Source organism: Agromyces chromiiresistens (assembly GCF_029167465.1).
In the GTDB taxonomy this organism is placed as follows: Bacteria; Actinomycetota; Actinomycetes; order Actinomycetales; family Microbacteriaceae; genus Agromyces; species Agromyces chromiiresistens.
Genome location: NZ_JARFNL010000007.1, coordinates 1 through 56,744, shown reverse-complemented (window position 1 = coordinate 56,744; position 56,744 = coordinate 1). Strand labels below are relative to the sequence as shown.

Sequence of the window (56,744 nt, the reverse complement as noted above, 5' to 3'; positions counted from 1 at the left end):
GTACCTCGCCACCGCCGACTGGCGGGGCCAGATCGACACCTTCCGCGGCGTGTACCGCGAACGCAAGGACGCGATGATCGAGGCGCTCGGGGAGTACCTGCCGCAGTTGTCGTGGACGAACCCGAACGGCGGGTTCTACGTGTGGGTCACGATGCCCGATGTCCTCGACTCGAAGCAGATGCTGCCGCGCGCGGTCAAGGAACTCGTCGCGTATACACCCGGAACGGCATTCTTCGCCGACGGCCGCGGTCGTCACGCCATGCGCCTGTCGTTCTGCTACCCGACGCCCGAGGCCATCCGCCTCGGCGTCCGCCGCCTCGCGACGGTCGTCAACGGCGAACTCGACCTGCTCGACACCTTCGCTGGAACGGGCACGCTGCAGCTGCCGCTGACCCCAGGCGTCGAACAGGCGCCCCCATCCGACCTCAAGTAGCCCGCGAACCAAACCGTCACGTCGATTCGAGCACTGGAGAAACCCCTGATCATGAGCGAATCTGCTGGTCTTCTCGTCGTCGTCCTCGCCGGCGGCATCTCGCATGAGCGCGACGTCTCACTTCGTTCCGGGCGACGCGTCGCCGATGCGCTCACGGCGGCCGGGCACCGCGTGGTCCTGCGCGATCCCGATGCCGGGCTCCTGCCGTACCTCGCGGCCGAGCGTCCCGATGTCGTATTCCCCGCGCTGCATGGATCGAGCGGAGAGGACGGCTCGCTGCTCGACCTGCTCGCCGCGCTCGACCTCGCGACCGTGGGCTCGACCGGTGCAGCCGCCCGGCGCGCCTGGTCGAAGCCGGTCGCGAGCTCACTGGTCGCGGGCGCCGACGTCGCGGTCCCCGAGTCGATCGTGCTCTCGCACGAGGCCTTCCGCGAACTCGGTGCGGCGAGCGTGCTGCGGGTCGTGCGCGAAAGGCTCGACGGCGACCTGGTCGTGAAGCCCGGCTCCGGCGGATCGGCGCAGGGCGTCTCGATCGTCGACCACCCCGACGCGCTCGCTCGCGCGATGGTCGAAGCCTTCACGTACGACGACATCGCCGTCGTCGAGCGCCGCATCGTCGGCACCGAGATCGCGATCACGGTCGTCGACACCGGCGACGGGCCGGCGACGCTGCCCGCGGTCGAGATCGAACCGACGGCCGGGGTGTACGGATTCGACGCGCGGTACAACGCGGGGGAGACCACGTTCTACGCACCGTCGCGACTCGGCGACGACGCACTCGCGAACGCGACGGCGGCCGCGATCACCGCACACTCGACCCTCGGACTCCGCGACCTCTCGCGCGTCGACTTCATCGTGGATGCCGCGGGCACACCCTGGTTCCTCGAGGCGAACGTGCTTCCGGGGCTGACCGAGACCTCCCTCGTTCCACTCGCGATCGAGGCATCGGGATCGACGGCCTCGACGTTGTACAGCGAACTCGTGCGGGCGGCGCACACGCGTCAGGCGGCTCGGCGAGCGTGACGAACGAGGGCCCGTTCCACTGGAACGAGCCCTCGAAATCGACGGTTTTCAGTTCGTCAGGAGCCATTCTCCCGACGAGTCGTGATCACACGCCGTCGAGTTCCTCGCCCAGCTCCGTGAGAATTCGACGAAGGTCCTGAACGGTCGCGAAATCGATGCTGATCTGGCCTTTTCTGGCGCCCAAAGCGATCTTGACCCGCGTGTTGAGCCGATCGCCGAGTCGGGTCGCCAGATCGTCCAGGAAGTCCTGTCGCTTGCCGGCGGATGGCTTCACTCGCGCGGCCGCCTTCGGCTCCTGCGAGGCGATCGACTCGGCGGCGCGCACCGAGAGCTCCTCGTTCACGATCTTGTCGGCGAAGCGCTGCATCTCGGCGGCGTCACCGACCGAGAGGATCGCGCGAGCGTGCCCGGCGGTGAGCACGCCGGCTGCCACGCGGAGCTGCACGGGCTCGGGGAGCTTCAGCAGGCGAAGCGTGTTCGAGATCTGGGGACGCGAACGCCCGATGCGGTTCGCCAGTTCCTCCTGCGTGATGCCGAAGTCGGCCAGCAGCTGCTGGTAGGCCGACGCCTCTTCGAGCGGGTTGAGCTGCGATCGATGCAGGTTCTCGAGCAGCGCATCGCGCAACATGTCCTCGTTGGCGGTGTCCTTGACGACCGCCGGGATGGTGTCGAGGCCGGCGGCCTTCGTCGCACGGAGCCGACGCTCGCCCATGACGAGCTCGTACTTGCCGGGCTGGTCGGGGTGCGGGCGCACGACGATCGGCTGCAGCACGCCGAACTCTCGTACGCTGTGCACGAGCTCGGCCAGATCGTCGGGGTCGAAGACACTCCGCGGCTGCACGGCATTCGGCACGATGTCGTTCGGGTCGAGGCGCGCAAGCCGCGCACCGGGAACGGTGACCAGCTCTTCGGCGGACGCCGCTTGCTCCACCGCAGCCACCGCCGTGGCCGGCGTCGAGTCGGCGTCGGGGAAGAACACATCGACCGGGCGATTCGCCCTCGTGCTCTCATCGACTGTCGGAATGAGCGCGCCGATGCCCCGCCCGAGTCCGGTTCGCTTGCTTGCCATCAGTTCGACTCCTCGGTCTTCGCAGCGCCACGTCGGGCGATCTCGGCTGCCGCCTCACGGTACGAGAGCGACCCGCTCGACGCGAAGTCGTAGCTGATCACGCTCTGGCCGTAGCTCGGTGCCTCCGACACACGAACCGATCGGGGAATGATCGTCTCGAGCGTCTGGGTGGGGAAGTGGTCGCGAACCTCCTGTGCCACCTGCTGTGCCAGGTTGGTGCGGGAGTCGTACATCGTGAGCAGGATCGTCGAGAGTCGCAGCTCGGGATTGAGGTGCTTCTCGATGAGCTCGATGTTGCTGAGCAGCTGCGAGAGCCCCTCGAGTGCGTAGTACTCGCACTGGATCGGGATGAGCACCTCACGAGCTGCCACGAACGCGTTGATCGTCAGGAGTCCGAGCGACGGCGGGCAGTCGATGAAGACGTAATGGTACGGCTCGTCCATCGAGGCGAGGTGGGCGTCGAGCGCACGGCGGAGTCGCTGTTCGCGGGCGACGAGCGAGACGAGCTCGATCTCGGCGCCGGCCAGGTGGATGGTCGCCGGCACGCAGTCGAGGTCGTCGTGCTCGGTCGACGGCTGGATGACCTCGGCGAGGGGAAGGTCGGAGACCAGCACCTCGTACACGCTCTTCTTCTCCGAGCGGTGGTCGACGCCGAGGGCCGTCGACGCGTTGCCCTGCGGGTCGAGGTCGATGACGAGCACTCGGGCTCCCGAACGCGCAAGCGCGGCCGCGAGATTCACCGCGGTCGTCGTCTTGCCGACGCCGCCCTTCTGATTCGAGATGGTGAGCACGCGAGTCTGCGCCGGACGGGGGAGCACAGCCTCCTCGAGCGCGATGCGCCGACGGGTCTCGTCGGCAAGTTCGTAGGCCAGGGGAGTTCCTCCGTGATCGATCGATGTTTCACGTGAAACATCGGTGGTGGCATTGGGCTGCGTTGCAGCAGGCGCTGCTTGCGCCTGAGCGGATGACTCGGTGGGCGCCGCGTCCTCGGCGGGAGTGGTCGGCTCGGCGGGAGCGCTGGTCTCAGCGAGCGCCACGTCAGGCGCGACCGCCACGGCCGGCACCTCTTCCTCGGGCGCGGGCTCCTCGAGCGCGGTCGCCGCTGCGACCTGCGACATCGGTGCCGCCGTGAGTTCGACCTCGGCGAGCGGCTGCTCACCGATTCGTGCAGTTCCGTCGCTCGCGGGAGCACGCTCGATGTCGTCGGTGCCCGCCTCGGCGACCGGCGATGGCGCACTTGCAGCGGCCGAACGCTCGTCGGGCTTCTCTTCCCGTACCGCGACAGGCTCGGCGTTGGGGTCAGCGTGCAGCGCCGTTGCGGTGTCGACCGCGGCGTCTCCGACGATTTCGCGGATGAGGTCCTCGAGCAGGCGGTCGGGCCCGTGATCGGCATCGAGAGGGTGCCCGCTCGAGCCGTCCGTCCGCTCGCCCTCGTCGGTCAGCGCGGCCGCGGTCGCGGCATCCCAATCGATCGCCGCTGACGGCCGCGGATCCGCTGGGTACGCATCGACACGCGATTCGGGAGCCGCCGGAACGGCCTGGTGCGGACCTGCACTGATTGGCGGCTCGGTCACCGACGCTGCGAGTCGTTCGATGCCGGACGTCTGCTGTTCGGGCGGCAGGTCAGCCGGGGGAGTCGAGCTGTTCGAACCGTTGCCCTCAGGGATCGGGTCGACAGGCGGTTCATTCTGGTGGGAACGTCGACGATGGAACCATCCTCGTCCTCCACCAGGTGTCATGCCGTCGTCTCCCAACCGCCGCCGATCGGCCGCAAGTGGATGTCGCGACCCGAGAGTCAAGCTTAACCGTCCCGACCGACCAGCGCCCGCGAAACCGCGGTTCGAGAGAAGACTGCGCTCACCGGTGCTGCCGTTTCACGTGAAACAGCGCGGCGGGTGCACTGGGTGCTCAATGTTTCACGTGAAACGCCACCAGATCGTCCCTCAGCTGCCGACGCTCGGAGTCCTCGATCCGGGGCAGGTCGCGTGGCCCGCTCACCCGAGTCACCCGCCGCCGGCGGCTTTGAGCGGAGCGGTGTCGAGGGCTCACCAAGACGAGTGGCAAGTGCGGCGATCGTCATCCCGCCTGGCCGGGCGGCATCGACGTCGGCGTGCCCGTGAGTCGCCGCGTGCCAACACGATGTCGCGAACCGGATCAGGCTCGGCTCTTCGCGTGAGGCGCTCGACCATTGGCTCACGCGGCGCCGGTTCGCCGGGCGGGCAGTCCGCCCCGAGGAGTGCTGTCCTCCCGCGACCTCCGTCCTGGTGAGCGCGGAGGCGAGTTCGCCGATCTCCCGGAACCAGGCCGAGCGAGCTCGCCGTTCAGTGATCGGGGGAATGACCACCACTGCCACGAGCGAGCGTGATGGCTCGGGTCGCCGAGTTGAGCTCTTCGGAGCGGAGACGATGTCCAGACTCGATCATCGTGCAGTCGCCGCGTGGTCAGGTTCGTCGGCAGGAGGTCATGACGGGATCGCGGTCACACGGATCGACCCTGCCGTGCGAGTCGGAACCACGGGGAGTCCGAACCCTCGCCGCAGACTGGAGCTCAGTTCGGCGCCCGGCCATCGCGCCGCTGCGCATGCGCGTGGGGGAGTGGCACTCGCATGTCAGGCGCCTGATGTTTCACGTGAAACGTCGCGAGTACCGTCCCGAGTTCCCGAAGCTCCCCGGCTGTCATGGCATCACGCCGATCGATGCCGGAGCACGCGAGCTCTCCACGCTCGCACCCGTCGATGTGGCGACGCCGGCCGAATCCGTGACTGCGTGCACCTCACCGGCCACGGCGCATTCGCCGTTTCACGTGAAACGAACTCCAACTGCTCACCATCAGCCACTCGCAACGGAGACAATACCTGGCGGAGTCGGGAGACTGTGTGCGCTCGGCGACGAACGCATTCGATCCTCGGTCACAGACTCCGCCAACCGACTGACACGAACGGCTCGCTGATCGATCCGAGGGGCGGTGGACGTGAACGGGGTCGCACAAATTGCCGCTGGAATCGAGATGTCGACCGACGAGCCCGGCCTCAATCGGCCCACAGGCGCTGCCGAGCACTCCCAGCGGCCAGCCCTTCGCGTCAGGTTCAGCAGTGCGCTCTGCCCTGCAGGGTTGAATGCCACGTGATGGCTCTCGAAGGCTGAGGCCACCCGCCGGCCATGGGGGAGCGGCCGATCAGCTCGGGATGCGCCAGACCCCAACCGCGGGGCACTCGCCCAAGGTGCCCGCCGTCGCTCTCACGAGGCGGTCAGACCGGCCGCACCCGAAGCTGACCCGCCTCACGGCGGCCCGGTCGAGCCACGAGCCGTTCCGACCATGTGAGCCATTTCAGCCGCAGAGCCTCCCAACTCGGGCCGCCGCTTTGGGCCGAACGGCCCGAGGGTCCGACATCCAAGGTGACGGCGCGGCCGCAACGCGCCCAGCAGAGCGAGCGGCATCCGGCGACCTCCCCACACGAGTTGCGACGTCCGCTCTCGGTACGAAGCCCTGACCGGCCGCATCCTGAACGAACGGCAACCACGATCGGCGCACTCGATCTGCCTCACTGTGCAGATCACCGTGCATCCACGACGCGCTCGGCGATCCAATCAGGCACGACCGACGGTGCAGCGAAGGATCGGGGGGCGCATCGAAGGAGTCAACCCAACGACCGTGCCGAGTCGCTCTCCGAACGGGTCGCACCGGGGAAGAGCCACATCGCTCCCATCACGCACCCGGACTCCCCAGCTCTCCCACGCGCCCGTCGCCCGTCCAGAGATGGACTCGATCGCCTTGGAACCCGGTGTCGCGCGACACTCAAGATTCGCCCCACACACCCCCCAATTCACCGACCCGCTCCAACGAAACGGAGGCCGGCTGGAGGAACTCCCGGGGCAGACACGCGTGGCCTTTGGGCCGCCAGTTCAGCCAAGCACCGTGCCACGTCCCCCTGACGTCTCGACCTCCCTGATGTGCCTCATCGCGGCTGCGCCCACCCGGATGCCGTCCGCGCGACCGAGCGATGGTCGCGTCGACGCCACCGTTTGACGTGAAGCACATGTGCGACCCATCAGGACGACCAACCCGTTCTGCTCACGCCGGCGACGCAGCATCCACCGGCCGGCCACCATCAGGTTCATGAAGTACCCGTGCCGTGGGACTCGTCGCGAACGTTCGCCCCGGGCGCTCGGCGCGACGACTCCGGCGGCATTGGTCCGTGCTGGAGCGGGCATCCAAGCCCCACTGCTGTGCTGGTCGACCCAGCACTGCGCCAACAGGGCTGGCGCATCCTCGCGTTCGACCGAGATCGCGCAATACGAGCGCTGCTGCACGGGTTCGTGGCCGCGGCGGTGACCGAGCTGTTCGATCGGGTGCGGGAACGCGTCGACTTCAGGTCGCGAAGCCCATCGGCCCGCACACCCCTCCCGAACGCACGCGTGATCGCGCGCGGCGTCCTCGGCGCCTGGCTCACGCTGCCACTCGCAAGGCCCGTGATCATCGACACCTTGAACGGACGACCGAAGATCGTCTCGCCGCCGGTGGCACAGACGACTCCTCCTGGCCGCGGGGGAGCGCAGTGTGGCGACGGGTGCAGGCACGCTGACGATGGGCGGCGGCAGGCACAGTCCCGTCCGGCACGGGCGTGGCACGCGTCACCGCTCAGACACGGGAAGGTGATCGATATGGTCCCGCGCACGCGAAGCGCACGCGAAGCGGACGCGAACGTACATGCCCGCGACTGCTCACGACACGACACCGAAGGACCGCCGCCTGGGGGACTACACGACACCGCGGGAAGCGGCGAGTCTCCAGCCGAGGCCGCGATAGAACCCTGCGCTCGACAGCTCGCCGGCACCTGCCACGCGTTTCACGTGAAACGACAGGGTCCGCAGAGCACGGCGGTGCAGCCGACCGCTCGATTCACCCGATCAGTCGACTACGGCGCGGAACACGCGGGTGACTTCCGAGTCGGGCACGACGCCCTCACCCAGCAGAAGCACCTCGACGTCGCGCAACCGGTACTTGCGAATGACCTTCTCGGCCTTGCCGATCTCGCCGTCGACGCCTGCGCCCTTCATCAGCACGAGCTCGCCGCCGGGCCGAACCAGGGGAGCGGTCACGGGAATCAGCGTGCGCAGTGCGCTCACGGCTCGCGCGGTCACCTGGTCGAGCGACTCGAACAGCTTCGACTCCTCGGCTCGCGCGCGCACGACCGTCACGTTCGAGAGGTCGAGTTCCCTCGCCTGTCGCTCGAGCCACGCCACCCGACGCTCCATCGGCTCGATCAGCACGAATTCGACATCGGGGCGTGTGATCGCGAGCACGATGCCGGGCAGCCCGGCACCGGAGCCGACGTCACCGACGCGGCCGGGTCGCAGCAGCGGCGCCACCAGGGCGCTGTTGACGATGTGCCGGGTCCACAACCGGGGAAGTTCGAGCGGGCCGATCAGGCCGAGCTCTTCACCATGGCGCGCAAGGGCGGCGGTGAACGCACGGCCCTTCTCGAGATGCTCGCCGAACAAGCCTGCGGCGGCTGCGGGTTCGGGTTCGAGTCCGTCGGTCATCGTTTCACGTGAAACGTCGGGCGTCGGCGTCAGCCGACTCGGGTGATGACCGTGTGACGCTCGGAGCCCTCGCCGCGCGACTCCGAGTGGAAACCCTGCTCGGCGACGAGGTCGTGCACGAGCTTGCGCTCGTACGACGACATCGGGGGGAGCGAGGCCTCGGCCGCGCCGCCCTCGATCCGCTCGACCGCGCGCGTCACGAGCGTCGCGAGCTCGTCGCGGCGCGCGTCGCGCGAGCCGCCGATGTCGAGGATCAGACGTGAGAACGAGCCGGTCTTCGTCTGCACCGCCAGGCGAGTGAGCTCCTGGAGTGCGCTCACGGTCTCGGGCTTCGAGAGCAGGCGCAGGTTGGCACCGTCACCGGCGTTCACCGAGACGTACGCACGGCCGTTCCGGGCGTCGATGTCGATGTCGCCGTCGAGATCGGTGATGTCGAGCAGTTCCTCGATGTAGTCGGCCGCGATGTCGCCCTCTTCTTCGAGCTGGGCGGTCGAACGCTCTTCGGCCTCGTGCTGCACGTCGGTCATGGTCTACTTCCCCTGCTTCTTGGCGCGCGACTTGCTCATCGGCTGCTGGCGCTGAGTCTTCTTCTCTTCGACGACGATCGTCGTTCCCTCGTCCTTGTCCTCGACGACGAGCTTGCCCTTCTTGGCAAGGCGGGCCTCGCGCGCCTTCGCCGCCTCGCTGCCGGGAGTCGGCATGTTGCGGATGACGACGAACTGCTGACCCATGGTCCAGAAGTTCGAGACGAGCCAGTAGAACATGACGCCGAGCGGGAACGCGACGCCCGAGAAGGCGAACACGAGGGGGAGGAGGTACAGCAGGATGCGCTGCTGACGGAACATGGGGCTCGCCTTGGTCTCGGGCGACATGTTCTTCGACACGATCTGCAGCTGCGTGATGAACTGCGACGCCGTCATGAGCACGATCATCGCGAGGGCGATGAGCATCGTGTTGATGCTGAACGGCTGGCCCGCGACCATGAGGTTCCACTCGCCGATGAAGGTCGAGTTGAGCGGGGCACCGAGGAACTCGGAGTTGGCGAACGAGTTCGCGAGCTCCTGGGTGAGCAGGCCGACACCGGCCTTGTCGTGCTGCGCGTCGTTGAGCACCGAGAACAGTGCGAAGAAGATCGGCATCTGCAGCAGCAGCGGCAGGCACGACGACAGCGGGTTGGTGCCCGTCTTCTTGTAGAGCTCCATGGTCTCGCGCGACATGGCCTCGCGCGAGAGCTGATCCTTCTTGCCCTTGTACTTGTCCTGGATCTTCTTGAGCTGCGGCGCGACCTCGAGCATGCGGCGCTGGCTCTTGATCTGACGCACGAAGATCGGGATGAGGGCCGCACGCACGACGAGCACGAGGCCGACGATCGACAGCACCCAGGTGACGCCGGCGTTCGGGTCCATCCCGATGAAGTCCCAGAACGAGTGGAAGGCGACGAGGATCAGCTCGACGGCCCACTTGATGGGCCAGAGGATCAGGCCGATGAGTTGGTCCATGGGTGGCGGTCAGTCCTTTCGGGACGGGCTGGGGGAGGAGATCATGGCGGCTGCGGCGGGCTGCACCCGCTGCGCCGAGAATTCGAAGGATGCCTCGTGGCCGGTGTGCGACGCACCGTGCACGTGAGCGGCCGGAGCCGAGGCATCCGCCTTCACGTAGCCCGCGGGGAGCACCCAGCCGAAGCGGGTCACGCGGTACCGGTCGTGGCGAGCCGGGCGCACGTCGTCGATGCCGCCGGGCGACCACGGATTGCAGCGGAGGATGCGCCAGCCGGTGAGCAGCGACCCGATGACGAGACCTCGCTGCTGCACCGAACCGAGGCCGTACGCCGAGCACGACGGGTAGTAGCGGCAGACGTCGCCGTAGAGGGGCGAGATCAGCTTGCGGTAGCCGCGGATGAGGAGCACCCCGAGGTTGCGGGGGATGAGTACGACGAAAAGGGCGAAGTCACGCATGCGACTCGCCCTGTTGCTGTTGCGCCGGCACCGACGTGCGCACGCGGCGCTTCTCGATCGCGCGGATCACGTCGGCCCGGAGCGAGGCCCAGTCGGCCTCGGCCGCCGACGGGAGTGCCCGCACCACGACGTCGGTGCCCGCGAAGCCGTCGCCGAGCACCTCGTGGCACGCCGCCTTCAAGCGGCGGCGGACGAGATTGCGACGCACGGCGCCGCCCACCTTCTTCGAGACGATGAAGCCGAAGCGCGCGTCGGTGCCCGACTCCCGTGAGCGCATGTAGCTCACGGTGTGGGCACCGGCGACCTTCGCACCCCGGCGCACGATGACTCGGTAGTCGTCGGCGCTCGTGATGCGATTGGCTTTGGCGAGCACCGACGAATTACGCGGACAGTTCGGTGCGGCCCTTGGCGCGGCGCGCCGACAGGATGGCACGACCCGCGCGGGTGCGCATGCGAAGGCGGAAGCCGTGCTTCTTGGCACGACGACGGTTGTTCGGCTGGAACGTACGCTTGCTCATTCTTCTTCTCCGGCTGTCGAATCTCCTCGCCGGGAAGTGGCTGCGACAGGTGCTGCAGCGCGGCGGCGGGAAAACTGGGTGCCCGAAAGGGCTGGGGTCAACTGATTAAAACTACGGCCTCGACGGCCCCCGGTCAAACCGACGGGAGCGCACGAGCGCGCAATTCGAACCCCACAGTATCGCTCGAACCTCGATGCATCCTGTGGAACGACACGCCCGCGATGTCGGATCCTCCGATCGGCATTTGTCGGGGACGGCATCCTCGGATAGCGTTTGACACCAGTTATCCCCAGCTTCGTGCGCGGAATCCCGGGCGAGTTCCCGAATCTCCCCACAGGCAGTGGAAAACGCTGTGAACACACGCCTCGCGCCGCTCGCTTCGTCGATGGGGGATCGATGAGCGGCACACGAGAGCACCGAACTTGATTGCGGGGAACGATGACAGAACAGCCCATTTCCGAGACGTGGGCGACGATCCTCGATCGACTGTCTGACGACGACGCGATCACCCCGATGCTCCAGGGTTTCCTGAACCTGGTCGAGCCGAAGGGCATCGCGGCCGGCACGTTCTACCTCGAGGTGCCGAACGACTTCACCGCGAGCATGCTCAACCAGCGGATGCGCGTCTCCCTCCTCTCTGCGATGAGCGCGGTCGAGGCGCCGTCGCCGGTCACCTCCTTCTACGTCGTGGTGAACCCCGAGCTCGAAGAGGTGAGGGCCGCCGCCGAGCAGCAGGCCGGCTACGCGAACGAACCCGACCCCGTCGAGCTGCCGGCGTCGCCGCAGTCGGTGTTCGAGAACACGAGCCCGGTCTCGCCGCGCGACACCCGCCTCAACCCGAAGTACTCGTTCGACAGCTTCGTCATCGGCCAGTCGAACCGCTTCGCGCATGCCGCGGCCGTCGCCGTCGCGGAGGCGCCGGCGAAGGCCTACAACCCCCTCTTCATCTACGGCGACTCCGGCCTCGGCAAGACGCACCTCCTGCACGCCATCGGCCACTACGCGATGAGCCTGTATCCGGGCATCCGCGTGCGGTACGTCTCCTCCGAGGAGTTCACGAACGACTTCATCAACTCGATCGCGAACAACCGCGGCTCCCTCTTCCAGCAGCGCTACCGCAACATCGACATCCTGCTGATCGACGACATCCAGTTCCTGCAGGGCAAGGCGGAGACGCAGGAGGCGTTCTTCCACACCTTCAACACCCTGCACGACCACAACAAGCAGGTCGTGATCACGAGCGACGTGCCGCCCAAGCACCTCACCGGCTTCGAGGACCGCATGCGCAGCCGCTTCGAGTGGGGCCTCATCACCGACGTGCAGGCGCCCGACCTCGAGACGCGCATCGCGATCCTTCGCAAGAAGGCGCAGTCCGAGCGCCTCCAGGTGCCCGACGACATCCTCGAGTACATGGCGTCGAAGGTCTCGTCGAACATCCGCGAGCTCGAGGGCACGCTCATCCGCGTCACCGCCTTCGCGAGCCTCAACCGCACGCCCGTCGACATGCCGCTCGTGCAGACCGTGCTGAAGGACCTCATCACCGACGACAGCGACAACGTGGTCGCGCCGGTCGACATCATCACGGCGACGGCCGACTACTTCAAGCTCACCGTCGACGACCTGTACGGCTCGAGCCGTTCGCAGGCCGTCGCGACCGCCCGGCAGATCGCGATGTACCTCTGCCGCGAGCTCACGAACCTCTCGCTGCCGAAGATCGGCCAGCTCTTCGGCAATCGCGACCACACCACGGTGATGTACGCGAACAAGAAGATCTCGGAGCTCATGAAGGAGCGCCGCTCGATCTACAACCAGGTGACCGAGCTCACCGCGCGCATCAAGCAGACCGCGCGCTACCGCTGAGTCCGTTTCCACCCTTCTGCAGCGCCCCTGCAGACCATCTCCGAACGGTTCCCACAGTTGTGGAGAACCTGTGGATTGTTAACGAGCAACCGCGTCACGACTGTTGACACTGTTCGGTCGGCTGTGCAGAACACCGTTCGGCGTTCTGCGCGCACTCGAGGCATCCGCGCTCGAATCCACACGGTGTGCACAGATGCGATCGGCTGCGATCGGCACCGTTCCGCGGGTCTCCGAACACCATCCACAGTTTCCACAACGGTTAACACCGTTAAGAGAGAGTGGTTAAAGGGGTGATTCCCACAACCTCGAGGTCGAGGTGCGTCGAGCGCCGGGCGACCCGGTCGATGGTGGATGCCGCGCTGCGCCGTTCGATCGGACGGGTGAGCCGGATTCACCGGCATCACGATCGGCTCTGCGGATAGCATGGGAGCCACCAAGCGACATCCACGACGGGAGAACCGTGAAGTTCCAGGTCAATCGCGACGTCTTCAGTGAGGCCGTTTCCTTCGCCGTCAAGCTGCTGCCGCAGCGCACCACGCTGCCGATCCTCTCGGGCGTGCTGATCCAGGCGAACGCCGACGGCCTCGTGCTCTCCTCCTTCGACTACGAGGTGTCCTCCCAGACCGAGATCCAGGCCGACGTCGAAGAGCCGGGCACCGTCCTGGTGTCCGGCCGGCTCCTCGCCGAGATCGCCGGCCGCCTGCCGAACGCGCCCGTCCGCGTCGCCACCGAAGAGAGCCGCATCTCGGTGAGCTGCGGCTCGGCGAGCTTCACGCTCCTGTCGATGCCGGTCGAGGAGTACCCGTCGATCCCCGAGATCGGCGAGCAGTCGGGTCTCGTCCCGGCCGAGGAGTTCGCGGCCGCCGTCGCGCAGGTCGCCGTCGCCGCGTCGCGCGACGACGTCACCCCGGTCATCACGGGGGTGCAGCTCGAGGTGCACGAGAACAGTCTCGGACTCGTCGCGACCGACCGCTACCGGGTCGCCGTGCGCGAGATCGACTGGGACGGCGGCAATGTCGGCGGCGGCGATGGCGACACGGTCACCGCGCTCGTCCCCGCGCGCACCCTGCAGGAGGTCGGCAAGACCTTCGGCCACTCCGGCAACATCTCGGTGGCCATCACGAACCGCGACGACCGCGAGCTCATCGCCTTCAGCGCCGACAAGAAGACCGTCACGTCGCTGCTCATCAAGGGCAACTTCCCGCCCGTGCGCCGACTCTTCCCCGACACGGTCGACAACTACGCCGTCATGAACACGGCCGACCTCATCGAGGCCACTCGCCGCGTCGCCCTCGTGCTCGAGCGCGAGGCCGCGCTGCGATACAGCTTCACGGCCGACGGGCTCACCCTCGAGGCGATCGGTTCGGAGCAGGCCCAGGCCTCCGAGTCGATCGACGCGATCCTCACGGGTGACGACACGGTCGTCTCGCTGAAGCCGCAGTTCCTGCTCGACGGCCTCGGCGCCGTCCACTCCGAGTACGTGCGCATCTCGTTCACGAAGACCGAGAACCCGAACAAGCCGGGCCCCGTGCTCATCACGAGCCAGACCTCGCGCGAGCAGGCCGGCTCCGACAGCTACCGCTACCTGCTGCAGCCGAACCTGCTGCTGCGCTGAGCGCGCGCCACACCTTCAACCGGCCCTTCAACCGGCGCGGATGTCTCGGCGCCGGCGTGTCGGCGGCCGCGGGTAGCGTTGTCGTGGTCGATCGAGAGGAGTGGTGCCCGTGCACGTCGCACGCCTCTCATTGACCGACTACCGCAACTACGCCCGCGCCGAGCTCGAACTCGGCCCCGGTGCGACGGTGCTCGTGGGTCGCAACGGGCAGGGCAAGACCAACCTCGTCGAGGCGATCGGCTATCTCGCGACGCTCGGCTCGCACCGGGTCTCGAGCGACCAGGCCCTGATCCGGGCGGGTGCCGACGCGGCCATCGTGCGAGCTCAGCTCGCGCACGGCGACCGGCGCGTGCTCGTCGAGCTCCAACTCAACCGGCAGGGTGCGAACCGTGCGCAGCTCAACCGCTCGCCGGTGAAGACGCGCGAACTGCCGCGCTACGCGCACAGCGTGCTGTTCGCTCCTGAAGACCTCGCGATCGTGCGCGGTGAGCCGGGGGTCCGTCGTCGCATGCTCGACGAGCTGCTGGTGCAGCGCTCACCTCGCCTCTCCGGGGTCATGGCCGACTACGACCGGGTGCTCAGGCAGCGCAACTCGCTCCTGAAGAGCGCGCGGGCCCGCGGACTGGCGGCCGACAAGCTCACGACCCTCGACATCTGGGACGAACGGCTCGTCGCGCTCGGCACCGAGATCATCGACCAGCGCATCGCACTCGTCGCCGAGTTGGGCGACCCCGTCGCCGCGGCGTACCGGTCGATCGTCGACGCCGACCACCGGCCGGAACTGCGCCCGGTGCTGTCGGTCGACGGGGCCGACGTCGACGGCGACGGGGCGGCCGGTCTCGATCGGGGAGCCGGTGGTGTCGTCGCGGCGGAGCACAGCGACGACGCGCATCGAGACCGGTCGGGCGCCACTCGACCAGCGGGGTCCACCGCTGACCGGTTCGCCGCCGCGCTGCGTGCGCTCCGCGGCAAGGAGCTCGAGCGCGGCGTCACGCTCGTCGGGCCGCACCGCGACGACGTGCTGCTGCTGCTCAACGGACTGCCGGCGAAGGGCTATGCGAGCCATGGCGAATCGTGGTCGTTCGCGCTCGCGATCCGGCTCGCCTCGGCCGAGCTGCTTCGTCGCGACTCGTCGACCGGCGATCCCGTGCTCGTGCTCGACGACGTCTTCGCCGAGCTCGACCGCCTCCGGCGGGAGCGCCTGGCCGAGGCGATCGGCGGATTCGAGCAGGTGCTCGTGACCGCTGCCGTGCTCGAAGACGTGCCGACGCCGCTCACGGCGCGTATCGTGCACATCGAGGCCGGGCGTATCGTCGACGGCGAGGCGACGCTCGGGCAGCAGGGTGAGCGCGGCGGCGAGTCCGACGACGCCTCGGTGTCCGTCGCCGAACACGAGGAGGGGGCCGCCGATGACTGACGTCTCCGAGGCCGCCCGCGTGTACCGGCACTTCCGCGAGATCTTCGGCGGTGAACCGCGTGTGCGACCCGGCCGCGCTCGAGTCCGTACCCGCGACGAGTCCGGCAGCCAGCCGTTCACCCCCGGTCGCGACCCGAAGCCGCTCGCCGCGACTCTCGACGGACTGAGTTCGCAGCTCGGCTGGACGGGCCCGCTCTCGCAGCACGACGTGCTCGCGTCGTGGGCGGAGATCGTCGGCGACGAGACCGCGCGGCACTCCGAGGCGATCGCGATCGAGGGCGGCGTGCTGCAGGTCAAATGCGAGTCGACCGCGTGGGCGACGCAGCTTCGACTGATGCGCACGCAGCTCGTCACCGAGATCGTCTCGAGGTTCCCCGGCGCGGGGGTCGAGACCATCCGCTTTCAAGGACCCGACGCCCCCACCTGGAAAAGGGGTCCCAGATCGGTTCCAGGGCGCGGTCCTCGCGATACCTACGGCTGAAGAGGCGAAAACGGTCGCTCGACCTGAGTTATCCCCTGAGAAGGCCCGTCGGCGGCCGGTCGGGACACTTGGTTTGATAGGATCGAACGTCGCCAGAACGACGGTTTGGAGCCCGATTCACCCATGACAGCGGAACCGACGAAGGCCCAGAGCGCGCCCGAATACGGCGCAGACGCGATCCAGGTTCTCGAGGGCCTCGAAGCGGTACGCAAGCGGCCCGGCATGTACATCGGATCGACCGGGCCCCGAGGGCTCCACCACCTCGTCTACGAGATCGTCGACAACTCCGTCGACGAGGCGCTCGCGGGCTATGCGACCGACATCGACGTGACGATCCTGCCCGACGGCGGTGTCCGCGTCGTCGACAACGGGCGAGGCATCCCCGTCGACGTCCACAAGACCGAGGGCAGGTCGACCGTCGAGGTCGTGCACACCGTGCTGCACGCCGGCGGCAAGTTCGGCGGCGGCGGATACGCCGTCTCCGGCGGACTGCACGGCGTCGGCGCATCGGTCGTGAACGCACTGTCCAGCCGGTTCGAGGTCGAGGTGCGCCGGCAGGGCCACGTGTGGCGCCAGGCGTACGAGATCGGCGTGCCGATGGCCCCGCTCTCGCAAGACGAGGCGAGCGATGCGACCGGCACGACGACCACCTTCTGGGCGAGCCCCGAGATCTTCGAGACCGTCGAGTACGACTACGAGACGCTGCGCACCCGCTTCCAGCAGATGGCGTTCCTCAACAAGGGCCTGCGCATCACGCTGACCGACCTGCGTGCCGGCCACGTGGTCGTCGACCCCGACGACACCGCAGAGGTCGAGGCGGACGCCGCGTCGTCCGGCCCGCGCACCGACACGTTCCTCTATGAACGCGGTCTCAGCGACTACGTCGAGTACCTCAACAAGTCCAAGCGGTCCGAGCTCGTGAACGACGAGATCATCTCGTTCGAGGCCGAGGACACCGAGCGCAACATCGCGCTCGAGGTCGCGATGCAGTGGACGACGGCGTACACCGAGTCGGTGCACACCTACGCGAACACGATCAACACGCACGAGGGCGGCACCCACGAAGAGGGCTTCCGGGCCGCGCTCACGACGCTGATCAACCGCTACGCCCGCGAGAAGAACATCCTCAAGGAGAAGGACGACAACCTCTCCGGCGACGACGTGCGCGAGGGGCTCACCGCGGTGATCTCGGTCAAGCTCGGCGAACCGCAGTTCGAGGGCCAGACGAAGACGAAGCTCGGCAACACCGAGGCCAAGTCGTTCGTGCAGAAGGTGACCGGAGACCAGCTCGGCGACTGGTTCGAGCGCAACCCCACGCAGGCTCGCGACATCATCCGCAAGGCGATCCAGGCGGCGACCGCCCGGCTCGCGGCGCGCAAGGCGCGCGAGGCGACCCGGCGCAAGGGCCTGCTCGAGTCGGGCGGCATGCCCGGCAAGCTGAAGGACTGCTCGTCGAAGGACCCGTCGCTCAGCGAGATCTTCATCGTCGAGGGCGATTCGGCCGGCGGATCGGCCGTGCAGGGGCGCAACCCCGAGACGCAGGCGATCCTGCCGCTGCGCGGCAAGATCCTCAACGTCGAAAAGGCCCGCCTCGACCGAGCGCTCGCGAACAACGAGGTCCAGGCGATGATCACGGCGTTCGGCGCCGGCATCGGCGAGGACTTCAACACCGAGAAGGCCAGGTACCACAAGATCGTGCTCATGGCCGACGCCGATGTCGACGGCCAGCACATCACCACCCTGCTGCTGACGCTGCTCTTCCGCTACATGCGGCCGCTCATCGAGCTCGGCTACGTGTACCTCGCGCAGCCCCCGCTCTACCGGCTGAAGTGGTCGAACGCCGACCACCAGTTCGTCTACTCCGATCGCGAGCGTGACGCCCTGCTCGTCGACGGGCAGGCGAAGGGGTGGCGCATCCCGAAGGACAACGGGATCCAGCGCTACAAGGGTCTCGGCGAGATGAGCTACCAGGAGCTCTGGGAGACCACGATGAACCCCGAGACCCGCACGCTGCTGCAGGTCACCATGGACGACGCGGCCGCCGCCGACGAGATCTTCTCGACCCTGATGGGCGAAGACGTCGAGAGCCGCCGCAACTTCATCCAGAAGAACGCGAAGGACGTGCGTTTCCTTGACATCTGATGTGATCGAACCCGGCGACAACGGCGAGGGCCCCGGCATCCACGGCAGGATCGACCAGGTCGACCTGCAGCTCGAGATGCAGCGCTCGTACCTCGACTACGCGATGAGCGTGATCGTGGGCCGTGCCCTGCCCGACGTGCGCGACGGGCTGAAGCCCGTGCACCGCCGCGTCATCTACGCGATGTACGACGGCGGGTACCGTCCCGACAAGGCGTTCTCGAAGTGCGCCCGCGTCGTGGGCGACGTCATGGGCCAGTTCCACCCCCACGGCGACACCGCGATCTACGACGCGCTCGTGCGCCTCGTGCAGCCGTGGAGCCTGCGCTACCCGCTCGCGCTCGGCCAGGGCAACTTCGGCTCGCCCGGCAACGACGGCGCCGCCGCTCCGCGATACACCGAGACCAAGATGGCTCCGCTCGCGCTCGAGATGGTGCGCGACATCGACAAGGAGACCGTCGACTTCCAGGACAACTACGACGGTCGCACCCAGGAGCCGTCGATCCTGCCGGCGCGGTTCCCGAACCTCCTCGTCAACGGTTCCGTCGGCATCGCGGTCGGCATGGCGACGAACATCCCGCCGCACAACCTCCGCGAGGTCGCGTCGGGCGCCCAGTGGTACCTCGAGAACCCCGAGGCATCCCGCGAGGAGCTGCAGGAGGCGCTCCTGCAGCGCATCAAGGGACCCGACTTCCCGACGGGTGCGCAGATCCTCGGCGTCAAGGGCATCACCGACGCCTACCGCACGGGTCGCGGCTCGATCACGATGCGCGCCGTCGTCGACGTGGAGGAGATCCACGGCCGCACCTGCCTCGTCGTCACCGAGCTGCCGTACCAGGTCAACCCCGACAACCTCGCCATCAAGATCGCCGACCTCGTGAAGGACGGCAAGGTCTCGGGCATCGCCGACATCCGCGACGAGACCTCCGGCCGTACCGGCCAGCGCCTCGTCATCGTGCTCAAGCGCGATGCGGTCGCCAAGGTCGTGCTGAACAACCTGTACAAGCACACCCAGCTCCAGGAGAACTTCGGCGCGAACATGCTCGCGATCGTCGACGGCGTGCCCCGCACGCTCTCGATCGACGGCTTCATCGCGCACTGGGTCGACCACCAGATCGAGGTCATCGTCCGTCGCACGCAGTACCTGCTGCGCGAGGCCGAGGCACGCATGCACATCCTGCGCGGCTACCTCAAGGCGCTCGACGCGCTCGACGAGGTCATCGCCCTCATTCGCGCCTCGGCCACGGTCGACGTCGCCCGAGACGGCCTGAAAGAGCTGCTCGACATCGACGACCTGCAGGCCGACGCGATCCTCGCGATGCAGCTGCGCCGACTCGCCGCGCTCGAGCGCCAGAAGATCATCGACGAGGCGAACGAGCTCGAGGCGAAGATCGCCGACTACAACGACATCCTCGCGACGCCGGCGCGCCAGCGCACGATCGTCTCCGAGGAGCTCGCCGAGATCGTCGACAAGTACGGCGACGAGCGACGCACGCACATCATGCCCGGGTTCGACGGCGACATGTCGGTCGAAGACCTGATCCCCGAAGAGGAGATGGTCGTCACGGTGACCCGTGGCGGGTACGTCAAGCGCACCCGCAGCGACAACTACCGGTCGCAGCACCGCGGCGGCAAGGGCGTCAAGGGCGCGCAGCTGCGCGCCGACGACGTGGTCGACCACTTCTTCGTGACCACGACCCACCACTGGCTGCTGTTCTTCACGAACATGGGCCGGGTCTACCGGGCGAAGGCGTACGAGATCCAGGAGGCCGGCCGCGACGCGAAGGGCCAGCACGTCGCGAACCTGCTCGAGATGCAGCCCGACGAGGAGATCGCCGAGATCCTCGACATCCGCGACTACGAGGCGGCGAAGTACCTCGTGCTCGCGACCCGCGGCGGGCTCGTCAAGAAGACCGAGCTGACCGCGTACGACACCAACCGCTCGCGCGGCGTCATCGCGATCAACCTGCGCGACGGCGACGAGCTCGTGTCGGCGATGCTCGCCGACGAGCACGACGAGATCCTGCTCGTCTCGAAGAAGGGCATGTCGCTCCGCTTCGAGGCGACGGACGAGGCGCTGCGCCCCATGGGTCGCTCGACCTCGGGCGTGAAGGGCATGGCGTTCCGCGACGGTGACGCCCTGCTCGCGGCCAACGTCGTGCCCGGCTCCGGCCTCGAGTCCGGCACCGTGCCCGATTCCCGTGAAGCCGCCGAGAATACGGTGGATGCCTCGGCCGAGGCCGACGGCGACCAGTACGTGTTCGTCGTCACCGAGGGCGGCTACGCCAAGCGCACCGCGGTCGACCAGTATCGCCTGCAGAACCGCGGCGGACTGGGCATCAAGGTCGCCAAGCTGAACGAAGATCGCGGCGACCTCGCCGGCGCCCTCATCGTCGGAACCGACGACGAGGTGCTGGTGGTCCTTGCCAGCGGCAAGGTGGTACGCTCCGATGTCGCCGAGGTCCCCGCCAAGGGCAGGGATACGATGGGCGTCGTCTTCGCGAAGTTCGCGATGGACGACCGGATCATCGCCATCGCGAAGAATTCCGAACGGAATCTCGTGGAGGAGGCCGCCGAGTCCGAAGCGGCCGAGCCCGCGGGAGAGGAGTAATCGTCTATGAGTAGCGTCGCCGAGAAGCTGGCCCGCAAGTCGAGCAAGCGCCCGCCGGCCAAGCAGGTGCGCCTGCGGCTCGTCTACATCGACTTCTGGTCGGCGGTGAAGCTGTCGTTCCTGGTCGCCGTGTGCCTCGCGGTCGTGTCGATCGTGGCGACCTTCCTCATCTGGACGGTGCTGAACTCGACCGACGTCTTCGACAAGCTCAACGAGCTCGTGAAGGACGTGGCGGGCACGGGCGGCGACCTGTCGTCGGTGCTGTCGCTCGGCAACGTCATGGGCTTCGCGATCGTCGCGTCGCTCCTGAACCTCGTCGTGACGACCGCCCTCGGTGCGATTCTCGCGGTGCTCTACAACCTCAGCGTGAAGATCACGGGCGGAATCCTGGTCGGCTTCACGAACAACTGAGCCGGCTTCGGCTCGATTCGGACTTTCGCCCGGAGTCGGGTAGTCTGTCCTTCGGCCGAAATTCGGGGATATAGCTCAGGCGGTTAGAGCGCTTCGCTGATAACGAAGAGGTCCGAGGTTCAAGTCCTCGTATCCCCACTCCACAACTCCACATCGCAGGTGCCGTACGGCACCTGCCCGGGGGCCTTAGCTCAGTTGGTAGAGCGCCTGCTTTGCAAGCAGGATGTCAGGAGTTCGATTCTCCTAGGCTCCACCCTCGCTCCGCCGAATCGGCGTGATTTCCACCCGCCGTCAAGACGCCGACTCCGGTAGCCTTGAGCCAAACGAGATCGGCGATCCCGGCTCGTCTCGATCACAGCGAAAGGCGACCGCGATGAACATGTGGAGCAACTTCTGGGACATCTTCAGCGGGCTCTTCGGCGTCTTCGTCTTCGTGGCGTACCTCGCGGTGCTGCTGACCATCATCCTCGACCTCTTCCGTGACCCGAAGCTCGCCGGCTGGGCGAAGGCGGTCTGGCTGATCTTCCTCGTCTTCGTGCCCTTCCTCACGGCACTCGTGTACGTCATCGCCCGTGGCCGCGGGCTCGCCCAGCGTGAGCGGGCGAAGCGCGGACTCGAGCAGGAGTACATCGACGACCGGGGCAACGTCTCGCAGGCGAGCGTCACTCCCGAGGTCGCGAAGGCGCAGGGACTGGGCGGCGATCCGACCGTCAGCCGCTCGTCGTTCGACTCCGTGCAGAACGACTCGATGATCCAGAGCTGAGGCCGGGCTCGGCGACACCGGTCGAGCGCGTCGCCGACCGCCCGGGTAGGGTGACCGAATGGACATCCGCATCGCCGCGTACGCCGTGATCATCCGCGACGGCGAGATCCTGCTCTCGCACTGGAACGAGCACGGTCGCTCGGGCTGGGCCCTCCCCGGCGGCGGCATCGAGGGCGACGAGCACCCGGTCGTGGCCGCACGGCGCGAGGTGGCGGAGGAGACCGGCTACGAGGCATCCATCGATCGCCTGCTCGGCATCGACACGATGGTCGTTCCTGCGGCGAAGCGGCACACGGGCGCAGTACCGCTCTACGCGATGCGCGTCGTCTACCGAGGGCGCGTCGTCGGCGGTGAGTTGCGCAACGAGGTCGGCGGATCGAGCGACGAGGCACGCTGGGTGCGACTCGACGAGATTCGACGGCTCAAGCGCGTGAGCCTCGTCGACATCGCGCTGCGCCTGAACGACGCCGAACCCGCCGACGGGGTGCCGCCGACCTCGTGATCCGGCACCCGCAGTCCGGGAGGGCTCTGGGGGTCAGGCCGTCGGCCGCGCCGGCACGACATCGACGTTCCGGCCGAGGCCGAACCGCCGGTGACGCGCCGGCGCGTGCCGGACCGCTCGGCTGAGGCATCCCGGCCGGGCGAATGGGGGGACGGCGCCGCCGCGAGGGCGACGGCGCCGTCCGCTGGGGTGATCATCGTGCTGGCCATGGGTATCGGCCGATCACAGGTGGGGGGCGATGAGGGCGACCCGCTGGAGGTCGCCGCCACGGACCCGGTGCGCGAGGCGCGTGTTCTGCTGTCGCAGCAACACGGCGTCGTGCGAGAGGCGCTCGCTCTGACGGCGGCTCCACGCGATGAGCGCGAGGCCGGCCCGCAGGGCGATGCGCTCGTTGAGTCGGCGCGCCTGGGCGCGCATCTCGGTGGCCTGTCGCTGCGACTGGCCGAGTGCGAGAGAACTGGTGTTCACGGTGTGTCCTTCATTCAGGGTGTTGGGAGGGTGCACCGGTCGGTGCGGAGAGCGTCGCCGCGGTCGCGGCGACGTCGTCGAGGGGTGATGCGGCGACGGCGGAAACGCTGTTCCGGTCACCGGGAGGCGGCGAAGGCCGCGGACCGACGAGATGGCGGCGAGGCATCCGAGCGTCGGTCGCCCGATGCGTCGGGCATGACGGATGCTGCGGACAAGCCGCGGCTCGCACCTCGAAGGTGGCTGGCGAACGCGCTTCAGCGCGTGACGCCGGGGCGGAGAACTAGCAGGCCGGAGCGGTGAGGAGGATCACCGAGCGGCCGGCCGTGAATGCTGGCGTGAAGATGTACTTCATCATCGGGATCAACTCCTCTCTTCGTCTCCGGTGCGATTCGCACCGAGATCAGACACTAGCGGGGAACTCACGCCGACCGCAAGGCGTTTTCTCAGATTTCTCGGAAATCAGTGCAGGCCCTGAGCCCGGGTCGCGTCAGGCGAGGTCGGCGGCGGTGCGCTCGGCCGACTGGATCACGGCCTCGACACCGAGCATGAACAGCTCGCGGTCTTCCAGGTCGAGCAGTCGCGTGTTGATCGAGGTGATGAGCGGGTAGCGTCGCGGGTCGGCGAGCAGCGGCCCTTCGAACCAGGGACTCGGCGCGTCGTCGGCGATGCCGTGCTCGCGCTGCTCGCCGCGGGCCCGCGCGATGCCGGCGGCGCTCGAGAGCATGTGCGACGCGAGCAGCGCGTAGTGGCGAACGAGGTCGTCGCCGGTGAGCCCCGCACGACTGAAGCAGTCGAGCATGAACTCGATCGCGTCGAGCTCGCCGGTGCCGTGCGTCGTGAGCACGGTCGCCTCGACGCCGACCGGAGGATGGCCGGCGATCTGCTCGAGCGTGCTCGCCGCCAACTGCCGGAGCCTGCCGCGCCAGTCGTCGGCGTCGGCGGTCACCGCGAGGAGACTGCGCCGGGTGAGTTCGTCGAGCAGCGCCTGCATGAGTTGGTCTTTGTTGCGGAAGTGGCGGTAGATGGCGGTCGGGTCGGCACCGAGGTGCGCTCCGAGCTCGCGCACCGAGAGCGAGGTCGTCGAGGCGGCGGCGAGTTCGAGACCGGCCGCGATGATCGAATCGCGATCGAGCCTGGTCTTGCCGCTCGAGCCGGAGGCGTCGCGCCGTCGCGTGGTGCTCGTCGGCATCTGGGCTCCCTTCGGCTGCTGTGCCATTCATGCTGCCACGCCCGCGACCCCTGTGTCGCGAAGACCTCGCGAGCGTGGCAGCCCGCCCAGCATAACAATCGGATCAATCGTGCTGTCAACACTGTTGACAGCACGAAGGAGCCCGGGCTAATGTCACCACGTCCGACGCATTCGATGAGGAACGAGGGGCCGAGTTGCCTGTTGCCGACGTGCTGTTCACCGGCGGAGCCGTGTTCACCGGAACGGGGGAGCCCCTGCACGGGCACGCCGTCGCCGTGACGGGCGGCCGCATCGCCGCGATCGTGCCCGAGAACGAGGCATCCGCCCTCGTCGGCGAGGGCACGCGCGTCGTCGAGCTGGGCGGTGCCCTGCTCAGCCCTGGCTTCCAGGACGCGCACATCCACCCGGTCGGCGGCGGCGTCGAGCTGCTGCAGTGCAACCTGACCGAGGCCGAGAGCGCCGACGAGGCCGTCGCGACGATCGCCGCCTACGCCGAGGCCAACCCCGATGAGCCGTGGATCCTCGGCGGCGGCTGGTCGATGGACCACTTCCCGGGCGGCGCGCCCGTGCGGGGGCTGCTCGACGCGATCGTGCCCGACCGGCCCGTGCTGCTCGTCAGCCGCGACCACCACAGCGCATGGGCGAACACCCTCGCCATGCGACTCGCCGGGATCGACGCCGAGACCGCCGACCCCGTCGACGGACGGGTCGAGCGCGAGAACGACGGGCACCCTGCCGGCACCTTCCACGAAGGTGCCGCCGACCTGTTCTCCGACGTCCGGCCGGGCACCGACCCCGAGCTCGTCTACCGGGGGCTCCTGCGTGCGCAGGACGAGCTCATCACGCTCGGCATCACCGGCTGGCAGGACGCCCTCGTCGGAACGATGAGCGGCGTGCCCGACGCGCTCGACGCCTACCTGCGGGCGATCGACGAAGGCACGCTCAAGGTGCACGTCGTCGGCGCCCAGTGGTGGGAGCGCTCGCGCGGCATCGAGCAGGTCGACGAGATGATCCGCCTTCGTGAGGAGATCCGCGCCCGCGGCCACGAGGAGCGGTTCTCGCTCGCCACCACGAAGATCATGGTCGACGGCGTGGCCGAGAACCAGACCGCCGCGATGCTCACGCCCTACCGCGACGGCCACGGCCACGACACGCACAACCACGGGCTCTCGTTCGTCGACCCGGAGCTGCTCGCCGAGGCCGTCACCGCGCTCGACGCCGCCGGGCAGCAGGTGCACTTCCACGCCCTCGGCGACCGTGCGGTGCGCGAGGCGCTCGACGCGGTGGCGGCGGCACGCCAAGCGAACGGGCCGAGCGACGGCCGGCACCACCTCGCGCACCTGCAGATCGTGGCCGAGGCAGAGACCGCCCGGTTCGCCGAGCTCGACGCGATCGCGAACATCCAGGCGCTCTGGGCGACCCACGAGGACCAGATCGACGAGCTCACCCTGCCCTTCCTGCAGGAAGGCCAGGAGGCGCGCCAGTACCCGTTCGGCGAGCTCGTCGCGCGCGGGGCACGACTCGCGGGCGGCAGCGACTGGCCCGTGTCGACGGCCGACCCGATGGCCGAGATCCACATCGCCGTCACGCGCGTCGCCCCCGGCATCGACGCCGAACCGCTCGGCGGTGCGCACCAACGGCTCGACCTCGCGACCGCGCTGGCCGCGTACACGTCGGGGACCGCGTACGTGAACCACCGCGACCACGACACCGGGCACATCCGCGAGGGCTACCTCGCGAACCTCGTCGTGCTCGAACCCGATCCCTTCACCGTTCCCGCCGAGGACCTCCACCGCACCACGGTGGCCTCGACGTGGATCGAGGGCGAACCGGTCTACTCCCGACAGGCCGATGCCCTGCCCGGCACCACCCCTTCCACCGAACCGTCCCTCACCGCCTGACCCCGAGGAGGCCCCTCCGATGTCCAACTTCCGAACCCCCGCCGGCCGGCGCAGCGTCGCGCTCGTCGCCGGCGCCGCGGCAGCGCTCCTGGCGCTGACCGGCTGCACCGCCGACTCATCCGACGAGGAGCCCACCGGCGCCGACTGGGAGATCACCGACACGACGCCGGCGCCGTCGGGCGACATCGACTCGTTCAGCTGGGCCAGCTACGCCGAGCCGTACTCGCTCGACTACGCCTACGCGTTCGACTACGCCGACAACCAGGTGCTGTCGAACGTCTGCGAGTCGCTGCTGCGGCTCAACCCCGACTACACGCTCTCGCCGGGCCTCGCCGAGTCGTACGAGCAGACGAGCGACCTCACGTGGGTCTACAAGATCCGTGAGGGCGTCACCTTCCACGACGGCAGCCCGCTGACGGCGGCCGACGTCGTCGCGTCGATGAACCGCATCATCGACCCGGCGGTCGGCTCGTCGTGGTACTCGGTGTACCAGAACGTCGCATCGATCGAGCAGACGGGCGACATGGAGGTCACCGTCACGACGACGATTCCCGACTCGCAGTTCAACCAGGGCCTCGGCGGCTCGGCCGGCGTCATCGAATCGGCGAAGACGCTCGGCGAGAAGGGCGCCGACTACGGCAACTCGACCGGCCTGGTGAACTGCACGGGCCCCTTCGAGATCAGCGAGTGGAAGTCGGGCGAGTCGATCACGCTCAGCCGCTACGACGACTACTGGGACGACTCGCTGAAGGCGAAGGCCGGCGAGGTCGAGATCGTCTTCATGAACGACTCGACCGCGCGCACGAACGCGCTCAAGTCGGGCGATGTCGACGGCGGCTACATGCTGCCGGTCGACGCGATCGACCAGCTGCGCGACTCCGACAACGGCGATGTGTACTTCGGCCTCACCTCGGCGGTGTCGAGCCTCATCGTCTCGAACCTCGAGGGACCGCTCGGCGACCAGCGCGTGCGCCAGGCCCTGCTCATGGCGCTCGACCGCGAGGGCATCCTGGATGCCGCGGCGAAGGGCTATGGCGAGGTGACGAATGCGCTGACCACCGAATCGGTCTGGACCGGTGCGACGGACGCGACTCGCGACGAGGCGTTCAGTGGGCTCGAGGAGTACCCGAACGACCTCGAGGCCGCCAAGAAGCTCGTCGAGGAGGCGGGGGCGACCGGTGAGAAGATCACCTTCGCGACTGCGCCGATCGGCAACGACTTCAATGTGATCTCTCAGGCGACGGTCGCGGCGGCGCAGTCGATCGGCCTCGAGGCCGAGATCGAGACGGTCACGCCGAACGCCTACACCGCGCTCTTCAGCGACCCGAGCGCTCGCGAGGGCATCGACATGTTCTACACGGTCTGGTACCTCTCGAGCCCCGACCCGCTGGAGATGTACGGCGTGCTGCGCACCGGTGAGTTCAGCAACTACGGCAACTGGTCCGACCCCGAGTACGACGAGATCGCCACGCAGGCGGTCGGCACGTTCGACTCGGAGGAGCGTGCGAAGCTCACGAGCGAGCTGCAGCACATCGCGAACGAGCAGCTGCCGTGGCTGCCGCTCTACACCGGACCGATGACGATGTTCATGAGCGACCGCATCACCGGCGCCTCGCCGTCGATCGCGTTCCTGTACTACCCGTGGGCGGCGACCATTGGCGCTCGATAGTTCCACCAAGGCGGTCGCCGCGCAGCGCGCGGCGGCCGCCGGCCCCCACCGCGGCGGCCACGCCGCCGCCACCGTGCGTCGCGTCGCGGGCAAGCTCGGCAGCCTTGCGCTGACGCTCTTCCTCGCGTCGCTGCTCGTGTTCTTCTCGCGGTTCCTCGTGCCGGGCGACCCGGTGAGCTTCCTGCTTCGCGGCCGCAAGCCGAGCCCCGAGGCGATCGCCCAGGTCACGGCGCAGTACGGCCTCGACCTGCCGCCGTGGCAGCAGTACCTGAACTGGCTGTTCGGCGCCCTGCAGGGCGACTGGGGGCGTTCGCTGCAGTACCGCCAGGACGTCTCCACCGTGATCGGGGAGCGCCTGCCCGTGACGCTCATGCTCGTCGTCATGGCGGGCATCCTCATCGCGATCGTGGGCCTCAGCGCCGGCATCGTCGCGTCGCTCAACAAGGGCAGGGTGCTCGACCGGGCGACGCTCATCGGCCTGACCGTGCTCAGCGCGATCCCCTCGTTCGTCGGTTCGATCGTGCTCATCGCGGTGTTCGCCGTGCAGCTCGGATGGTTCCCCACGTTCGGATCGGGCGAGGGGTTCGCCGACACCGTGTACCACCTCGTGCTGCCCTCGATCGCACTCGCGATCGTCTTCGTCGTGCTCGTCGGCAAGGTCACCCGTTCGTCGATGGTCGAGCAGCTCGGCCGCGAGCACGTCGAGGTCGCCACGAGCCGCGGGCTCAAGCGCGGAACCGTCATCCGCCGGCACGTCTTCCGCAACTCGCTCGGACCGATCCTCACCGTGAGCGGCATCCTCGTCGCCGGCCTGATCGTGGCCTCGACGATCGTCGAGGCGGCGTTCGGCATCGCCGGCATCGGTTCCCTGCTCGTGGCCTCGGTCGACCGCCTCGACTTCCCGGTCGTGCAGGCGATCGTGATGCTCGTCGTGACCACCTTCGTCGTCGTGAACGCGATCATCGACATCGCCGAACCCCTCATCGACCCGCGATCCGCGGCAGGAGCCAGTGCCAGATGACCGTCTCGAACAACACCCTCGCCGTCGAGGTGATGCGGGCCCCGAAGCTGAAGCCCGCGAACGCGACCTTCGGCATCGCCATCGGCGTCATCTCGGTGATGACCCTCGCCGCGATCTTCGCGCCGTTCATCGCGCCGTACCCGCCCGACCAGCTCGACTTCGCCGCGGTCAACGCGCCGCCGAGCCCCGAGCACTGGCTCGGCACCGACGGCCTCGGCCGTGACCTCCTGAGCCGGCTCATCTTCGGCGCTCGCACCGCGCTGCTCGGCCCGCTGCTCGTCGTCATCGGGTCGACCGTCGTCGGCATGCTGCTCGGCCTCATCGCCGGATGGCGCGGCGGTTGGATCGACGCGGTGCTCGGCCGCGTCTTCGACGTGCTCTTCGCCTTCCCGTCGCTGCTGCTCGCGATCGTGGCGGTGGCGCTCTTCGGCAAGGGCCTCGTCGCCCCGGTCATCGCGATGAGCATCGCGTATGCACCGTTCGTCGCCCGGCTCACGCGTGCGCTCATCAAGGCCGAGCGCACCCGACCCTACGTCGCGGCCTACCGCGTGCAGGGCTTCAGCGGCCCCTGGATCGCGCTGCGCCGCGTGCTGCCGAACGTGACCCCGATCGTGGGCGCGCAGTCGACCCTGAACTTCGGGTACGTGCTCGCCGAGCTCGCCGGCCTGTCGTTCCTCGGCCTCGGCGTGCAACCGCCGACACCCGACTGGGGCGCCATGATCAACGAGGCCCAGGCGGGCATCGTCGGCGGCCACTTCCTGCCCGCGCTCGAGCCGGCCGTCTGCGTCGTGCTCGTCGTCGTGGCGTTCAACATCATCGGAGAAGAGCTCTCCGACCGCATCGGAGGCGAGATCCCCGCATGAGCCTGCTCGACATCTCCGACCTGACGCTCGACCTGCCGAACGGCACCAGGCTGCTCGACGGGATCTCGCTCGGCGTCGAAGCCGGTGAGACCGTCGGCCTCGTGGGCGAGTCGGGCTCGGGCAAGTCGCTCACGGCGCGCACCGTGCTCGGCCTGACCCCCGACGGGTCGGCCCTCGGCGGGCGCGTGCTCGTCGACGGCCGCGACCTCGTGGCCGCCGGCAGGCGCGACGTGCTCGACGTGCGCCGCCACGCGGCTGCGATGATCTTCCAGGACCCCCGCGCCGGCATCAACCCGATGCGCACCATCGGCGACCACATGACCGAGACGCTTCGCCTGTGCGAGGGCAAGTCCGAGTCGGAGGCGAGGGCGCGCGCGATCGAGCTGCTCGCCGCCGTGCGACTGCCTCGCCCCGAGGACCACCTCAAGCAGTACCCGCACGAGTTCTCGGGCGGCATGCTGCAGCGCGTCATGATCGCCGGTGCGCTCACGAGCTCGCCGAAGCTGCTCGTGTGCGACGAGCCGACCACCGCCCTCGACGTGACCACGCAGGCCGAGATCATCCGCGTGCTCGTCGAGCAGCGGGCGAGCCGGGGCATGGGCATGCTCTTCATCACCCACGACCTGAACCTCGCGGCGTCGATCTGCGATCGTGTCGTCGTCATGAGCAAGGGTCGCGTCGAGGAGACGGGTGACGCGCGACGGGTGTTCAGCGCACCGCAGGCGGACTACACGAAGCGGCTCGTCGCCGCGACCCCCACGGTCACCGGGTCCGCCGGGCCGGTCATCGAGATCCGGGATGCCTCGGCGCCCGCGACCTCGCCCGTCGACGCCCCCGGGGGTGACGCGGCAGGTCCGGTTCCCGAGCCGGTCGCGGCTCCGACGCCGCTCGAGCGCCCGGACGAGGCATCCGCCATCACTGTGGCTGCGGCGCCAGCGGACGACGAGCCGATGCTCGCCGTGGCGGGGGTCTCGAAGACGTACGACCTGCGGGGCAAGCCGCCGGTGCACGCGGTCGCGTCGACCGACCTGCGACTCGCCCGCGGGCGAGCGCTCGCGGTCGTCGGCGAGTCGGGCTCGGGCAAGTCGACGCTCGCGCGCATGATCGTCGGCCTCGAAGAGCCCGACACCGGTGAGATCAGGGTCGCCGGTCGCGACCGCACGATCGTGCCGAAGTCGCGGCAGGAGCGCATCGCGCACGCGCGCAGCGTGCAGATGGTGTTCCAGGACCCGTACCTCTCGTTGGATCCGCGGATCACGGCGGGCCGCGCCATCGAAGACGCGCTGCGGCTGCACACCGAGCTGTCGACGACCGGCGCCCGTGCCCGGGTGGTCGAACTGCTGGAGCAGGTGGGTCTCGGGGCGCAGCACGCGCAGGCGCGTCCGCGCACGCTCTCGGGCGGCCAGCGCCAGCGCGTGGCGATCGCGCGCGCGCTCGCGATCGAGCCCGACGTGCTCGTCATGGACGAGGCGACGAGCGCGCTCGACGTGTCGGTGCAGGCGCAGGTGCTCGACCTCGTCGCACGCATCCGCGAGGAGCGCGGCCTCACGCTGCTGTTCATCAGCCACGACCTCGCCGTCGTACGCCGAGTCTGCGAAGAGACCGTCGTCATGCGCTACGGAGAGATCGTCGAGCGCGGCAGCACCGTCGAACTCCTCGCCGCACCGCAGCACCCCTACACGCAGCTGCTCATCGACTCGGTGCCGAAGCCCGAATGGGCGCCGGAGCCGCGACGCGCCGAGGCATCCGCCTGATCTCTTGCGGTCGGTCACCGTGGTGACCCGCCCCCGTCATGCGAAACGGCCCCGCTCGTGCGGGGCCGTTTCGTCGTGCGATGCCGGGCTCAGCCCTGGCTCGTGGGACCGCTCGGCTCGTCGTCGGCGACCCAGAGCTCGTCGTCGGCGCGGAAGGTCTGCCAGACGGCATAGGCGACGCCCGCGGCGGCCACCACGCCGGCGCCGATCGCGAGCCAGGTGCCGACGCCAGGGCCCTTCTTCTGCTCGACCACGACGGCCGCCCGCGGCGAGACGCGCTCGAGGGCGCGTCGCACGCGAGCGTCGTTGGCGATGTCGCCGATCGACAGGACCGAGCCCAGGGCGGTGCCGAGCCCGCGCTCGACCGAGTCGCCGGCCGACCTGGCGTAGCGGCCCGCCTGCTGGACTCCGGGTCGGACGTAGCTCTCGTACCCGGTGCGCACCCGCGGAACGACCTCTTCGCGGGTCAGGTGCCCGAGCTGTCGGCTGGCCTCGCGAGCGACGGCATTGGCGTGCTCGAGCACGTGCTGCTGGTTCCCCCAGAGTTCCTCCGCACTGCTGCGCAGCCGCTTGAGTTCCTTCCGGCGCTTGCGTGACAGGCTCATCTCGACCTCCATCGTCAGTACAGCGAACGTTTCCATCTTGCCACCGAACCGGCTGGAAACGGGGTGGGAGTCGCAATACGGCATGCCGCTTGACGAACCTGCGCATGACAGAATATGAGGATGCCGATTCACACCGCCGTCGCGACGATCAACACCAACCACGGCCCCATCAAGGTCGACCTCTACGGAGACCACGCCCCGAAGACCGTCAAGAACTTCGTCGGCCTCGCCACGGGTGAGATCGAGTGGACGCATCCGGCCACCGGCCAGAAGACGACCGACCCGCTCTACGACGGGGTCATCTTCCACCGCATCATCCCCGGCTTCATGATCCAGGGCGGCGACCCGCTCGGTCAGGGCGTCGGCGGCCCCGGCTACCAGTTCGACGACGAGATCAACCCCGAGCTCGACTTCACCGAGCCCTACGTGCTCGCCATGGCGAACGCCGGCCGCGACCGCATCACGGGCGGCGGCACCAACGGCTCGCAGTTCTTCATCACCGTCGGCCCGACCACCTGGCTGCAGGGCAAGCACACCATCTTCGGCAAGGTGACCGACGCGGCCAGCCAGGCCGTCGTCGACAAGCTCGCCTCGGTCGCCACCGACGGCCGCGACAAGCCCCTCGACGACGTCGTCATCGAGAACATCACCGTCGAACAGGTCTGATCCAGCGGTGAGCACCGTGCCTTCGGCCGGCTCCGGGGCGGCCGATCGGTCGAACTTCTGCTATCGGCACCCCGATCGGCAGAGCTACGTGCTGTGCCAGCGCTGCGGTCGCACCATCTGCCCCGAATGCATGACGCAGGGCGCCGTCGGCGTCATCTGCCCCGAGTGCATGCGCGAGCAGCGCGCGAGCGCGCCCCGCACCAAGCCGGCCGTGCTCACGCGCGCCCGTGCTGCGGCGGGCCGCGGAGCGCCCATCGTGACGTATGCCCTCATCGGCATCACGCTCGCCGTCTACGTGCTGCAGCTCATTCCGGGGCTCGCCGTCACTGAGCGGCTGCTCTACGCCGGCGTGTACTCGATACCCGGCAACCTCGAGCCCTGGCGCATGCTGACCTCGGTCTTCGTGCACTCGACCGGGCTCATCTTCCACGTGCTGCTGAACATGTACACGTTGTGGATCTTCGGCCAGTTGCTCGAGGGGTTGCTCGGCCGCTGGCGGTTCCTCGCCCTCTACCTGATCGCCGGGCTCGGCGGCTCGGTCGGCGTGCTCTGGCTCTCCGACCCGCGCGTCGGCGTCGTCGGCGCCTCCGGCGCCATCTTCGGGCTCATGGGCGCGTTCCTGGTCATCCAGCGCCGGCTCGGCGGGCAGACGACGCAGCTGTTCATCCTGCTCGGCATCAACCTCGTGATCGGGTTCGTGCCCGGATTCAACGTCGCCTGGCAGGCCCACCTCGGCGGACTCGTGACCGGCGCCCTCGTCGGCCTCATCTACGTGGAGACGCGCAAGCGGTCGCAGCAGACGCTGCAGGTGTGGCTGCTGATCGCGCTCGTCGTCGTGCTGCTCGTGCTCAGCCTGCGTTACGTCTTCTTCCCGGTCTTCTGACTCGACGCCGCGGTCTTCGTGCCGCGCTCGCGTTGAACCCCCTCGCGGTTATCCACAATTCTCTCCACAGCTGTTGAGAGTTACACGTGTGTAATTGTCCGCACTTCAGTGGACGGGCGGACTTCGGAGATCTCCACATCTGTGGATAACCGTGGGAAACCTGTGGACAGTGCTGAGGATGAGCGGTGGACGGCATGTGGGAAACGGCCCACCACGCGGAGTCGCTCCTGACTGGCGCCGCAGCGCCCCGGGGCCGCACCGACATGCGGAAAGGGCGGATGCCGAAGCATCCGCCCTTTCCGGTCGAAGCGAGCCGGCGTCAGCGCCAGCGGGTGGTCATGAGGAAGCCGACGAAGGCGATGCCGAAGCCGATGAGGATGTTCCACGAGCCGAGATCGGCGATGGGGAAGCGGCCCTGGCTGACGTAGAACACGATGATCCAGGCGAGCCCGAGCAGCATGAAGCCGAACATGACGGGCTTGAACCACACCGGGTTCGGTGCCTCCTCGCCGTTCGCCGCGGCCTCGGCGCGCGCCGGCTTCGTTGATTTCGTACGTGCCATGGGCTGATTCTAGCCGAGGCGCATGCATGCTCGCAGCGAGCTCACGTCCTGGCGGAATAGAATCGCCGTTATGTCTGAGTCGCAGCCCGACGGCCGGCGTGCCGCGCGACGCGCGACGCGCGATCGGCACCGCGTCAGCGTGGTCGGCGTGCTCGGCGAGCTGCTGCTCACGGCGGGCGTGCTGATCCTGCTGTTCCTCGGCTGGCAGCTGTGGTGGAACGACGCGATCATGAACACCCAGCAGTCGCAGGCGGCCGGTGAGCAGAGCGCCGAATGGGCCGAAGCGTCGAAGGCCGAGCGCGGAGGAACGCCGCCCCCGGCGACGCCCGACCCCGGCGAGCCCGTCGTCGACACCACGGAGTACGGCAACGGCGAGGCGTTCGCGGTCATGTACGTGCCGCGCTTCGACAGCGAGGGCACGCACGACTCGGTGCGCAACATCGCGGAGGGCTACGGGCTCGACGTGCTCAACAGCTTCGACCTCGGCATCGGCCACTACCCCGGCACCCAGATGCCCGGCGAGGTCGGCAACTTCGCGATCGCGTCGCACCGCAGCGCGTACGGGGGCGGCATGCACGAGATCGAGCAGCTGCAGCTCGGCGACGCGATCTACATCCAGACGAAGGACGGCTGGTACACGTACCGGTTCCGCGACTTCGAGTACGTCACGCCGGCCACCACCGGGGTGCTGGCCGCAGTGCCGCACCATCCCGAGCTTCAGCCGACCGACCGCATCATCACGCTCACGAGCTGCAACCCGCTCTACTCGACGGCCGAGCGCATCATCGCGTACGGCGTGCTCGAGTCGTGGCAGCCGGGCGCCGACAACCCGCCCGCCGAGATCGCCTCGGTCGTCGCCGAATGGGGGAACTGAGCATGTACGGCGCGCTCTGGCGCATCCTTCCCGGACCGGCGTGGCTGCGAGTCATCCTGCTGCTGGTCCTCGCCGCAGCGGTCGTCTACGCGCTCTTCACGTGGGTGTTCCCCTGGGTCGACTCGATCCTCAACCCGATCAACGTCACGGTGGAAGAATGACCCGCATCCTCGTCATCGACAACTACGACAGCTTCGTCTACACGCTCAACGGCTACCTGCGCGAGCTCGGCGCGGAGACCGAGGTCGTGCGCAACGACGACTTCGGCGCCGCCGAGGTGCCCGCTCGCATCGCCGACTACGACGGCGTGCTCGTCTCGCCCGGCCCGGGCAAGCCGTCCGACGCGGGCGTGTCGATCGCGGTCGTCGAAGCCGCGCTCGCGGGCGGTCGGCCGCTGCTGGGCGTCTGCCTCGGCCATCAGGCGATCGCCGAGGCGTTCGGCGGTGTCGTCACCAACGCCGAAGAGCTCATGCACGGCAAGACCTCGCGGATCGAGCACGACGGCAGCCCGTTCTACGAGGGCGTGCCGCAGCCGTTCACGGCGACGCGCTATCACTCGCTCGCCGTGGTCGACGGCACGCTTCCGCCGTCGCTCGTCGTCACGAGTCGCACGCAGGGCGGCGTGATCATGGGGCTCCGCCACGTCGAGGCGCCCATCTTCGGCGTGCAGTTCCACCCCGAGTCGGTGCTCACCGAGGGTGGGTACCGCATGCTCGGCAACTGGCTCGCGGTCGCGGGCCTGCCCGAGGCGCGAGCTCGCGCCGAGCACCTGAGCCCGCTGGTGCGCGCGAGCGCCTGACGGCGAGGCGCGCCCGGGCCGGCACCCACCACGCTCCGGCAGGTGAGTTCGCCGAAGGCTCGCTGCTACCGCTCAGCCGAGGCTCAGCCCGCGCAGTAGGTCAGCTCGACCTCCGAGCCCTGCGGCACCTCGCCCGGCGCGAGCGACTGATGCGTGATGGGGGAGCCGGGCTCGGTGGGGCACGACGTGTCCTGGACCGGGGTGACGTTCAGTTGGCGGTCGTCGGCGGTGAGCAGGCCGACCGCGGCGTCGAGGGAGACGCCGATCACGTCGACCATCTCGACCTTGCCGTTCGACAGCGTGAACTCGACGGTCGAACCCTGTTCGACCGCCTTTCCGGCCTCGGGAATCGTGGAGAGCACGACGTCGGCCGCGACGGTCGCCGAGTTGACGCGCGTCTCCTTGCCGGGCTTCAGCCCGGCCGCTTCGAGCGCCTTCTTCGCCTCCTCGAGCGACATGTTGACGGTGTCGGGCACCTTCACGGCTTCGCGTCCCGTCGAGACGTAGACGGTGATCGCCTGCCCCGCGTTGACGATCTCACCCTCAGCGGGCTCGGTGCCGATCACCTGGTCGGCCGGGACGGTCTCGTCCGTCTGGTCGACCTCGGTCGCGGGCAGCCCGAGCTTCTGCAGCTCCTCGACCGCCTGCTCGTAGGTCATGCCCGCGACGGCAGGCACCTTGCGCGCGCTCGAGGGGATCTCCTCGGTCGGCTGCAGATTGAACGCCCAGTACATCACCGCGATGACGATGACGATGACGCCGATGATGCCCGACCAGATCCAGATCGCCGGAGGGCGACGCTGGGTGCGCGACATGGTCTCGTCCTCGGTGAGCTGCCGCAGGGCGAGCTCCGAGCTCGAGAGCGACGCGGTCGGCGCGCCGAACAGCATCGTTGCCTGGTCGGGCTCACGATGCACCGGCACCCGACCGGATGCCGCGGTGTCGACGTCCGCGCGGAACTCCACCGCCGTCTGGTAGCGCTGGTCGCGGTTCTTCGCAAGGGCTCGCATGACGACCGCGTCGAGCGCCGGCGAGACCTTCGGGTTGATCACGCTCGGCTTGACCGGCCGCTCGCTCACGTGCTGGTAGGCGACCGCGACGGGCGTGTCACCGCGGAACGGCGGCCGCCCGGTGAGCAGCTCGAAGAGCACGACGCCCGTCGAGTAGAGGTCGGTGCGGGCATCGACCGTCTCGCCCTTCGCCTGCTCGGGTGAGAAGTACGACGCCGTTCCGAGGATCGCCGTCGTCTGGGCGACCGTCGTCGACGAGTCCGAGACCGCCCGGGCGATGCCGAAGTCCATGACCTTGACCTGGCCGGTCGTCGTGATCATGATGTTGCCCGGCTTGATGTCGCGGTGCACGACGCCCGCCCGGTGCGAGTACTCGAGCGCCGTGAGCACGCCGTCGATGACCCTCACGGCCGCGGCCGGCTCGAGCGGGCCGTCGTGGATGATGTCCTTGAGCAGGCGCCCCTCGACGAACTCCATCACGATGAACGGCAGCTGCACCTCGTGGCCGGAGGCATCGACCACCGTCTCTTCGCCGGCGTCGAACACCCGCACGATCGTGGGGTGCGCCATGCGAGCGGCCGACTGCGCCTCCTGGCGGAACCGCATGCGGAACGCCGGGTCGGTCGCGAGCTGGGGCTTCAGCAGCTTGACGGCGACCTGGCGGCCGAGCCGGGTATCGGTGCCGACGTGCACGTCGGACATGCCGCCGCGCCCGATGAGCGCGCCCACGCGGTAACGCCCGGCGAGGACGCGTCCTTCATCGTTCACGGTGTGCGGCTCCCTTCAGGCGGCTCGGCCGTTCGTCTCTACTGGCTACTGGTTGCGGATGCCTCGGCGCGGCGTCAGCCGCCGGTGCCGAGCTCGGTCGTGTCGGGGCCCTGGACGTCGGGAACCGCGACCTGCGTCGAACCTGCCGGCGATGCCGGCGAACTGAGGTCATCGCAGAAGTACACGTACGTGACCTTGATCGTCGACTTGTCGGCTGCATCGGCGTTCGCCGTCATGGTGGTGTCGGTGACGTCAGGGCGGAACTGTAGTTGCGGTGCGGTGACCGGGCCATCGACAGTGAGGGAGTATCCCGACACGGTTCGTCCCGCTGGGCATTGCGCAGCGTCCCACGAGACCGCGAACTCTTCGCCGGGCGCGACCGTTTCGGGCAGCGTCGGAGCCGCAGGGGCCGCCGGCTGCTCGACATCGGTGTAGTAGGTGATCGTCACCGAGGACCCGATCGGTACGGGACCGGTCGGGTTGACGTCGTAAACAAGGCCGACCTGGTCGGCCTTCATCGCAGCGTTGCCCGGCTGCGCGTTCGCGACCATACCGAGGTCGACGAGCTTGGCGCTCGCATCGTCCTTCGAGAGGCCGACGAAGTCGGCCGCGTTGATCTGCGCCGTCGTCGGGGCCTCGCTGGTGGGCGGGGGTGTGTCGGTCGGCGTCTGCGACTGCGTGGTCGCCGGCGTCTTCGTCGACGAGGTCTTCACCGGGTCCTTCTGGCCCGAGTTCAGAGCGAGCGCGATGATCGTGCCGATCAGCACGATCGCGAGCAGCGCGATGAGCACGATGAGCGGCCACGTCCACGGGCTGCGCTTCTTCTTCTCGCCCTCTTCTTCGCCCTCGAGCTCGCCGTCGGGCGCAGCTGTGGGCAGCACCGTCGTCGCGGCGGTCGCACCGGCCTGCGGCAGGAGCATCGTGGCCGCCGTGAGGCCGGCCGCGCCGAGCACGGCGGGCACCGCCGCCGCCGCGCCCTGCACGTCGCCGCGACGCAGGGCGGTCGCCGCCCGCGCGAGGTGCGCGGCCGACTGCGGACGGTCGGCCGGGTTCTTCGCGATGCACGAGTAGACGAGATTGCGCACCGGCTCGGACACCGTGACGGGGAGGTCGGGCGGCGTCTCGTTGATCTGCGCCATCGCGATCGCGACCTGCGACTCACCGGTGAACGGACGGCGACCCGCGAGCGCCTCGTACGCGACGATGCCGAGCGAGTAGATGTCGGTCGTCGGCGACGCCGGGTGACCCGACGCCTGCTCGGGCGAGAGGTACTGCACCGTGCCCATGACCTGGCCGGTCGCGGTGAGCGGCACCTGGTCGGCGATGCGCGCGATGCCGAAGTCGGTGATCTTCACGCGTCCGTCGGGCGTGATGAGCAGGTTGCCGGGCTTGATGTCGCGGTGCACGAGGCCCGCCGCGTGCGCGGCCTGCAGCGCCGCCGCGGTCTGCGCCACGATGTCGAGGACCTTGTCGGTCGAGAGCACGTGCTCGCGCTCGAGGATCGTCGACAGCGCCTCGCCGGGCACGAGCTCCATGACGAGGTAGGCGCTGCCCTCTTCCTCGCCGTAGTCGAAGACGTTCGCGATGCCCTCGTGGTTGACGAGCGCGGCGTGACGGGCCTCGGCGCGGAAGCGCTCGAGGAACCCGGGGTCGCCGAGGTACTCGTCCTTGAGGATCTTGATGGCGACCTGTCGGCCGATCACGAGGTCGGTGGCCTGCCACACCTCGCCCATCCCGCCGATCGCGATGCGGGATTGCAGTTCGTAGCGCCCCCCGAAGGTGAGCCCTGCGCTCGGTCTCATTTGTTCAGCACCGCCTCTAGTACCTGCTTTGCAATAGGTGCGGCAATCAGGTTGCCGTACCCCTCCTGGCCCATTCCTCCGCCGTCTTCCACGAGTACCGTGATCGCGTACTGAGGGTCGTCGGCGGGGGCGAATCCGGTGAACCACAAGGTATACGGGTCATCCTCGCCGTTCTCCGCAGTTCCGGTCTTACCGGCCACGCTGACGCCGTCTATTCTTGCATTACTCGCGGCCCCGTTCTCGACGCCGTTGACCATCATCTGCACCATTGTGCGCGCCGTCTCCTCGCTGATCGCGCGGCCGAACTCGGTCGCCTGGAACTCCTGCAGCGGGCGGAAGTCGGGGGCCGTGATCTGGTCGACGAGATTCGGGTTCATCACGATGCCGCCGTTCGCGATCGCGGCCGACACCATCGCCATCTGCATGGGCGTCGCGCGGACGCTGCCCTGGCCGAACGCGCTGAGCGCCGTCTGCGCGTCGTCGAGGCCCTTCGGGTAGACGCTCGGCTCGGTCTCCGTCGGGATCGCGAACTCGTGGTCGAAGCCGAACTTCTCGGCCTGGTCGCGGATCGCGTTGTCGCCGAGCTCCACGCCGAGCTCCGCGAACGGGATGTTGCACGAGAGCCGGAGCGCGTCGGCGAGCGTGACCGTGGCACCCGGACCGCACGTGCCGCCGCCCGAGTTGCGCACGACCGACGACGAGCCGGGCAGGGTGTATTCGCCCGGGTTCGGGAAGGTCGACTCGGGCGTGTACTTGCCCGACTCGAGCGCCGCCGCCGTCACGACGAGCTTGAACACCGAGCCGGGCGGGTTCATGTCGCCGCCGGTGGCGCGGTTGTAGAGCGGATCGCTGGGGTCCTCGACGAGCGCGTTGTACGTCTCGAGCACCTGCTCGCCGTCGTGCACCGCGAGGGCGTTCGGGTCGTAGGTCGGCTTCGTGACCATCGCGAGGATGCGTCCGGTCGAGGGTTCGGTGACGATGACGGCGCCCGTGTAGTCGCCGAGCGCGTCCCACGCGGCCTGCTGCGCGACCGCGTCGATCGCGACCTCGACCGAGGCGCCCATCGGGTCCTGTCCGGAGATGAGGCGGTTGAGCTGGTCGAAGAACTGGCTCGACGACTGGCCGCTGAGGTAGTCGTTGAGCGAGCGCTCGAGGCCGGTCGCCTCGCCGTTGACCGGGATGTACCCCGTCACCGGGGCGTACAGCGGCCCGTTCGAGTAGACCCGCTGGAACCGGTAGAAGTCGTTCGACGGTTCCGAGAAGGCGATCGGGTCGCCCTTCACGAGGATGGGCCCTCGCTCGACCGAATAGCTCTCGTACAGTGTGCGCGAGTTGCGCGGGTCGGCGGCGAGCGAGTCGGCCTGGACGAACTGGATGATCGTCGACGACACCAGCAGCGTCAGGAACATGGCGAGTGCGAGCACCGAGACCCGCTTGAGTTCGCGGTTCATCCGTCGATCACCAGCCTCGGATGGTTGCGGACCGTATCGGACAGGCGCAGCAGCAGGGCCACGATCATCCAGTTGGCGACGAGCGACGAGCCGCCGGCCGCGAGGAACGGCGTCGTGAGGCCGGTCAGCGGGATGACGCGGGTGACGCCGCCCACGACGATGAAGACCTGCAGTGCGACGACGAACGCGAGGCCGACGCCGAGCAGCTTGCCGAAGTCGTCCTGCCCGGCGAACCCGATGCGGAAGCCGCGGGCCACGAAGAGCAGGTAGAGCGAGAGGATCGCGAAGATGCCGGCCAGCCCGAGCTCCTCGCCGAGCGAGGCCATGATGTAGTCGCTCTGCGCGACCGGGGTGATGTCGGGCCGGCCCTGGCCCCAGCCCGTGCCGATGAGTCCGCCGTTCGCGAGCCCGAACAGGCCCTGCACGAGCTGGTAGCTGCCGCCGATCTCGGCGCTGAACCGGTCGTCGGCGAACGGGTCGAGCCAGTTCGCGAAGCGGTTGCCCACGTAGCCGAGCGTCTGGCTCGCGATGATCGCGCCGGCGAAGAAGAGCGAGAGGCCGAGCACGACCCACGAGATGCGGCTCGTCGCGACGTAGAGCATGACGAGGAAGAGCCCGAAGTAGAGCAGGGCGGTGCCGAGGTCGCGCTGGAACACGATGACCGCCATCGAGAGCGCCCAGACGACGAGCAGCGGGCCGAGGTCGCGGGCCCGGGGGAACTTCATGCCGAGGAACTTCGTGCCCACCATCGACAGGGAGTCGCGGTTGCGCACGAGGTAGCCGGCGAAGAACACCGCGAGGGCGATCTTCGCGATCTCACCGGGCTGGAAGGTGGCGATGTCGCCGATGCCGATCCACACCCGTGCGCCGTACACCTCGCGGCCGAGACCCGGGATGAGCGGAAGGAGCAGCAGCACGATGGCCGCGAGCCCGGAGACGTACATGTACTTGAACAGGACCCGGTGGTTGCGGATCACCATGATCACCACGATCGCGGCGATGATCGCGATCGCGCTCCACGCGATCTGGCGCACCGCAGCGCTCTCCCAGCCCGCCTCGTTGTTCGCGATGTCGATGCGGTAGATCATCGCGATGCCGAGGCCGTTGAGCACGGTCGCGATCGGCAGCAGGAACGGGTCGGCGTCGCGTGCGACGAACCGCATCGCGAAGTGCAGGCCGAACACGAGCAGCGAGAGCCCGGCGCCGAGCAGTACGAGCTGGGTGTCGACGCGGCCGAGCGCCCCGAGCTGCACGAGCACGATCGCGGACGCGTTGATGACGCAGGCCACGGCGAGCAGCCAGAACTCGAGGTTGCGCAGCTTCTGCGGCATCCGGATTCTGCGGACCCCGCTGGGCGGGGTCGTCGGCTTGGCGGGCGTGCCGCCGTCGCCGGCGGTCACGACGCCCTGCGTGGGCAGGTCGGAGCGGTCAGTCAAGGGACGCCTCCAATCGCTCCACGATCTGGGATGCCTCGGCGAGCGAGCCCGCGCTGATGGTCTGCTCGACGCGCTGCTGGTCGTACGTGCGCAGCTCGGACACGTCGATCTCGGTCTCGCGGTGCAGCTCGTGCAACGAGATGGGGCCGAGATTCTGCTGGATGCCCTGGTAGATGGCCACCCGGCCGTTCGACTCGCCGACGTAGTAGCGCGTCTGCGTCCACTGGTAGCCGAGCACGACGGCCGCGACGATCGCGGCGACGAAGAGCGTGATCCACACGCCCCACACGATGCGGCGGCGGCGCCGCCGGCGCTCGTCCTCCTCGATCAGCTCGTCGAAGTAGTCGGCCGAGTCGGGCTCGAAGTGCGTCTCCTGCACCGGGTGCGGCCGGAACGGCGTCAGGCGGATGCCCCGGGGCTTCACGGGCTCGGCGGCGGCGCCGAACGCGAGCGGGGCGGCGGCGGAGCCGACGATGAGCGGCGGCGTCGCCGGGGCGGCGGGCTCGCCGATGTCGACCACGACCACCGTGACGTTGTCGGGTGCGCCGCCGTCGAGCGCAGCCTTGACGAGTCGGTCGGCGACCGGCTTGGCGCCCGCCTCGGAGGACATGAGCTCGTGGATGTCGTCGAACGCGACGACGCCCGAGAGTCCGTCGGAGCAGAGCATCCAACGGTCGCCCTCGCGGGTGTCGAGCACCATCTGGTCGATCTCGGGCGACGCCTCGACATCGCCGAGCACGCGCATGAGCACCGAACGACGGGGGTGCACCATCGCCTCTTCGGCCGTGATGCGGCCGGCGTCGACGAGCCGCTGCACGAAGGTGTGGTCGGTCGAGATCTGGCTGAGCTCGCCCGAACGGAGCAGGTAGATGCGCGAGTCGCCGATGTGCGAGATCACGATGCGGTCGCCCAGGTGCAGCATGGCGCTCACGGTCGTGCCCATGCCGGTGAGCTCGGAGTGCTCGGCGACGGTCTCGGCGAGTCGGCGGTTCGCCGCGATCAGGGCGCCCTCGAGCGCGGCGGCGGCCTCGGGGGCGCTGTCGTAGTCGAGGTCGGCGTCGGCGATGCGCCGCGTCGCGATCGCGCTCGCGACATCGCCGCCCGCGTGACCGCCCATGCCGTCGGCGACGAGGAACAACCGGCGTCCGGCGTAGCCGGAGTCCTGGTTGTTCGAGCGGATGCGCCCGACATGCGAGACCGCTGCGCTCGCCTTGACCGCCGGCATCGGTTACCGCCGCAGCTCGAACGTCGTCGCGCCGACCTTGACGGTGGCTCCGAGCGGGATGGGCGTGGGCACGGTCACTCGGGAGCCGTTGAGGAAGGTGCCGTTCGTCGAGTCGAGGTCCTGGATCATCCACCGGCCGTTCCACAGCATGAGCCGGGCATGGTGGGTCGAGGTGTAGTCGTCGCGGATGATGATCGCCGAGTCGCTCGACCGGCCGATCGTGATCTCGTCGGTGCCGAGCGGGAACTCGGTGCCCGACTTCGCGCCGTTCGTGATGATCAGGCGCCGCGCGTTGTCGCTCGAGGCGAGCTCGCCGTTGCCGCCGGACGGCGGCGTCGTGACCGCCTCAGTCGGCGCGGCCGCCGCGGCCGGCGCGGATGCGACCGGCGAGCTCGGGAACGAACTCGCCGTCGGTGCGGACGCGGCCGCCGCGTCGGGCTGGAGCTTGCGCACGCGCTGGCCGAACAGGTCGCTGCGCAGCGCGTACACGATCGCGAAGATGAACACCCACAGGAGCAGCAGGAACGCGAGCTGGAGGACGAGGAGGGTCAGTTCGCTCATACGGTCGGCCCCCAGAATCCGCCCATGTCGTGACGACGGGTGGCCGACGGCGGCTCGCCGCCGCCGGCGGCCTGGGCGAGCACGCGGAACACGATGCGCGATCGCCCGATCGTGATGACGGAGTCGGGTGGCAGGATGGCCTCCTTCACGGGGGCGCCGTCGAGCTGGGTGCCGTTGGTCGAGCCGAGGTCGCGCACGCGGGCGCGCGATCCGTCCCACTGGACCTCGGCGTGGCGGCGCGAAGCGCCCGAGTCGTCGAGGGTGACGTCGGCCTCCGAGCCGCGGCCGATGACCGTGCGGCCCTTGATGATCGGGTAGCGCTTGCCGTTGACGTCGAGCACCGGGGTCCAGGCCACCTGGCCCTTCACGTTCTGCGAGTCCACCTGCACCATGCCGACGCTGAGGCCCTCGTCGGACCGGAGCGCGATCGTGATGCCGCCGGCGAACTGGAAGTGCTGGCTCGCCGCGTGCTTCTGCACGAGGTCGACCAGCTCGTCGATGAGTGCGGGACCGAGCCCCGACATGTGCTCGTGGTCGGTCGGCGACATGCGCACGACGAAGTTGTTCGGCACGAGCACGCGGTCGCGCGAGACCACGGCCGCCTTCGTGTCGATCTCGCGCTTGAGCGCCGAGGTGATCTCGACCGGTTGCAGCCCCGAACGGAAGGTCTTCGCGAACGCGCCGTTCACGGCGCGCTCGAGACCTTTCTCGAAGTTGTCCAGTAGGCCCACAGGTCTCCCGATTCCGGTGTCTGACTTCGCGTCATGTTAGCGCGAGCGGCTGGAAACACCCCGGATCAGTCGATCGGGATGACGGTTTCGATGTCGTCGGCGTCGAGCGACAGGGTCGGGATGGACGCCGTGAGCAGGGTACCGTCGGCCCGGCGCGTGCCCGCGACATCCTGCATCGTCGGCGAGCCGTAGAGCCGCGGCCCCTGGCCGTCGAGCGGCACCGACACCGGCGCGTCCGCCGTCACCGTCACCTCGACGCCGCGCACCGAGAGCGTCGCGGCGGTGCCGGCTTCGACCGTGAACGCGATCTGCTCGGGGGTCAGCTCGACGCGGACGCGGGTGCCGAGCACGGTGACCCTGAAGGTGAGCCCCGTCCAGCCGTCGGGCAGGCGCGGGTCGAACGTGAACCGGCCGCCGTGGTCGCGGAATCCGCCGAAGCCCGAGACGAGCGCCGACCACACGCCGCCCGTCGAGGCGACGTGCACGCCGTCGGCCGCGTTGTGGTGCAGGTCGGCGAGGTCGACGAACAGGGCCGATCGGAAGTACCGCATCGCGAGCTCGTGGTAGCCGACCTCGGCCGCGACGATCGACTGCACGACCGCCGACAGCGTCGAGTCGCCCGTCGTCAGCGGGTCGTAGTACTCGAAGTTCGCGCGCTTCGCCTCGGCCGTGAATCGGTCGCCCTGCAGGTAGAGGGCGAGCACCACGTCGGCCTGCTTGAGCACCTGGAAGCGGTAGATGACGAGGGGGTGGTAGTGCAGCAGCAGCGGACGCCGGTCGTCGGGCGTGTTCTCGAGGTCCCACAGCTCCTTCTGCAGGAACGCCGAATCCTGCGGGTGGATGCCGAGCTGCTCGTCGTAGGGGATGTGCATGTGCGCCGCCGCGCGCCGCCAGCTCGCGACCTCGGCCGGCGTGACGCCGAGTCGATCGACGAGCCGGTGGTAGGCCGCCGCATCGTTCACCTGCAGGTTGTCGACCGCGCCCGCCGCGGCCGCGAGGTTCGCGCGCGCCATGACGTTCGTGTAGAGGTTGTCGTTCACGACGGTCGTGTACTCGTCGGGACCGGTGACGCCGTGGATGTGGAACACGTCGTCGGCGTTCGACCGCCAGAAGCCGAGGTCCTCCCACATGCGGGCGGTCTCGACGAGGACGTCGATCGCGCCCCGGCCGAGGAAGTCGTCGTCGCCGGTCGCGGCGACGTACTGGCACAGGGCGAAGGCGATGTCGGCGTCGATGTGGTACTGCGCCGTGCCCGCCGCGTAGTACGCGCTCGACTCGAGGCCGTTGATCGTGCGCCACGGGAAGAGTGCTCCGCGCTGGTTGAGCTCGAGCGCCCGGGCGCGCGCGGCGTCGAGCATGCGCTGCCGGAAGCGCAGCACGTTGCGGGCGACGATCGGCGCCGTGTACGTGAGGAACGGCAGGACGTAGATCTCCGAGTCCCAGAAGTAGTGCCCGCCGTAGCCGGAGCCCGACACGCCCTTGGCCGCGACCCCGCCGCCGTCGGTGCGCGCCGTGGCCTGCGCGAGCTGGAACAGGTTCCAGCGCGTCGCCTGCTGCAGCATCGGCCGGCCCGCGATCTCGACGTCGGAGCGGGCCCAGAAGTCGTCGAGCCACGACCGCTGCTGCGCGAACAGCTCGCCCGTGCCGATCTCGGCGGCCCGGTCGAGCGTGCGATCGCAGCGGTCGGCGAGCTCGCGCGCGGGCACCTTGCGCGCCGTGTGGTAGCTGATCGTCTTCGTGATGCGGATCGGCATGCCCTGCTTCGCCTGCACCCGGTACACGTGCTTCGCGAGGTCGTCGCCGATCGTGCCGCTCTCGGTGAACGGGTTGTCGGTCGTGATCGCGTGCTCGGCGCCCACGGCGAGGGTCATGCTCGAGTTCGTGCACTGGTAGCCGAGCATGTAGCGGCCGCCCTCGGTGCGCTTGACGCGCGGCTGCAGCACCCGGTCGTTGAACTGCTCGGCCTTGCGCGGATCGAAGGCGCCGGGGGTCTGCGCCTCCTGCTGGACGCCAGAGCGGTACTCGTCGCGGCCGTCCTGGCGGTTGAGGATCTGGCTCGAGATCGTCACGGCGGCGTCGGCGTCGAGCAGTTCGACCTCGTAGTCGACGACCGCGAGGTGCCGGTCGGTGAAGCTCGTCATGCGACGGCTCGTGATGAGCACGCGCTTTCCGGCCGGCGTTCGCCACTCGATCGACCGGCTCAGCGCGCCGAGGCGGAAATCGAGTCGCCGCTCGTACGAGAGCAGCTCGGCCTCGGTGAGCACGAGCGGCTCGTCGTCGACGTAGAGCCGGATGATCTTCGCGTCGGGCGCGTTCACGATCGTCTGCCCGACCCGCGCGAAGCCGAACGCCTCCTCCGCGTGGCGGATCGGCCACGTCTCGTGGAAGCCGTTCACGAACGTGCCGTGCATGTGGCCGTCGCGGCCCTCTTCGACGTTGCCGCGGAGGCCCAGGTAGCCGTTGCCCACGGCGAAGAGGGTCTCGGTGCGGCCCATGTCGGACTCGCCGAACTCGGTCTCGACGAGCGCCCACTCGTCGACCGGGAACCTGCTGCGGTTCAGGGGGTCGTCGTCGGCGAACCTCATGTGGTGTCCTTCCGGTTCGGATCGAGATCGGGGATCAGCTCGTCGAGCTCGTCGACCACGACATCGGCGCCGAGACGCTCGAGCACGTCGCGACCGACCCCGCGGTCGACGCCGACGACGAGCCCGAAGCCGCCCGCCGCGCCCGACTTCACGCCCGACTCGGCGTCTTCGACGACGGCGCACGCGGTGGTCGGCAGGCCGAGCAGCTCGGCGGCGCGCTCGTACGTGTCGGGGGCGGGCTTGCCGGGCAGTCCCTCGCGGGCCGCGACGGCACCGTCGACGACGACCTCGAAGCGGTCGGCGATGCCCGCCGCCTCGAGCACGGACGGCGCGTTCTTCGAGCTGGAGACGACGGCTACGAGGCATCCGGCCGCCTGCACCGCGTCGAGGAAGGCGACGCTCGCCGGATACGGCGCGACGCCCTCGTCGGCCAGCGTCTCGTTAAAGGCGGCGTTCTTGCGGTTGCCGAGCCCGCACACGGTGTCGGCCTCGGGGGGATCGGCGGGTGTGCCCTCGGGCACGTGGATGCCTCGGCTCTCGAGCAGGCTCCGCACCCCGTCGTAGCGCGGCTTTCCGTCGATGTACGCGAAGTAGTCGGCGTCGGTGTACGGCGCGGCGCCGTGCGCCTCGAGGTAGGGGGTGAAGAGGCGCGACCACGCGTGCATGTGCACGATCGCGGTCGGGGTGAGCACGCCGTCGAGGTCGAAGAGCCAGCCGCGGATGTCGCGGGGCCGGGTCGCGCGTTCGGATCGCTCGTCGGGGGTGGAGGTGGGGAGATGGGTCACGGGGCGCTCCTTTCGTCGCATCGGTCGGTGGGCGCCGGTACCCGGGGTTCCGATGCTATTCCCGGCCGGCCGACGGGCGCGAGGCCGGTGCGCGACTCGGAGCGGATGCCAAGGGTTCTGCTCCGGGCGGGTCGAAGGGGTGCGGAGGCGTCTCGAATGGAGTTGTCGGCCGCGAGGTGTTAGGCTCTCGTGGCTGGACGCACTACGGTGCGACCGCACATGCGCGAGTGGCGGAATTGGCAGACGCGCTGGCTTCAGGTGCCAGTACTCGCAAGGGTGTGGGGGTTCAAGTCCCCCCTCGCGCACGAACAGAAGAGCCCCCGCGGTCGCGGGGGCTCTTCGTCGTTCGAGGATGGTTCCCTCGGCCGGGTCTACTTCGCGAGGAAGGCGAGCAGCGCCTCGGTGACCTCGTCGCCGTGCGTCCAGAGCAGCCCGTGCGGCGCGCCCTCGATCTCGACGTAGTCGGCAGCGGGGAGTCGCTTCACGAACTCGCGGGCGGTCGAGTCGATCGGGAGGATGCGGTCGGCGGTGCCGTGCAGGATGAGGCTCGGCACCTCGACCTTCGCGATGTCGTCGCGGAAGTCGGTGAGCCAGGACTGCACGACCGCCGACGAGGCGTACCAGGAGGCGCCCGCCGCCGTGTTCCAGCTCGCGCGGACGGCCGCATCGCTGATGCGGCTGCCGAGCGTCTCGTCGAGGTTGTAGAAGTTCTGGAAGAACTCGTCGAACCAGGCGTAGCGGTCGGCCTTCGCCGCCTGCTCGATGCCGGCGAAGACCTCGGCGGGAACGCCGGCCGGGTTGTCGTCGGTCTGCAGCAGGAACGGCTCGAGCGAGGCGAGGAAGGCGGCCTTCGCGATGCGCTCGCCGCCGTACGCACCGAGGTAACGGCCGAGCTCGCCCGTGCCCATCGAGAAGCCGACGAGCACGACGTCGCGCAGGTCGAGCGTCTCGAGCACCGCCTTCAGGTCGTGGGCGAACGTGTCGTAGTCGTAGCCGGTGGTGGGCTGGCTGGACTTGCCGAAGCCTCGCCGATCGTAGGTGATCACGCGGTAGCCGGCCTCGAGCAGCGCGGCCGACTGCTTCTCCCACGATGCGCCGCTGAGCGGGTAGCCGTGGATCAGCACGACCGGCTGCCCGGACCCGTGGTCCTCGTAGTACAGGTCGATGTTCTGCGAGTTCTCGGTTCCGACGGTGATGTACGACATGGGGTCCTCCTGGGTTCCTTCCGGTATAACTGGATTGCAGTTTCAATCCGGTTAGTTCTGGTGTGGATGCAACGCTATAACCCCATCGCTATTCCATGCAAGTTAGAATTGGGGAACACCGGATGAACCCCGAGGAGCCGTCATGACCGAGCCCGTCGCCACCGCAGGGCTGCTGCTCGACCTCGTCAACTCGCGACTCGTCTACGACGATCGGGTCGACGACGAACTCGACGACGAGCGGGGGGCGGCTTGGCTGCGTGCCCACGGAGTCCCCGCCGAGGCATCCGACCTCGACGACGCCCGAGCGGTGCGCGACGCGCTCGTCGCGGTGCTGCGCGGCACCCGCTCGCCGGATGCGCTCGAGCCCTGGCTCGTGGCGATGACCCGCCGGCCCGAGCTCGCCGCCGAGGGAGGGCTCGTCTGGCGCGACCGCGACGAGGCGGGCCGCCGCATCGGCGGTTCCGCCATCCGTGAGTGGGCGGCGCTGCAGTCCCCGTCGGGGTCGCGCATCCGGCCGTGCGCCGCGCCCGACTGCCAGCACTTCTTCATCGACACGAGTCGCGGCAACGCGCGGCGGTGGCACTCGATGGAGAGCTGCGGCAACCGTGAGAAGGCACGTCGCCACTACGCGAAGGCCGTCACTGCGGGCTGAGCCGCCCGAGCTCGGCGAACGGGCAGGCCTGCCCATTGCGCCACTGGGCGCAGGCCGCCATTCTTGAGCAGGGCCACCCGAGGCCCCCGACCCGAACCCGCCCGAGAGGACCCAATGCTCGAGTTCTTCGCCGCCGCCCCGATCATCGGCATCGTCATCCTTGCCGTCATCGTCGTGATCGCCCTGTGGATCTGGGCGAAGGTGCTGTACCGCAACGTCTCGCCCGACGAGGCCATCGTCGTCACCGGCAAGCGCTCGCGTCGCCGCGTCGTCGACGGCGTCGACACCGAGGAGTCGGGGCAGCGCGTCGTGCACGGCCAGGGCGTGTGGATCATGCCCTTCTTCCAGAAGGCGCACAAGATCTCGCTACGCTCGCGCGCGATCGAGATCCGCGCCGAGGCGCAGACGAACAACGGCATCACCGTGCACGTCGACGCCGTCGCGATCGTGAAGGTCGGTGACTCGGCCGCGTCGATCCGTGCCGCCGCGCAGCGGTTCCTCGGGCAGGACAAGAACATCGACATGTTCGCCCAGGAGGTGCTCTCGGGTTCGCTGCGCGCCTCGATCGGTGCGACCGACGTGCTCACGATCATCAACCGCCGCGACGAGCTCTCTGCCGCGGTGCTCGGCGTCGCCCGCGAATCGCTCGTCAACCAGGGCCTCGACGTCGACTCGTTCGAGATCAAGGGCATCTCCGACACCAACGGCTACATCGACGACCTCGGCCGTGCCGAGCAGGCGAAGGTGCGCAAGCAGGCAGAGATCGCCGAGGCCGTCGCACAGCGCGAGGCGCGCGAAGCCGTGATCGCCGCCGAGCAGACCGTCGCCGAGCGCGAGGCCGAGCTCGCCCAGCGCAAGGCGGCGCTGCAGCGCGAGACCGACAAGGCGATGGCCGAGGCCGCCGCCGCCCGCCCGCTGGCCGAGGCGCTCTCGCAGCAGGAGGTCGTCGCCCAGCAGGAGATCACCGCGCAGAAGAAGGCCGCACTGCGCGCCGCGGAGCTCGACTCCGAGGTCAAGGCCGTCGCCGACGCGCAGGCCTACAAGGTGAAGGTCGAGGCCGAGGCCGCAGCCGAGGCCGTGCGCATCGCCGCCGACGCCGATCGCATCGCCCGCACGGCCTCGGCCGAGGCGCTCAAGGCCGAGGGCCTCGCCGAGGCCGACGCGATCCAGGCGAAGGGTGCCGCAGAGGCCGCCGCGACGAAGGCCGCGGCCGAGGCCGTCGCCCAGCAGTCCGAGGCGCTGCTGCAGATGCGCGTCATCGACGCCCTGCCGCTCATCGCCCGCGAGCTCGCCGCACCGATGTCGAACATCGACCAGCTCACCGTCGTCTCGACCGACGGCGCCTCGCAGCTCGCGAAGAACGCCGTCTCGGGCATCACCGAGGTCGACGCGATGCTGAGCTCGACCATGGGCGTGGGGCTCAAGGAGCTGCTCGGCTCGATCATCGGCGGCGCGGCCGCGGGCGGTGCGGCTGCTCGCGCCGCCGACCACGACGGTGCGGCCGTCGGTGCCGCGGTCGCATCGGCCGGCGCCAAGCTCGCTGCGGCCGTCGGCCCGGTCGCCGAGCGCCTCGACGCGCTCGAGCCGCTCGTCGACGACGTGGCCGGCGATGCGGGTGCCGGCACGGCACGCTGACGCGACGTCGTCGACTCGGGGCCGGGTGATCCTTGCGGATCCCCGGCCTCGATCGCGTCACGCCGTCGAGTCGCGGCCGTCGCCAGGCCGCCGTCGCACCGCTTCGGCTCAGCCCGGAAGCTCGCACCACATCGTCGCGACGCGGCCTCCGCCGATCGGGGCCGTGAAGGCGCCGACCTCGCGGAAGCCCGCTCGCTCGTAGCGCCGGTTGTTCGCGGGGTTCGTCGACTCGAGGTAGGCCGGCAGCCCCTGCGCGGCGAACGCGCGCAGGTTCTCGGCGAGCATCTGCTGGGCGAGGCCCTCGCCGCGTCGCGACGGGTGCGTCGCGAGCAGGCTGAGGTACATGTGCGGGGGTTCGGCCGGGTGGTGGTGCTCGAACGCCTCCCAGATCTCCGCGAACGCGCGGCGCTGTTCGTCGTCGAGGCGCTCGTCGACGAAGGCCTGCACGTCGGCGAGCTGCTCGCGCGTCATCTCGTCGCCGCCCGACGGCAGCCACACCGCCACGGCGGCACCGTCGTCGACGACCCACACGGTCTCGTACCGGAGCGCGCCGCGCACGAAAGGCGCCCAGAACCGCTCGAGCGCGGTCGCGTCGCCGTCGGCGAGTCGCAGGATCGGGCCCCACGCGGGATCGTCCGCGAAGGCGAGGGAGAGGGTCTCGGAGATGGCGGGCACGTCGGCGTCGACGGCGAGTCTGAGCTGCACGAGTCCATGGTGGCACGGATGCCCCGGCTCTGAGGTGTTCGCCGATTCGACGGCATCGTCGCGGGCTGCCCTAATCGGTATACCATCATGGGCGCGCGGAGGATCGCGCGGACGCGACCGGCCGAGGGGATTCGGAGGGCGCTGCGATTCGGAGACGTTCGGTTCCCGGGTTGCAGCAGCGTCGCGTGATCGCGCATTCTCCGCGTGATCGCTACGCTCGCGAGGCAGAGCCCGCGAGGGACGGGTTGCCAGGCAGAGGAGACGAACGGATGACCCGACGAGACCCCCGACCGCCCACCACGGCCGACGTGGCGCACCTGCGACGCTGCGTCGACCTCGCACGCGAGGCGCTCGACTCCGGCGACGAGCCGTTCGGCTCGCTCATCGTCGACGCTGAGGGCCGCCTGCTGTTCGAGGACCGCAACCGCGTCGCGGGCGGCGACCAGACGAGGCATCCCGAGTTCGAGATCGCGCGCTGGGCCGCCGAGCACCTGACGCCCGCCGAGCGCGCGGCGAGCACCGTCTACACGTCGGGGGAGCACTGCCCCATGTGCTCGGCCGCGCACGCGTGGGTCGGCCTCGGCCGCATCGTCTACGCGGGCAGCACCGAGCAGCTCGTCGCGTGGCGACGGTCGTGGGGGCTGCCCGACGGGCCCGTTGCCGCGCTGCCGATCGGCGAGATCGCACCGGGCATCGACGTCGCCGGCCCCGCGCCCGAGTTCGCCGACGAGCTGCGTGCGCTGCACGCCCGCTGGGCCGGAGTCGACGATCGCGTCTGACGGCGCATCACGCCCCCGTCGTGCCGCGGCACGAGCGGACGCGGATGGAACAATGGTGCGCATGAGTGCGCCCGACGTGTTCGAACCGGAGTCCGTGCGGGTCACCCGGCGGATCCGCGACGAGATCCTCGACGGCGTGCGACTGCCCGGATCGAAGCTCGTCGAGCGCGACCTCGCCGAGGAGCTCGGCGTCAGCCGGGTCCCCGTGCGGGAGGCGCTGAAGACGCTCGTCGCCGAGGGGCTCGTGACCCCGCGCCCGCGCACCTGGGCGGTCGTGCGGGAGTTCACCCCTGCCGATGTCGCCGACCTCAACGAGGTGCGCTCGGCGCTCGAGGTGCTGGCCTTCCGGCTCGCGGCCAACCGGCGCACGCGCGAGGGCCTCGAGCGGCTGCGCGCGGCACTCGAGACCGAGCTCGACGCGGCGCGCGCCGGCGACGCGGCGCGTGCCCGCCGCGCTGCGGCCGACTTCCACGAGACCGTGACGGCGATCGCGGGCAACGACCTGCTGTTCGAGATCGACGGGCTGCTGCGCAGCCGGATCCGGTGGTTGCTCGTGCAGCACGAGGACCTCGACCGGGTCGCGGCAGAGCACCAGGCGCTCTACGACGCGATCGCGCAGCGAGACGTGACCCGCGTGAGCACGCTGATCCTCGCGCACATGGGCAACATCAGGTACCTCGACGACCCGACCTGGCGCGAGGACGATCCGCTGCTCGGGGCGGCGCCGGTCGAGTAGGCACGGGCCCGTGGTCGAGCGGCGACGCAGGAGCGCAGCGAGATCGGATCTGGGTCTCGACAGGCGGGCTCCTTCGTGGCTCGCTGCTCGCCTGGCGAGGTCGCTCAGACCTCGGAGGACAGCGGGTCGATGAGCGTGGGGTCGCCGGGGTCGATCGCGCGGTGGTTGTTCACGCGCGGGTCGACCTCGTACTCGGTGATCGTCGGCGCGACGCGGTCGGACGCCTCGATCAGGAAGTCGACCATCGCCTGCATTCCGCCCGCGTCGAGCTTCACCGGGTCGAGGTACCGCTCGATCTCGTCGAGCGGCAGGTACACCGGCATGCGGTCGTGGATCTCGCCCGAGGCGTCGCGCGCCTCTCTCGTGATGATCGAGGTCGACACCTGCCACTCGCCGTCGGGCAGCTTGCGCGCGGTCGAGATGCCGGCCGCCGCGAGCACGTCGCCCTCGCCGTGCAGGTAGTGGGCGTGCTTCTTGCCGGGCTCGCCCGTCCACTCGAAGTAGCCGCGCATCGGCACGATGCATCGGCCCTGGGCGAACGCGCCCTTCCACAACCCGTTGGTGGCGACCGTCTCGATGCGGGTGTTGAACTGCGGGCGCTTCGCATCTTTCATGAACGACGGGTGGAAGTTCCACACGGCCGGCTCGAGCCGCCGCACGAACTCGCCCGTCTCGCGATCGGCGCGTTCGCGGACGATTGGCACCGTATCGGTCGGCGCGAGGCTGAAGCTCGGCTGCCAGTCGTCGAAGTCGTTCTCGGCGTCGAACACCGCCGTGAGGTCGTCGACCTTCTGCGAGACCACGAATCTGCCGCACATGGATGCCTCCTGGTCGATGCCGCCCGGGTTCACCACCAGCCTGCCACCGAGCACCGACACGCGAGAAGCAGCCGGCGAGCCGAGGTTGCGCCAGCCGCAACGCCTGCCACGCGGGTTATGTTAGTGACTAACATTGGTGACGTGGGTGATGACACGAGACCAGGGCGAGCGACGTCGACGCGGGCGCGGCTGACCGAGGCGGCGGTCGAGTTGTTCGAGGTGCGCGGGTACGAGCAGACGACGGCGGCGCTGATCGCCGCAAGGGCGGGCGTCTCGGAGATGACGTTCTTTCGCCACTTCGGCACGAAGGAGGGTGTGCTGTTCGATGACCCGTATGATCCGATGATCGTTCGGGCGGTTGCCGCTCAGCCGCTGGATCTCCCGCCGGTGCGCCGAGTGGTCGAAGGGCTTCGCCAGGCATGGTCGGCGATGTCGTTCCCCGACGCCGAACTGGTGCGGCGCCGGGTACGGGTCGTGAGCTCCACCCGGTCGCTCAGGGCCGGCATGTGGGCGAACATGCAGCGCACCGAGGACGGGATCGTCGAGCAGCTGGTTCTGGATGGGACGCCCGAGCCGGTCGCGCGGATGGCCACCGCCGCGGTGCTGGCGGCGGTCACCCAGGCGCTGCTGGCCTGGGCCGCCGACGATGGTGAGACCCTTGAAGCTCTGCTCGCGCAAGCGTTCGAGGTTGTGGCGGGGGGCCCGCGTTGAGCGAGGGGATGGCGCTGGAATGGGTGACGCGCTCATATCGAGGAGGTGCCGGCGTCCGGGATCTCGTGATGACGATCGAACCCGGAGAAGTGCATGCCCTGATCGGGTTGAACGGTGCGGGGAAGTCGACACTGATGAAGCTGTTGCTCGGCATGCTGCGTCCGGAGCGCGGGGTGATCCGTATCGCCGGCACCGATTCGAAGCGCGTCAGCCCGGGGGCGTGGTCGCGGTTCGGGCAAGCCGTCGAGGCTCCGCTCGTCTATGGCGAGTTGACCGTGCGCGGCAACCTCGCCGCCGCGGCGGCGCTCCGCGGCATCCCCCGCCGGGACCGGGACGCCGTCGTCGGCTACGGAATCGACGCACTGGACCTCGCCCGCTACTCCGGGTCACCGGCGCGCACGCTGTCACTGGGGAATCGTCAACGACTCGGGCTCGCGATCGCGTTGCAGCATCGGCCCGACTATCTGGTCCTCGATGAGCCGACGAACGCGTTGGATCCGAGGGGCACCCTGCTGCTGCGCGACCTCCTGCTCGAGCGGGCCCACGCCGGGGCAGCGGTGCTGATCTCGAGCCACCACCTGGATGAAGTGGCCCGGATCGCCGATCGGATCACAGTCATGAACGCCGGCCGCCTCGTCGGCACGCTCGATCCCACCGAACCGAACCTCGAACACGCGTTCTTCAGCATGGTCCTGGACGACGATCGCGAGCGAGCCCGCGACGGGGACACGGCATGAACCGGCCTGCCGGGCTCGGTGCGGCGCTGGGCATCGAGATTCGCAAATTCCTCTCTGCGCGACTCCCCATGGTGACCGCAGCCATGGTCGTCGTCGGTGCGGCCGCGATCGCCAGTTCGGTGGTGCTGGCCGCGGCCGGCGGGTCACCCGATCTGGTTGCGAAGCTCGGTCCACTCGCCGCACAGGGCGGATGGGCCGGCTATCTCTCCGCCGCGACCCAAGTGACCTCCGCCGGCGGGTTCCTCGCCTGCGGTGTCGTCGCCAGCTGGGCCTACGGTCGTGAGTTCACCGACGGCACGATCGCCGGCCTCTACGCCTTGCCGGTGCGCCGCACCACGATTGCGGGAGCGAAACTCACCGCCTACCTGGCATGGGCTCTGGCCGCCTCGGTGCTCCTCGCGGCTGCGCTCCCACTGGTCGGCCTCGTCGCCGGGTTCGGGACGCTCGGGCCTGCGGAACTCGGCGCACTGTGGCGGTTGGCGGCTCTCACGCCCCTCACCGCGCTCATGGCCGTCCCCGCGGCATGGATCGCAACGCTCACCCGCGGCCCACTCGGCGGCATCGCGGCAACCGTCGTCCTGGTCGCGAGCGCTCAGATCTTGGTGCTCTCCGGAGCCGGGGAGTGGTTCCCCCCTGCAGTGCCAGCGCTCTGGGCGATGGCACCAGCTGCGACGAACCCGGCCGCGCTGCCGATCGCCCTGTGGTGGCCGGTGCTCGCGACTCTGCTGACCCTGGGGAGTTGGCGACGACTACAGCTGGACCACTAGGGCGTGTCTCCTAATGGGTGGGTGGCGCGCGGGATGATACTCGGGTGCCTC

General features: G+C 69.2%; 52 protein-coding genes and 3 tRNA genes (1 of these 55 running past the window's edge). 31 read left to right on the top strand and 24 right to left on the bottom strand.

Going from position 1 to position 56,744, the window contains the following annotated elements; translation table 11 throughout:
- Both PX701_RS17245 and PX701_RS17240 read left to right on the top strand, forming a co-directional pair.
- A protein-coding gene (locus PX701_RS17245; protein WP_376930000.1) for an aminotransferase-like domain-containing protein crosses the window boundary here: on the top strand, window positions 1-433 show its 3' portion. It extends 920 nt beyond the left edge of the window; 433 of the gene's 1,353 nt are visible here — the last part of the coding sequence; its start codon lies off the left edge, out of view; the stop codon is at window positions 431-433.
- A gap of 51 nt (window positions 434-484) precedes the next feature.
- A complete protein-coding gene (locus PX701_RS17240) occupies window positions 485-1,456 on the top strand; it encodes a D-alanine--D-alanine ligase family protein (protein WP_231429250.1) in 972 nt (323 codons plus the stop codon).
- A gap of 85 nt (window positions 1,457-1,541) precedes the next feature.
- On the opposite strand, the gene PX701_RS17235 is transcribed toward PX701_RS17240, so the two are convergent.
- From PX701_RS17235 to rpmH, 8 genes are all read right to left on the bottom strand, one after another.
- A complete protein-coding gene (locus tag PX701_RS17235) occupies window positions 1,542-2,525 on the bottom strand; it encodes a ParB/RepB/Spo0J family partition protein (RefSeq protein ID WP_231429249.1) in 984 nt (327 codons plus the stop codon).
- Window positions 2,525-3,418: a ParA family protein gene (locus tag PX701_RS17230; protein ID WP_275507034.1), complete on the bottom strand. Its 894-nt coding sequence runs from the start codon at window positions 3,416-3,418 to the stop codon at window positions 2,525-2,527. The genes PX701_RS17235 and PX701_RS17230 overlap by 1 nt, the downstream gene beginning before the upstream one ends.
- A gap of 4,014 nt (window positions 3,419-7,432) precedes the next feature.
- On the bottom strand, window positions 7,433-8,068 hold the full coding sequence (gene rsmG, locus PX701_RS17225; protein WP_275506986.1) for a 16S rRNA (guanine(527)-N(7))-methyltransferase RsmG: 636 nt from the start codon (window positions 8,066-8,068) through the stop codon (window positions 7,433-7,435).
- A gap of 29 nt (window positions 8,069-8,097) precedes the next feature.
- Window positions 8,098-8,595, bottom strand: coding sequence for a Jag family protein (locus tag PX701_RS17220; RefSeq protein ID WP_231429247.1), 498 nt, complete (start codon window positions 8,593-8,595; stop codon window positions 8,098-8,100).
- Window positions 8,596-8,598: 3 nt separating this feature from the next.
- The gene (gene yidC / locus PX701_RS17215) at window positions 8,599-9,567 is read right to left on the bottom strand and encodes a membrane protein insertase YidC (protein ID WP_231429246.1); all 969 of its coding nucleotides are present in this window, start codon (window positions 9,565-9,567) and stop codon (window positions 8,599-8,601) included.
- Between the two features lie 9 nt (window positions 9,568-9,576).
- Window positions 9,577-10,023, bottom strand: a complete 447-nt coding sequence (gene yidD / locus PX701_RS17210) for a membrane protein insertion efficiency factor YidD (RefSeq protein ID WP_231429245.1) — start codon at window positions 10,021-10,023, stop codon at window positions 9,577-9,579.
- Window positions 10,016-10,396: a ribonuclease P protein component gene (gene rnpA, locus PX701_RS17205; protein WP_231429244.1), complete on the bottom strand. Its 381-nt coding sequence runs from the start codon at window positions 10,394-10,396 to the stop codon at window positions 10,016-10,018. The genes yidD and rnpA overlap by 8 nt, the downstream gene beginning before the upstream one ends.
- Before the next feature lie 7 nt (window positions 10,397-10,403).
- Complete coding sequence (gene rpmH / locus PX701_RS17200) at window positions 10,404-10,541, bottom strand: 50S ribosomal protein L34 (protein ID WP_022889115.1); 138 nt, start codon at window positions 10,539-10,541, stop codon at window positions 10,404-10,406.
- A gap of 438 nt (window positions 10,542-10,979) precedes the next feature.
- On the opposite strand from rpmH, the gene dnaA reads away from it, so the two are divergent.
- The 11 genes from dnaA (at window position 10,980) to PX701_RS17145 (ending at window position 22,340) form a co-directional block, all read left to right on the top strand.
- Entirely contained in the window at window positions 10,980-12,401 is a 1,422-nt protein-coding gene (dnaA, locus tag PX701_RS17195; RefSeq protein WP_231429243.1) for a chromosomal replication initiator protein DnaA, read from the top strand.
- A gap of 460 nt (window positions 12,402-12,861) precedes the next feature.
- Window positions 12,862-14,016, top strand: a complete 1,155-nt coding sequence (gene dnaN / locus PX701_RS17190) for a DNA polymerase III subunit beta (RefSeq protein WP_275506985.1) — start codon at window positions 12,862-12,864, stop codon at window positions 14,014-14,016.
- A 109-nt stretch (window positions 14,017-14,125) separates the two neighbouring features.
- On the top strand, window positions 14,126-15,433 hold the full coding sequence (gene recF, locus PX701_RS17185; RefSeq protein ID WP_275506984.1) for a DNA replication/repair protein RecF: 1,308 nt from the start codon (window positions 14,126-14,128) through the stop codon (window positions 15,431-15,433).
- Window positions 15,426-15,914 (top strand): DciA family protein, encoded by a 489-nt coding sequence (locus PX701_RS17180; protein ID WP_231429240.1) that lies wholly within the window; start codon window positions 15,426-15,428, stop codon window positions 15,912-15,914. The genes recF and PX701_RS17180 overlap by 8 nt, the downstream gene beginning before the upstream one ends.
- 123 nt (window positions 15,915-16,037) lie before the next feature.
- Window positions 16,038-18,056: a DNA topoisomerase (ATP-hydrolyzing) subunit B gene (gene gyrB, locus PX701_RS17175; RefSeq protein WP_231429239.1), complete on the top strand. Its 2,019-nt coding sequence runs from the start codon at window positions 16,038-16,040 to the stop codon at window positions 18,054-18,056.
- Between the two features lies 1 nt (window position 18,057).
- Window positions 18,058-20,664, top strand: coding sequence for a DNA gyrase subunit A (gene gyrA, locus PX701_RS17170; protein ID WP_275506983.1), 2,607 nt, complete (start codon window positions 18,058-18,060; stop codon window positions 20,662-20,664).
- Window positions 20,665-20,670: 6 nt separating this feature from the next.
- Window positions 20,671-21,075 carry a DUF3566 domain-containing protein gene (locus tag PX701_RS17165; RefSeq protein WP_231429237.1) on the top strand — a complete coding sequence of 135 codons (405 nt, stop codon included), beginning with the start codon at window positions 20,671-20,673 and terminating at the stop codon, window positions 21,073-21,075.
- Between the two features lie 64 nt (window positions 21,076-21,139).
- Window positions 21,140-21,213: transfer RNA gene (locus PX701_RS17160), tRNA-Ile, on the top strand.
- A 42-nt stretch (window positions 21,214-21,255) separates the two neighbouring features.
- Window positions 21,256-21,328 (top strand) — tRNA-Ala (locus tag PX701_RS17155).
- Window positions 21,329-21,448: 120 nt separating this feature from the next.
- Window positions 21,449-21,838, top strand: a complete 390-nt coding sequence (locus tag PX701_RS17150) for a PLDc N-terminal domain-containing protein (RefSeq protein WP_231429236.1) — start codon at window positions 21,449-21,451, stop codon at window positions 21,836-21,838.
- A gap of 58 nt (window positions 21,839-21,896) precedes the next feature.
- Entirely contained in the window at window positions 21,897-22,340 is a 444-nt protein-coding gene (locus tag PX701_RS17145) for an NUDIX hydrolase (RefSeq protein WP_231429235.1), read from the top strand.
- Window positions 22,341-22,562: 222 nt separating this feature from the next.
- Here the strand turns inward: PX701_RS17145 and PX701_RS17140 are convergent, their stop codons facing one another.
- Both PX701_RS17140 and PX701_RS17135 read right to left on the bottom strand, forming a co-directional pair.
- Window positions 22,563-22,808, bottom strand: a complete 246-nt coding sequence (locus tag PX701_RS17140) for a hypothetical protein (protein WP_275506982.1) — start codon at window positions 22,806-22,808, stop codon at window positions 22,563-22,565.
- Between the two features lie 487 nt (window positions 22,809-23,295).
- A complete protein-coding gene (locus tag PX701_RS17135; protein ID WP_231429233.1) occupies window positions 23,296-23,997 on the bottom strand; it encodes a TetR/AcrR family transcriptional regulator in 702 nt (233 codons plus the stop codon).
- 194 nt (window positions 23,998-24,191) lie between these two features.
- Here PX701_RS17135 and PX701_RS17130 point away from each other — a divergent pair, with 194 nt between their 5' ends.
- Genes PX701_RS17130 through PX701_RS17110 form a run of 5 tightly spaced genes read left to right on the top strand, consistent with a single transcriptional unit; the run spans window position 24,192 to window position 31,205 of the window.
- Window positions 24,192-25,898 carry an amidohydrolase gene (locus tag PX701_RS17130; RefSeq protein WP_275506981.1) on the top strand — a complete coding sequence of 569 codons (1,707 nt, stop codon included), beginning with the start codon at window positions 24,192-24,194 and terminating at the stop codon, window positions 25,896-25,898.
- A 19-nt stretch (window positions 25,899-25,917) separates the two neighbouring features.
- Window positions 25,918-27,567, top strand: a complete 1,650-nt coding sequence (locus tag PX701_RS17125) for an ABC transporter substrate-binding protein (RefSeq protein ID WP_231429231.1) — start codon at window positions 25,918-25,920, stop codon at window positions 27,565-27,567.
- Window positions 27,554-28,588 (top strand): ABC transporter permease, encoded by a 1,035-nt coding sequence (locus PX701_RS17120; RefSeq protein ID WP_255679813.1) that lies wholly within the window; start codon window positions 27,554-27,556, stop codon window positions 28,586-28,588. Before PX701_RS17125 ends, PX701_RS17120 begins: the two co-directional genes overlap by 14 nt.
- Window positions 28,585-29,451: an ABC transporter permease gene (locus tag PX701_RS17115; protein ID WP_275506980.1), complete on the top strand. Its 867-nt coding sequence runs from the start codon at window positions 28,585-28,587 to the stop codon at window positions 29,449-29,451. The genes PX701_RS17120 and PX701_RS17115 overlap by 4 nt, the downstream gene beginning before the upstream one ends.
- Window positions 29,448-31,205, top strand: coding sequence for a dipeptide ABC transporter ATP-binding protein (locus PX701_RS17110; RefSeq protein WP_275506979.1), 1,758 nt, complete (start codon window positions 29,448-29,450; stop codon window positions 31,203-31,205). The genes PX701_RS17115 and PX701_RS17110 overlap by 4 nt, the downstream gene beginning before the upstream one ends.
- 89 nt (window positions 31,206-31,294) lie before the next feature.
- Here the strand turns inward: PX701_RS17110 and PX701_RS17105 are convergent, their stop codons facing one another.
- A complete protein-coding gene (locus PX701_RS17105) occupies window positions 31,295-31,810 on the bottom strand; it encodes a hypothetical protein (protein WP_231429228.1) in 516 nt (171 codons plus the stop codon).
- A 120-nt stretch (window positions 31,811-31,930) separates the two neighbouring features.
- Here PX701_RS17105 and PX701_RS17100 point away from each other — a divergent pair, with 120 nt between their 5' ends.
- Window positions 31,931-32,476 carry a peptidylprolyl isomerase gene (locus PX701_RS17100; RefSeq protein WP_231429227.1) on the top strand — a complete coding sequence of 182 codons (546 nt, stop codon included), beginning with the start codon at window positions 31,931-31,933 and terminating at the stop codon, window positions 32,474-32,476.
- Between the two features lie 7 nt (window positions 32,477-32,483).
- Entirely contained in the window at window positions 32,484-33,359 is an 876-nt protein-coding gene (locus tag PX701_RS17095; RefSeq protein WP_231429226.1) for a rhomboid family intramembrane serine protease, read from the top strand.
- 319 nt (window positions 33,360-33,678) lie between these two features.
- On the opposite strand, the gene PX701_RS17090 is transcribed toward PX701_RS17095, so the two are convergent.
- The gene (locus PX701_RS17090) at window positions 33,679-33,921 is read right to left on the bottom strand and encodes a cell division protein CrgA (protein ID WP_231429225.1); all 243 of its coding nucleotides are present in this window, start codon (window positions 33,919-33,921) and stop codon (window positions 33,679-33,681) included.
- A gap of 70 nt (window positions 33,922-33,991) precedes the next feature.
- Between PX701_RS17090 and PX701_RS17085 the strand changes: the two genes are divergently transcribed.
- The 3 genes from PX701_RS17085 to PX701_RS17075 are packed head-to-tail and all read left to right on the top strand — an operon-like array spanning window position 33,992 to window position 35,594.
- Entirely contained in the window at window positions 33,992-34,795 is an 804-nt protein-coding gene (locus PX701_RS17085; protein WP_231429224.1) for a class E sortase, read from the top strand.
- Window positions 34,783-34,956, top strand: coding sequence for a hypothetical protein (locus PX701_RS17080; RefSeq protein WP_275507037.1), 174 nt, complete (start codon window positions 34,783-34,785; stop codon window positions 34,954-34,956). The genes PX701_RS17085 and PX701_RS17080 overlap by 13 nt, the downstream gene beginning before the upstream one ends.
- On the top strand, window positions 34,953-35,594 hold the full coding sequence (locus tag PX701_RS17075) for an anthranilate synthase component II (protein WP_231429222.1): 642 nt from the start codon (window positions 34,953-34,955) through the stop codon (window positions 35,592-35,594). The genes PX701_RS17080 and PX701_RS17075 overlap by 4 nt, the downstream gene beginning before the upstream one ends.
- 83 nt (window positions 35,595-35,677) lie before the next feature.
- On the opposite strand, the gene pknB is transcribed toward PX701_RS17075, so the two are convergent.
- The 9 genes from pknB to PX701_RS17030 form a co-directional block, all read right to left on the bottom strand.
- The gene (gene pknB, locus PX701_RS17070) at window positions 35,678-37,372 is read right to left on the bottom strand and encodes a Stk1 family PASTA domain-containing Ser/Thr kinase (RefSeq protein WP_275506978.1); all 1,695 of its coding nucleotides are present in this window, start codon (window positions 37,370-37,372) and stop codon (window positions 35,678-35,680) included.
- A gap of 74 nt (window positions 37,373-37,446) precedes the next feature.
- Entirely contained in the window at window positions 37,447-39,174 is a 1,728-nt protein-coding gene (locus PX701_RS17065) for a protein kinase domain-containing protein (protein ID WP_275506977.1), read from the bottom strand.
- Window positions 39,171-40,625 (bottom strand): peptidoglycan D,D-transpeptidase FtsI family protein, encoded by a 1,455-nt coding sequence (locus tag PX701_RS17060; RefSeq protein WP_231429219.1) that lies wholly within the window; start codon window positions 40,623-40,625, stop codon window positions 39,171-39,173. Before PX701_RS17060 ends, PX701_RS17065 begins: the two co-directional genes overlap by 4 nt.
- Window positions 40,622-41,956 (bottom strand): FtsW/RodA/SpoVE family cell cycle protein, encoded by a 1,335-nt coding sequence (locus PX701_RS17055; RefSeq protein ID WP_231432217.1) that lies wholly within the window; start codon window positions 41,954-41,956, stop codon window positions 40,622-40,624. Before PX701_RS17055 ends, PX701_RS17060 begins: the two co-directional genes overlap by 4 nt.
- Before the next feature lie 97 nt (window positions 41,957-42,053).
- Window positions 42,054-43,286, bottom strand: a complete 1,233-nt coding sequence (locus PX701_RS17050; protein WP_231429218.1) for a PP2C family protein-serine/threonine phosphatase — start codon at window positions 43,284-43,286, stop codon at window positions 42,054-42,056.
- Between the two features lie 3 nt (window positions 43,287-43,289).
- Window positions 43,290-43,847, bottom strand: a complete 558-nt coding sequence (locus PX701_RS17045) for an FHA domain-containing protein FhaB/FipA (protein WP_231429217.1) — start codon at window positions 43,845-43,847, stop codon at window positions 43,290-43,292.
- Entirely contained in the window at window positions 43,844-44,578 is a 735-nt protein-coding gene (locus tag PX701_RS17040; protein ID WP_231429216.1) for an FhaA domain-containing protein, read from the bottom strand. Before PX701_RS17040 ends, PX701_RS17045 begins: the two co-directional genes overlap by 4 nt.
- Window positions 44,579-44,643: 65 nt before the next feature.
- A complete protein-coding gene (locus tag PX701_RS17035) occupies window positions 44,644-47,163 on the bottom strand; it encodes a glycoside hydrolase family 65 protein (protein WP_275506976.1) in 2,520 nt (839 codons plus the stop codon).
- On the bottom strand, window positions 47,160-47,948 hold the full coding sequence (locus PX701_RS17030) for an HAD family hydrolase (protein ID WP_420831087.1): 789 nt from the start codon (window positions 47,946-47,948) through the stop codon (window positions 47,160-47,162). The genes PX701_RS17035 and PX701_RS17030 overlap by 4 nt, the downstream gene beginning before the upstream one ends.
- 221 nt (window positions 47,949-48,169) lie before the next feature.
- On the opposite strand from PX701_RS17030, the gene PX701_RS17025 reads away from it, so the two are divergent.
- Window positions 48,170-48,253: transfer RNA gene (locus PX701_RS17025), tRNA-Leu, on the top strand.
- 66 nt (window positions 48,254-48,319) lie between these two features.
- Here PX701_RS17025 and PX701_RS17020 read toward each other — a convergent pair.
- Window positions 48,320-49,153, bottom strand: a complete 834-nt coding sequence (locus tag PX701_RS17020; protein ID WP_231429214.1) for an alpha/beta fold hydrolase — start codon at window positions 49,151-49,153, stop codon at window positions 48,320-48,322.
- A gap of 142 nt (window positions 49,154-49,295) precedes the next feature.
- Between PX701_RS17020 and PX701_RS17015 the strand changes: the two genes are divergently transcribed.
- Together PX701_RS17015 and PX701_RS17010 are read left to right on the top strand one after the other, a co-directional pair.
- On the top strand, window positions 49,296-49,805 hold the full coding sequence (locus PX701_RS17015) for a CGNR zinc finger domain-containing protein (protein WP_275506975.1): 510 nt from the start codon (window positions 49,296-49,298) through the stop codon (window positions 49,803-49,805).
- A 114-nt stretch (window positions 49,806-49,919) separates the two neighbouring features.
- A complete protein-coding gene (locus PX701_RS17010; RefSeq protein ID WP_275506974.1) occupies window positions 49,920-51,440 on the top strand; it encodes an SPFH domain-containing protein in 1,521 nt (506 codons plus the stop codon).
- 108 nt (window positions 51,441-51,548) lie between these two features.
- Here PX701_RS17010 and PX701_RS17005 read toward each other — a convergent pair whose 3' ends face one another.
- On the bottom strand, window positions 51,549-52,145 hold the full coding sequence (locus tag PX701_RS17005) for a GNAT family N-acetyltransferase (RefSeq protein ID WP_231429211.1): 597 nt from the start codon (window positions 52,143-52,145) through the stop codon (window positions 51,549-51,551).
- Between the two features lie 269 nt (window positions 52,146-52,414).
- Here PX701_RS17005 and PX701_RS17000 point away from each other — a divergent pair, with 269 nt between their 5' ends.
- The gene (locus PX701_RS17000; protein WP_275506973.1) at window positions 52,415-52,924 is read left to right on the top strand and encodes a nucleoside deaminase; all 510 of its coding nucleotides are present in this window, start codon (window positions 52,415-52,417) and stop codon (window positions 52,922-52,924) included.
- A 61-nt stretch (window positions 52,925-52,985) separates the two neighbouring features.
- Complete coding sequence (locus tag PX701_RS16995; RefSeq protein WP_231429209.1) at window positions 52,986-53,660, top strand: GntR family transcriptional regulator; 675 nt, start codon at window positions 52,986-52,988, stop codon at window positions 53,658-53,660.
- A 104-nt stretch (window positions 53,661-53,764) separates the two neighbouring features.
- Here PX701_RS16995 and PX701_RS16990 read toward each other — a convergent pair whose 3' ends face one another.
- The gene (locus PX701_RS16990; protein ID WP_275506972.1) at window positions 53,765-54,538 is read right to left on the bottom strand and encodes an SOS response-associated peptidase; all 774 of its coding nucleotides are present in this window, start codon (window positions 54,536-54,538) and stop codon (window positions 53,765-53,767) included.
- Between the two features lie 81 nt (window positions 54,539-54,619).
- Between PX701_RS16990 and PX701_RS16985 the strand changes: the two genes are divergently transcribed.
- From PX701_RS16985 to PX701_RS16975, 3 genes are all read left to right on the top strand, one after another.
- Window positions 54,620-55,189 (top strand): TetR/AcrR family transcriptional regulator, encoded by a 570-nt coding sequence (locus tag PX701_RS16985; RefSeq protein WP_275506971.1) that lies wholly within the window; start codon window positions 54,620-54,622, stop codon window positions 55,187-55,189.
- A 68-nt stretch (window positions 55,190-55,257) separates the two neighbouring features.
- Window positions 55,258-55,926 carry an ABC transporter ATP-binding protein gene (locus tag PX701_RS16980; protein WP_275506970.1) on the top strand — a complete coding sequence of 223 codons (669 nt, stop codon included), beginning with the start codon at window positions 55,258-55,260 and terminating at the stop codon, window positions 55,924-55,926.
- Window positions 55,923-56,693: an ABC transporter permease gene (locus PX701_RS16975; protein ID WP_275506969.1), complete on the top strand. Its 771-nt coding sequence runs from the start codon at window positions 55,923-55,925 to the stop codon at window positions 56,691-56,693. Before PX701_RS16980 ends, PX701_RS16975 begins: the two co-directional genes overlap by 4 nt.
- Window positions 56,694-56,744: the final 51 nt, after the last annotated feature.

Bases quoted from the DNA above. Each gene is read 5' to 3' on its own strand.
- yidD (WP_231429245.1), bottom strand. From the start codon at position 10,023: ATGCGTGACTTCGCCCTTTTCGTCGTACTCATCCCCCGCAACCTCGGG.
- PX701_RS17145 (WP_231429235.1), top strand. From the start codon at position 21,897: ATGGACATCCGCATCGCCGCGTACGCCGTGATCATCCGCGACGGCGAG.
- gyrB (WP_231429239.1), top strand. From the start codon at position 16,038: ATGACAGCGGAACCGACGAAGGCCCAGAGCGCGCCCGAATACGGCGCA.
- PX701_RS17085 (WP_231429224.1), top strand. From the start codon at position 33,992: ATGTCTGAGTCGCAGCCCGACGGCCGGCGTGCCGCGCGACGCGCGACG.
- PX701_RS17240 (WP_231429250.1), top strand. From the start codon at position 485: ATGAGCGAATCTGCTGGTCTTCTCGTCGTCGTCCTCGCCGGCGGCATC.
- PX701_RS17090 (WP_231429225.1), bottom strand. From the start codon at position 33,921: ATGGCACGTACGAAATCAACGAAGCCGGCGCGCGCCGAGGCCGCGGCG.
- PX701_RS17055 (WP_231432217.1), bottom strand. From the start codon at position 41,956: ATGCCGCAGAAGCTGCGCAACCTCGAGTTCTGGCTGCTCGCCGTGGCC.
- PX701_RS17035 (WP_275506976.1), bottom strand. From the start codon at position 47,163: ATGAGGTTCGCCGACGACGACCCCCTGAACCGCAGCAGGTTCCCGGTC.
- PX701_RS17060 (WP_231429219.1), bottom strand. From the start codon at position 40,625: ATGAACCGCGAACTCAAGCGGGTCTCGGTGCTCGCACTCGCCATGTTC.
- PX701_RS16975 (WP_275506969.1), top strand. From the start codon at position 55,923: ATGAACCGGCCTGCCGGGCTCGGTGCGGCGCTGGGCATCGAGATTCGC.
- PX701_RS17050 (WP_231429218.1), bottom strand. From the start codon at position 43,286: ATGCCGGCGGTCAAGGCGAGCGCAGCGGTCTCGCATGTCGGGCGCATC.
- PX701_RS17020 (WP_231429214.1), bottom strand. From the start codon at position 49,153: ATGTCGTACATCACCGTCGGAACCGAGAACTCGCAGAACATCGACCTG.
- PX701_RS17180 (WP_231429240.1), top strand. From the start codon at position 15,426: ATGACTGACGTCTCCGAGGCCGCCCGCGTGTACCGGCACTTCCGCGAG.
- PX701_RS17100 (WP_231429227.1), top strand. From the start codon at position 31,931: ATGCCGATTCACACCGCCGTCGCGACGATCAACACCAACCACGGCCCC.
- PX701_RS17165 (WP_231429237.1), top strand. From the start codon at position 20,671: ATGAGTAGCGTCGCCGAGAAGCTGGCCCGCAAGTCGAGCAAGCGCCCG.
- rpmH (WP_022889115.1), bottom strand. From the start codon at position 10,541: ATGAGCAAGCGTACGTTCCAGCCGAACAACCGTCGTCGTGCCAAGAAG.
- PX701_RS17135 (WP_231429233.1), bottom strand. From the start codon at position 23,997: ATGCCGACGAGCACCACGCGACGGCGCGACGCCTCCGGCTCGAGCGGC.
- rsmG (WP_275506986.1), bottom strand. From the start codon at position 8,068: ATGACCGACGGACTCGAACCCGAACCCGCAGCCGCCGCAGGCTTGTTC.
- PX701_RS17235 (WP_231429249.1), bottom strand. From the start codon at position 2,525: ATGGCAAGCAAGCGAACCGGACTCGGGCGGGGCATCGGCGCGCTCATT.
- PX701_RS17115 (WP_275506980.1), top strand. From the start codon at position 28,585: ATGACCGTCTCGAACAACACCCTCGCCGTCGAGGTGATGCGGGCCCCG.
- PX701_RS16980 (WP_275506970.1), top strand. From the start codon at position 55,258: ATGACGATCGAACCCGGAGAAGTGCATGCCCTGATCGGGTTGAACGGT.
- yidC (WP_231429246.1), bottom strand. From the start codon at position 9,567: ATGGACCAACTCATCGGCCTGATCCTCTGGCCCATCAAGTGGGCCGTC.
- PX701_RS16995 (WP_231429209.1), top strand. From the start codon at position 52,986: ATGAGTGCGCCCGACGTGTTCGAACCGGAGTCCGTGCGGGTCACCCGG.
- PX701_RS17150 (WP_231429236.1), top strand. From the start codon at position 21,449: ATGAACATGTGGAGCAACTTCTGGGACATCTTCAGCGGGCTCTTCGGC.
- PX701_RS17080 (WP_275507037.1), top strand. From the start codon at position 34,783: ATGGGGGAACTGAGCATGTACGGCGCGCTCTGGCGCATCCTTCCCGGA.
- dnaA (WP_231429243.1), top strand. From the start codon at position 10,980: ATGACAGAACAGCCCATTTCCGAGACGTGGGCGACGATCCTCGATCGA.
- PX701_RS17110 (WP_275506979.1), top strand. From the start codon at position 29,448: ATGAGCCTGCTCGACATCTCCGACCTGACGCTCGACCTGCCGAACGGC.
- PX701_RS17015 (WP_275506975.1), top strand. From the start codon at position 49,296: ATGACCGAGCCCGTCGCCACCGCAGGGCTGCTGCTCGACCTCGTCAAC.
- PX701_RS17065 (WP_275506977.1), bottom strand. From the start codon at position 39,174: ATGAGACCGAGCGCAGGGCTCACCTTCGGGGGGCGCTACGAACTGCAA.
- PX701_RS17010 (WP_275506974.1), top strand. From the start codon at position 49,920: ATGCTCGAGTTCTTCGCCGCCGCCCCGATCATCGGCATCGTCATCCTT.
- PX701_RS17045 (WP_231429217.1), bottom strand. From the start codon at position 43,847: ATGAGCGAACTGACCCTCCTCGTCCTCCAGCTCGCGTTCCTGCTGCTC.
- PX701_RS17000 (WP_275506973.1), top strand. From the start codon at position 52,415: ATGACCCGACGAGACCCCCGACCGCCCACCACGGCCGACGTGGCGCAC.
- PX701_RS17220 (WP_231429247.1), bottom strand. From the start codon at position 8,595: ATGACCGACGTGCAGCACGAGGCCGAAGAGCGTTCGACCGCCCAGCTC.
- PX701_RS17075 (WP_231429222.1), top strand. From the start codon at position 34,953: ATGACCCGCATCCTCGTCATCGACAACTACGACAGCTTCGTCTACACG.
- PX701_RS17125 (WP_231429231.1), top strand. From the start codon at position 25,918: ATGTCCAACTTCCGAACCCCCGCCGGCCGGCGCAGCGTCGCGCTCGTC.
- PX701_RS17105 (WP_231429228.1), bottom strand. From the start codon at position 31,810: ATGAGCCTGTCACGCAAGCGCCGGAAGGAACTCAAGCGGCTGCGCAGC.